This is a genomic window from Kocuria dechangensis, from assembly GCF_014636775.1.
In the GTDB taxonomy this organism is placed as follows: domain Bacteria; phylum Actinomycetota; class Actinomycetes; order Actinomycetales; family Micrococcaceae; genus Kocuria; species Kocuria dechangensis.
In genome coordinates this window covers 114,213-164,286 of the sequence record NZ_BMEQ01000008.1, presented here as the reverse complement: position 1 = coordinate 164,286, position 50,074 = coordinate 114,213, and the positions used below count along the sequence as shown (strand labels likewise).

Genomic DNA, 50,074 nt, shown 5'->3' with positions numbered 1-50,074 from the left:
CGGAGGTGGACGGGCCGCCGTCGTCGTTCAGGGGGCGATCAGATGTTGAAGCCCAGGGCCCGCATCTGGTCGCGGCCGTCCTCGGTGATCCGCTCGGGACCCCACGGCGGCATCCAGACCCAGTTCACGCGCCACTCGTCGACCATGGGACCGAGGTTCTGCTCGACCTGCTCCTCGATGACGTCCTGCAGCGGGCAGGCCGCCGTGGTCAGGGTCATGTCGAGGATCAGGGCGCCGTCCTCGGCCCACTTGGAGCCGTAGAGCAGACCGAGGTCCACGATGTTGACGCCCAGCTCGGGGTCGATGACGTTCTTCAGCGCCTCCTCGACCTCCTCCTTGGAGATCGGGCCCGCGGGGGCCTCGGTGGCGGGCTGCTCGGCCGGAGCGGCCGTCTCAGCGGGGGTGTCGGCCATGGCTGGCCTCCTTTCGCAGGGTGCGGACGGGTCGGCTACTTGGCCTGGGCCAGGTAGCGGTCGTAGCCCTCGTTCTCGAGCCGGTCGGCGAGCTCGGGCCCGCCCTCGTCGACGACGCGGCCGTCGGCGAACACGTGCACGAACTGCGGCTTGATGTAGCGCAGGATGCGGGTGTAGTGGGTGATGAGCATGACGCCCATGTCGTTGTTCTCCAGGGCGCGGTTGACGCCCTCGGAGACGACCTTCAGGGCGTCCACGTCGAGGCCGGAGTCGGTCTCGTCGAGCAGCGCGATCTTCGGCTTGAGCAGCTCGAGCTGGAGGATCTCGTGCCGCTTCTTCTCGCCGCCGGAGAAGCCCTCGTTGACATTGCGCTGGATCATGTCCGGGCTGATCTTCAGCTGCTCCATGGCCGCCTTGACGTCCTTGGTCCAGGTGCGCAGGGAGGGCGCCTCGCCGTCGATCGCGGTCTTGGCGGTGCGCAGGAAGTTGGAGGTCGTCACGCCGGGGATCTCCACCGGGTACTGCATGGCCAGGAAGAGGCCGGCGCGGGCGCGCTCGTCCACGGACATCTCCAGGACGTTCTGGCCGTCCAGGAGGACCTCGCCGGAGTCGACGACGTACTTGGGGTGCCCGGCGATGGTGGACGCCAGGGTGGACTTGCCGGAGCCGTTGGGGCCCATGATGGCGTGGACCTCACCGGAGTTGATGGTCAGGTTGACGCCCTTGAGGATCGGCTTGGTGGTCTCGTCGTCGAGCACGACGGACGCGTGCAGGTCCTTGATCTCGAGAGTTGCCATGGATGGTTCTCCTGTGGTCGAAAAAGTCTGTGAAAAATCTGTGCTCGGGAAGTGCTGGGCGGATCAGTGGTTCGCGGAGGTGAGCTCGTCCTCGACGGCCTGCCGCAGGCGGGCCTCGATGTCCTCGACGCCGATCTGCTGCAGGATCTCGAAGAGGAAGCCGCGGACCACGAGCCGGCGCGCCTCGTCCTCGGGGATGCCCCGGGACATGAGGTAGTACAGGTGCTCGTCGTCCAGCTGGCCGGTCGTGGAGGCGTGGCCGGCGCCGGCGATGAGGCCGGTCTCGATCTCCAGGTTCGGCACCGAGTCCATGCGCGGGCCGTCGTTGAGGATCAGGTTCCGGTTGAGCTCGTAGGTGTCGGTGCCCTCCGCGGTGGAGCGGATGAGGACGTCGCCGACCCACACGCCGTGCGCGTTCTCGCCCTGCAGCGCGGACTTGTAGGTGACGCGCGAGGTGCAGTGGGGCTGCGCGTGGTCCACGAACAGCCGGGACTCCAGGTGCTGGCCGGCGTCCACGAAGGTCAGCCCGTACATCTCCACAGAGCCGCCGGGGGCGTCGAAGCGGGTGGACGGGGCGACGCGCACGAGGTTGCCGCCGAGGGAGACGAGCACGTGCTTGAACGAGGCCGAGCGGCCGAGGCGGGCCTGCTGGGCGGAGGCGTGCACGGCGTCGTCGTCCCACTCCTGGAGGGTCACGACGGTGAGGTTCGCGGAGTCCCCCACCCGGAACTCGACGTTCTGCGAGACCACGGCGGTGCCGTGGTGGCGCAGCACGACGAGGGCCTTCGAGAAGGGCTCGGCGTCGACCACGAGGTGCTGGGCGGCCGGGGTGCCGTCCGTGCCGTGGATGTCCACGAGGACGGGGGCGTCGAGCTCGACCTCCTTCGGGACGGTGAGCACGGTGGCCTCGCCGAAGGAGCTCCACGCGTTGGCGGCGACCCGGTCCTCGGGCTTGCCGGCGGCGCCGATGCGGGCGTCGTCGCGCCCGACGGTCTCCACGCGCACGGCCTCCGGGCCGTCCACGACGACGACGGGCGCCGGCCCGGTCAGCTCGTCGGCGTGCAGGCCCTTCAGGCGCTTGAGCGGGGTGAACCGGAAGTCCTCCTCCTTGCCCGTCAGGGGCGCGAAGTCCGCGACGTCGTAGGAGGCGAACCGCTCGGCGCGGGAGGCCGCGGGGGCCTCCCGCGGCGTCTGGCCGGAGCCGGTCCGGTCGTGGTCGGCGGCGAGCTTCTCGCCCTCCTGGTCCATGCCCGGGATGGCGACCCGCCGGTCGCCGACGGGGACGCCGTCGACCTTGTCGGCCACGGCGTCGTGGACGTCCTTGGCCTTCTCGGCGGCCTTCTCGGCCACCGCCGTGGCGGCGGAGGCCGCGGCCTCCGCGGCGTTGCGAATCGTTTCGTTCAGCTTGGGCATGTCAGCCAACGGATCCTTCCATCTGCAGTTCGATGAGGCGGTTCAGTTCCAGTGCGTACTCCATGGGCAGCTCGCGGGCGATCGGCTCCACGAAGCCGCGCACGATCATCGCCATGGCCTCGTCCTCGGCCATGCCACGCTGCATCAGGTAGAACAGCTGCTCCTCGGAGACGCGGGAGACGGTCGCCTCGTGGCCCATGGTGACGTCGTCCTCGCGGATGTCGACGTACGGGTAGGTGTCCGAGCGGGAGATCGTGTCCACCAGCAGGGCGTCGCAGACCACGTTGGACTTCGAGCCGTGCGCGCCCTCGCGGACCTGGACCAGGCCGCGGTAGGCCGCGCGGCCGCCGTTGCGGGCCACGGACTTGGACACGATCGACGAGGACGTGTTCGGGGCGATGTGCACCATCTTGGAGCCGGTGTCCTGGTGCTGGCCCTCACCGGCGAACGCGATGGAGAGGGTCTCGCCGCGGGCGTGCTCGCCGGTCATGTAGACCGCCGGGTACTTCTGCGTGACCTTCGAGCCGATGTTGCCGTCGATCCACTCCATGGTGGCGCCCTCGTGGGCGATGGCGCGCTTGGTCACGAGGTTGTAGACGTTGTTCGACCAGTTCTGGATGGTCGTGTACCGCACGCGGGCGTTCTTCTTGACGATGATCTCCACGACGGCGGAGTGCAGCGAGTCGGTCTTGTAGATCGGCGCGGTGCAGCCCTCGATGTAGTGGACGTAGGAGCCCTCGTCCGCGATGATCAGCGTCCGCTCGAACTGGCCCATGTTCTCCGTGTTGATGCGGAAGTAGGCCTGCAGCGGGATCTCGACGTGCACGCCCTTGGGGACGTAGACGAAGGAGCCGCCGGACCACGCGGCGGTGTTCAGCGCGGCGAACTTGTTGTCGCCCACCGGGATGACCGTGCCGAAGTACTCCTCGAAGAACTCCGGGTGCTCCTTGAGCGCGGTGTCGGTGTCCATGAAGATGACGCCCTGCGCCTCGAGGTCCTCGCGGATCTGGTGGTAGACGACCTCGGACTCGTACTGGGCGGCGACGCCGGAGACCAGGCGGCCGCGCTCGGCCTCGGGGATGCCGAGCTTCTCGTACGTGTTGCGGATGTCCTCCGGCAGGTCCTCCCAGGTCTGGGCCTGCTTCTCGGTGGAGCGCACGAAGTACTTGATGTTGTCGAAGTCGATGCCGGAGAGATCCGCGCCCCAGGTGGGCATGGGCTTGCGCTCGAAGAACTTCAGGGCCTTCAGGCGCAGCTTGGTCATCCACTCCGGCTCGCTCTTCTTGGCCGAGATGTCCTTGACGACGTCCTCGTTGATGCCGCGGCGCGCGGTGGCGCCCGCGGTGTCCGAGTCGGCCCAGCCGTACTCGTACGTGCCGATGCCCTCGAGCTCCGGGTTCTTCTCCAGGATGTCGGCGATGACAGTGTCGTTGCCGCTGGCGATCTGTTCAGTCATGACGGCCTTCCTCTGTGGTGTGGTCCGTGGTGTGGTCCGTGGTCTGGTCGGTGGTGCCGGCCGCGGGGGCCTGGGGCGTTCCCGCGCCCGGCCGGATCGTGGGGCGCGCCAGGGGCACGTGCGTGGTGCACACGTGGGCGCCGGCCGCCTGGGTGGAGAGCCGGCGGACGTCGGTGCCGAGCAGGCGCGCGATCAGCTCGGTCTCGAGCTCGCAGAACAGGGGGTAGCGGGCGGCGAGGTCGCGCACCGGGCAGTGGCCCTGGCACAGCTGCGCCGAGACGATGGTGCGGCGCTCCCCGTGGCCGATGGCCACCTCGTTGGTGGAGGCCGCGAACCCGTCGCGGCTGAGCAGCCGCACCAGCACGGGCAGGCGGTCGGCGACGTCGTCCCCGGCGGCCTCGACCTCGGGCCGGTAGGCCTCCTCGAGGCGGTCGACGCGCTCCTGGATGAAGGCCCGCAGGGCCTCGGGCCCGGCGAAGCGGCGGATGCTCTCGAGGGCGTCGGTGGCGATCTCGAGGTAGTCGTCGCCCAGCTTGGCGTGTCCCTCCGGGGCCACCACGTAGCGGCGGGCGGGCCGCCCGGCGCCGCCGGTGGGGCGGCGCACCATGGTGACCTCGATGTAGCGCTGCTGCTCGAGGGCGTCGAGGTGGCGGCGCACCGCGGCCGGGGTGAGCTCCAGCATCTCCCCGAGGTCGGCGGCCGAGACGGGGCCGTGCTCGAGCACGGCGCCGAGGACGCGGGAGCGGGTGTTCTCCTCCTGCTCCGCCCGCGGCCCGGGGCGCGGGCGGCTCCGGGATTCCGTGGTCTGAGTCATGGGTGAACCGAGTGCTTCCTGGTCGGGGGTGGAGGAACGCTGCGGGGCGGGCGAGCACGCGGAGGCGCTCGCAGCCCTGAATACACAACCGAAGTATGTCGTAATTCATTCCGGCATGGCCAGTAAGCTGAGCCTTACCGAAAGCCGGCGGCGCGGGCGGCCCGTGCGAGCATAAAGACGACTTACTCATAATAACGCCTTTTGCCGGGCCTGGCCATGGGACGGGCCCTCCGGCGCGCCGCACTACACTGGTCCGGTGCCCGCCCAGAGTCCCACCACCCCCTCGACCGCGTCCTCGACCGCGTCCGCGAGCGCGCTGTCCATCGAGCGCCTCGTCAAGGAGTTCCCCGCCCGCCGCCGCTCGCGCCCCTCGCCGGGCCCCGGAGCCACCCGGGCGGACGTCGTGCACGCGGTCAACGGGCTCTCCCTGGAGGCCCGCCGCGGGGAGGTCACGGCGCTGCTCGGCCCCAACGGCGCCGGCAAGACCACCACCCTCGAGTGCGCCCAGGGCCTCCAGCGCCCGACCTCCGGGACCGTGCGCCTGCTGGGCCAGGACCCGTGGCGGGCCTCCCCCGCCCTGCGCGCACGGGTCGGCGTCATGCTCCAGGACGGCGGGCTGCCGCAGGCCGTGCGCCCGCTGGAGCTGCTGCGCCACGTCGCCTCCCTCTACGGCAGCCCCCGGAACATGGACGAGCTCGTGGAGCGGCTCGGGATCAACGGCTTCGACCGCACGGTGGTCCGGCGGCTCTCCGGTGGCCAGCGGCAGCGCGTGGCCCTGGCCGCCGCACTGGCCGGGCGCCCCGAGGTCGTCTTCCTCGACGAGCCCACCGCCGGGATGGACCCGCAGTCCCGCAACATCGTGGTGGACCTCGTCCAGCAGCTGCGCCGCGAGGGCACCAGCATCATCCTCACCACGCACCTGCTCGACGACGCCCAGCGCCTCGCCGACCAGGTCTACATCGTCGACCACGGCCGGGTCATGGCCCAGGGCTCCGTGGCCGAGCTCGTGGCCCCCGGCGAGGACGCCCCCGCCGTCCTGGCCCTCACCCTCGCCCCGGAGCACCTCGACGCCGGCCGCTGGCCGTGGGAGGCCCCCGAGTTCGCCGGGATCCAGGTCGCCCGCGACGAGCGGACCGTGACGCTCACCGGGCCCATCACCCCGCCCCTGCTCGAGGCCGTCACCCGGTGGTTCACCGCCACGGGGGCCATGCCCGAGTCCCTGTCCCTCCAGCCGCGCACCCTCGAGGACGTGTTCCTCGACATCTCCGGACGGGAGATCCGATGACCACGACGCCCGCCACCCCCGCCCTGCCCGGAGCCACGGGCGGCCCCGCGCCTCTGCCCCGCCGGGTCGTGGCGCAGGCCCGTTTCGAGACGGTGGCCATGCTCCGCAACGGCGAGCAGCTGCTGCTGCTGGTGGTCCTGCCGCTCATGGCGCTCGTGGCGCTCACGTACACCCCGCTGCTGGACGGCGTGCTGCCGGCCGGGGCGTCCCGGGTGGAGATCGCCGTGCCCGGGGTGCTCGCCCTGTGCGTGCTCTCCAACGCCTTCTCCGGCCAGGGCATCCAGACCGGCTTCGACCGCCGCTACGGGGTGCTGCGCTTCCTGTCCACCACGCCCCTGGGCCGCAGCGGGCTGATCGCCGGGAAGCTGCTGGCGATCCTCGCGGTGCTCGCCGTGCAGTACGTCCTCGTGGCCGGGCTCGGCGCCGCCCTGGGCTGGCGCCCCGGCCCGGGGGCCCTGCTCCTCTCGGTCCCGGTGCTGCTGCTCGGCGCCGCGGCCTTCACGGGGCTGGGCCTGCTGCTGGCCGGCACCGTGCGCGCCGAGGCGACCCTCGCGGTGACCAACCTCGTCTGGGTGCTGCTGGCCGCCGTCGGCGGGACCCTGTTCCCCTCCACCACGCTGCCGGGCGCGGCCTCGTGGCTCGTCGACGTCCTGCCCTCCGGGGCCCTCGGGTCGGCGCTGCGGGAGACGTTCCTCACGGGCGGCCCCTCCCCCGCGCCGCTCGTGGTCCTCGCCGTGTGGGCGCTCGCCTCCTGGGCCGCCGCCCTGCGCTGGTTCCGCTGGAGCTGACAGGCGTCGGGGCCGCGGCCCGACCCGGATAAACTGGGACACGATCCCCGCCCGCCTCCGTCCGGAAGTGAACCCATGACCCGCGCCACCGGCCCCAGCGACGTCGACGAGCACGGCAGCCTCCTGCTGCCCACCCGGATCACCCCGTGGGTGCGGTGGCTCGCCGTCGCCTCCCTCGTGGCCAACGCCCTGCTCATCCTCACGGGCGGGCTCGTGCGCCTCACCGGCTCCGGCCTGGGCTGCCCCACGTGGCCCCGCTGCACGGACGCCTCCTGGACGAACACCCCCGAGATGGGGATGCACGGTGTCATCGAGTTCGGCAACCGGCTGCTGACGTTCCTGCTCGCGGCGGTCGCCGTGCTTTCCTTCCTGGCCGTGCTGCGGCTGCGCCGGCAGCACCCGGACCTGTACCGGATGGCCCTCGTCCTGGGCCTGGGCATCCCGCTGCAGGCCGTGGTCGGCGGGATCACCGTCCTGACCGGGCTCAACCCGTGGCTGGTCGGGATCCACTACCTCATCTCCGGCGCCATGATCGCCCTGGCGACCGTGCTCGTGAACCGCACCCGGCGCTACTCGCTGCCCGCCGTGCGGGACGCCGAGCGGCCGGGCCAGGCCTACGGGCACCGGCGCACCATCCGGGCGCTCATGACCGCCCTCGGCGTGCTGAGCGCGCTGATCCTCTACCTCGGCACCCTGGTCACGGGCACCGGCCCGCACGCGGGGGACGACACGAGCGTCCGGCACACCTTCGACGCCTACCTGATCACCCGCGCCCACGCGGTGCCGGTGTACCTGATCGTGGCGTCCGTGGTCCTGGGCCTCGTCCTGGCCCGCCGGCACCGCTGGCCCGTCCCCGTGGCCTCGGGGCTCAACGTCCTGATGGCCGTGCTCGTCCTGCAGGCCCTCGTCGGCTACTACCAGTACTTCAACGGCGTGCCGGTCGTGGCCGTCGCCCTGCACCTGGTCGGCTCCGCCGTGCTCGTGTGGGCGGCCGCCCGGACCGTGGAGAAGGGCTTCGCGGTGACCCGCACCCCGGACGTCGTGGTCCGGGCGGACGACGGCGCCCGCACCGCCGGCACACCCGCCCGCGGCTGAGCGGACCCGCCCGCCGCCGCGGGGGCCCGGACACGGTCCGGGTCCAGTTTCAGGCTCAGGCTCAGGCTCAGGCTCAGGCTCAGGAGAGGGTCTCCGGGGCCTCGTCCAGCAGCTCCTCGACCGCCTCCGCCAGCCGCTGCCGGCTGGGCGAGGGGATCGGCAGCAGCGGCCGGCGCGGCGGCGTCGTGGCGACCCCGCACACCTCCGCCAGGGCGTAGAGGGAGCTCAGGGGCCGCTCCTGCCGCAGGATCTCCATCAGCGGGGCGAGCGCGGCCCGCCAGGTGCGCACGGCGCGGTCGTCGCCGTCGACCACCGCCTGCCGGAACGCCGCGTACTGGCGCGGCAGGACCGCCGCGATGCCCGAGTGCCACGCGGCCGCGTCCGGCGCGGCCTCGTGGATCAGCCGCTCCCCGCTCACCCCATGGGCGGTGCCCGGCTCGGCCAGCTCGGCGAAGCGCCGGCGCCGGCGGTCGAACTCCTCCGCGGAGTCCGCGGTGTCCTTGAAGGCGTTGACGTTCTCCAGCCAGGACAGCTCGGCGGCCAGCTCGACCGGGTAGGTGAAGCCCGTCGTCGTGGGGTTGTTGTAGACGCACACGGGCAGGGAGACGGCGGCGGAGACGGTCTCGACCTGGTCGGCGATCTCCTGGGAGACGAGCGGGATGTAGGACAGCGGGTTGAGCACCAGGCCGTCCGCGCCGCTGTTCTCCGCGGCGTAGGCCATCTCGAGGACCTCGCGGGTGGTCATGGCGGAGATCCCCGCCCCCACGGGCACGCCGGAGCCGCGGGCGGCGTCCACGGCGACCCGGACCACCTCGGCCCGCTCCTGGCCGGAGAGGTACGCGAAGCTGCCCGAGCTGCCCAGGACCACCACGCCGTCCACGCCGGAGCGGGCCAGCCGCCCCACGTAGCGCTCGAGGGACTCCAGGTCCAGCCGTCCGCCCTGCTGGAACGGTGTGATCGGGTAGGCGACGAGCCCGGTGAAGGTCATGCTCAGCATGCGACCATCCTAGGCACGGCCCGGCGGCGTCCCCGTCCGGGGCGGCACGGGCGCCTGCGGCCCGGCAGCATCCCGGGGGCGTGCCGCGCGTGAGCCGCGGGTCCTCAGGTGCTGCCCACCGCGACCGGGGAGCCGGCCCCGGCAGGCCTCAGAGGACGGGACCGCCGACGAAAGGGTCCACGGCGAGCGCGACGAACACGAAGGTGATGTAGGCGATCGAGCCGTGGAAGACGTACATCGCCTGCTTGTCCGTGGGCCGGCCGGCGACGGCGAGGGCGTGCAGCCTGTGGCTGTGCCACACGAACCAGGCGCCGGAGGCCAGGGCGGTCACGGCGTAGACCCAGCCAGCCCCGCCCACGGGGACGAGCAGGAGGGAGCAGATGACGGTGGCCCAGGCGTAGAGGACCACCTGGCTGCCCACGGTGCGGGCCCCGGCCACGGCGCCCAGCATGGGCACGCCGGCGCGGGAGTAGTCCTCGGCGTACTTCATGGACAGCGGCCAGTAGTGCGGCGGGGTCCACAGGAAGATGAACAGGAAGAGGATGAGCGCGGGCCAGTCGAGGCCGCCGGTCACCGCGGCCCAGCCGATGAGCACGGGCATGCACCCGGCCACGCCGCCCCAGACGATGTTCTGGGCGGTGCGGCGCTTGAGCAGGATCGAGTAGAAGACCGCGTAGAGGAAGATCGCGACCACGCCGAGCACCCCGGCCAGGGCGTTGACGCCCACGGCGAGCCACACGACGGAGACGACCGAGAGCACCCAGGCGAAGCCCAGCGCCTCGCGGTCGCTCACCTCGCCGGTGACGAGCGGGCGCTTGGCCGTGCGCTTCATCACCCGGTCCTCCTCCCGGTCGATGTAGCAGTTGAACGCGCCGGCGGCGCCCGCGGCGAGCGTTCCGCCGACCAGGGTGTTGAGGATCAGCCAGAAGTCCGGCATGCCCTGCTGGGCGAAGATCATGGTGGGCACGGTGGCCACGAGCAGCAGCTCGATGATCCGCGGCTTCATGAGCGCCACGTAGGCCCGCAGCTTGCGGGAGGCCGTCATGCGGCCCTCGTAGCGGGGGGCCGGAGCCACCTCCCCACCCGTGCGCACGGTGCCGGAGGCGGAGCGCCCCGCGGTGCCCGATGTCTCGAGTGAGTTCACAGAATCATTGCTCCCGGTTGCGGTGGTGGTCCCCCGGCTCCGCGCGGGCGCCCGGGGACGACGTGCGGTCGTCCGGGGCGGTCGGCGCGGCGGGCGCCGGGCGCGGAACAAGGTCCCATACAGCATACCGCGTGCCACCGCCCCGGCCCGCCCCGCGCAGGCGCCGGAGGGCGGCGGGAGGCCCGGTGCCGGGTGCCGTCGGTCACGTTCCGGAAATGCACGTGACCTAAGCTGGTGACAGAACGCCGGCCCGGTGGGCCGGTGACCGCTGCGCACGGCAGCGGGCCCCCATCAGAAAGGGACTCGATACTCGTGACCGACCTCGATCAGAAGCTGATCTGGACCGAGCAGGACCAGCGCGCCGTCGACACCGTGCGCGTCCTGGCCGCGGACGCCGTGGAGAAGGTGGGCAACGGCCACCCCGGCACCGCGATGAGCCTGGCGCCCGCGGCGTACCTGCTCTACCAGAAGGTCATGCGCCACGACCCGACCGACGACCGGTGGACCGGCCGCGACCGCTTCATCCTCTCCCCCGGGCACACCTCGCTGACCCTGTACCTGCAGCTGTTCCTCTCCGGCTACGGCATGGAGCTGGAGGACATCGAGAGCCTGCGCACCTGGGGCTCCAAGACCCCGGGCCACCCCGAGTACCGGCACACCACCGGGGTGGAGATCACCACCGGGCCCCTGGGCCAGGGCCTGGCCTCGGCCGTGGGCTTCGCCTACGCCCAGCGCTACACCCGTGGCCTGCTCGACCCGGAGACGCCCCAGGGCGAGTCCGTGTTCGACCACACGGTCTACGTCATCGCCTCCGACGGAGACCTCCAGGAGGGCGTGACCTCCGAGGCGTCCTCGCTGGCCGGCGTGCAGGAGCTGGGCAACCTCGTGGTGATCTACGACCAGAACCACATCTCCATCGAGGACGACACCGACGTGGCGTTCACCGAGGACGTGTGCAAGCGCTACGAGGCCTACGGCTGGGACGTGCGCAGCGTCGACTGGACGCGGACCGGCGAGTACGTCGAGGACGTCGCCGAGCTCTACGAGGCGATCCGCGCCGCGAAGGCCGAGACCTCCAAGCCCTCGCTCATCGCCCTGCGCACGATCATCGGCTGGCCCGCCCCGAACAAGCAGAACACCGGCGGGATCCACGGCTCCAAGCTCGGGGCCGAGGAGGTCGCCGAGACCAAGCGCGTCCTGGGCTTCGACCCGGAGCAGTCCTTCGTGGTGGAGGACGAGGTCCTCGCCCACACCCGCGGCATCGCCGACCGGATGGCGCCGGTGCGCGAGGCGTGGGAGCAGAGGTTCCAGCAGTGGCGGAAGGCGAACCCGGAGCGCGCGAAGCTCTACGACCGGATCCGTAACGAGGAGCTGCCCGAGGACTACGCCGAGGCGTTCCCCGTCTTCGAGGCCGGCAAGGACGTCGCCACCCGCTCGGCCTCCGGGAAGGTGATCAACGCGATCGCCGACACGTTCCCCGAGCTGTGGGGCGGCTCGGCCGACCTCGCCGGATCCAACAACACGACCATCGAGTCCGCCAAGTCCTTCATCCCCGCGGCCCGCTCCACGGACAAGTGGTCCGGGGACCCCTACGGCCGGGTGCTGCACTTCGGCATCCGCGAGCACGCGGCCGCGGCGATCGTCAACGGCATCGTCATGAGCTCGCAGACCCGGGCGTTCTCGGGCACGTTCCTGATCTTCTCCGACTACCAGCGCCCCGCCGTGCGCCTGGGCGCGCTGATGAAGGTCCCCGCGATCTACGTGTGGACGCACGACTCGATCGGCCTCGGCGAGGACGGCCCCACCCACCAGCCCGTCGAGCAGCTGACCGCGCTGCGGGCGATCCCGGGCCTGGACGTCGTCCGCCCCGCGGACGCGAACGAGGTCGCCGTCGCCTGGCGCACCATCCTCGAGCAGCACGAGCGCCCGGCCGGCATCGCGCTGACCCGGCAGAACGTGCCCACCTTCGCCCGCGAGGACCTCCACCCGGACGCGGAGGGCGAGCTGTTCGCCTCCGCCGAGGGCGTCGCCCGCGGCGGCTACGTCCTCGTGGACGCCGAGGGCGGGGAGCCCGACGTGATCCTGATCGGCACCGGCTCCGAGGTGGCCCTGGCCGTCGAGGCCCGCCGGAAGCTGGCCGAGCGGGGCGTGCGCGCCCGGGTGGTGTCCATGCCGTGCCGGGAGTGGTTCGACGCCCAGGAGCCGGCCTACCGGGAGTCCGTGCTGCCCGCCTCCATCCGGGCGCGGGTGTCGGTGGAGGCCGGCGTGGCGATGTCCTGGCGCGACCTCCTCGGCGACGCCGGGCGCGCCGTGTCCCTGGAGCACTTCGGCGAGTCCGCCGACTACCAGACCCTCTACCGCGAGTTCGGGATCACCCCCGAGGCGGTCGTCGACGCGGCCCAGGAGTCGATCGAGGCGGCCGTCCAGGCCGCCGCGGCGCGCTGAGCGGCGCCCCGTCCCGGCCTCGACGTCCCACCAGACCCAGCAGACCCAAAAGACCCAGAAGAACTGAGAGACACCTATGACCTCCCCCACCAAGAAGCTCTCCGCCGCCGGCGTGTCGATCTGGCTCGACGACCTCTCCCGCGAGCGGCTGACCTCGGGCAACCTGCAGAAGCTCGTTGACGAGAAGGACGTCGTCGGCGTCACGACCAACCCGACGATCTTCGCCGCCGCCCTGGCCAAGCACGACGCCTACGAGGCGCAGGTCAAGGAGCTGGCCGCGGCCGGCGCCGACGTCGACGAGGCCGTCCTGGCCATCACCACCGACGACGTGCGCGAGGCGTGCGACCTGTTCGCCCCGATCGCCGACGCCACCCAGGGCGAGGACGGGCGCGTGTCCATCGAGGTGGACCCGCGCCTGGCCCAGGACGCGAAGGCGACCGCGGCGATGGCCCAGCGCCTGGCGCAGACCATCGACCGGCCCAACGCCCTGATCAAGATCCCGGCGACCGAGGCGGGCCTGCCCTCGATCACCGCCACGATCGCGGAGGGCATCTCCGTGAACGTGACCCTGATCTTCTCGCTCGAGCGCTACCGCGCGGTCATCAACGCCTACATGCTCGGCCTCGAGCAGGCGCTGGAGAACGGCAAGAACCTGGCCACCATCCACTCCGTGGCCTCGTTCTTCGTCTCCCGCGTGGACGCCGAGATCGACAAGCGGCTGGACGCGATCGGCACCGACGAGGCGGCCGAGCTGCGCGGGAAGGCCGGGCTGGCCAACGCCCGCCTGGCGTACCAGATCTACGAGGAGTCCCTCGACACCGAGCGGTGGCGCCGCCTCGCCGCGGCCGGGGCCAACGCCCAGCGGCCGCTGTGGGCCTCCACCGGTGTGAAGGACCCCGCCTACCCGGACACCCTCTACGTGACCGGGCTCGTGGCCCCCAACACGGTCAACACCATGCCGGAGAAGACCCTGGAGGCGACGTTCGACCACGCCGAGGTCCTCGGGGACACGATCACCGGCACCTACGAGGAGTCCAGCGAGCTCCTCGACCGCGTCGCCGGCGTGGGGATCTCCTACGACGAGGTCGTCGAGCAGCTGGAGGCCGAGGGCCTCGTGAAGTTCGAGGACAGCTGGACGGAGCTGCTCGAGACCGTCCGCGCGTCTCTCGACAACGCCCGCTGACCCGGCCCGCCGACCGCGCACCGACCCCGCACCGACCCCGAGGAGAGCCCATGAGTTCCCTGTCCGTCCAGACCTCCGGCGCCGCCCGCGAGGCCGTCGACCGGCACGTCCCCGCGCTCGTGGCGGAGGGCTTCGCCGGGAAGCTCTTCGCGAAGGACCCCACCCTGTGGGGGGCCGCGGCCGAGGAGGAGTCGGCCAGGCGGCTCGGCTGGGTCGAGGCCGCCGCCGTGTCCCGGCCGCTGGTGCCGGAGATCGCCGCCCTGCGGGAGGAGTTCGCCGCGGAGGGCGTGGACCGCTTCGTCCTCGCCGGCATGGGCGGGTCCTCGCTGGCCCCCGAGGTGATCACCCGGACCGCGGGCGCGGAGCTGTTCGTGCTCGACTCCACCGACCCGGAGATGGTCGCGGCGGCCCTGGCGGACCGCCTCGATCGGACCGCGATCGTGGTCTCCTCGAAGTCCGGCTCCACGGTGGAGACCGACTCGGCGCGCCGGGTCTTCGCCCGGGCGTTCGAGGACGCCGGCATCGACGCCGCCTCGCGGATCGTGGTGGTCACGGACCCCGGCTCCCCCATGGAGTCCGCGGCCCGTGAGGCCGGCTACCGCAGGGTCTTCACCGCCGACCCGTCGGTGGGCGGGCGCTTCTCCGCCCTCACCGCCTTCGGCCTGGTGCCCGCCGGCCTCACCGGCGTGGACGTCGAGGCCCTCCTGGACGACGCCGAGGAGGCCGCCGAGGTCCTGCGCGAGGACGCCGAGGACAACCCCGGCCTGCACCTGGGCGCCGCCCTGGGCGGGACGGTGCCGCTGCGGAACAAGATCGTCCTGCGGGACCTGGGCTCCGGGATCGTGGGCTTCGCCGACTGGGCGGAGCAGCTGATCGCCGAGTCCACCGGCAAGGAGGGCACCGGCGTGCTGCCCGTCGTCGTCGGGGACGGGGACGCCCCCGAGGCCGGCGCCGCGGATGTGCTCCTGGTGGAGCTCGTGGCCGTGGACGAGGAGGCCGCCCCGGAGGGCGACACCGTGCGGGTCTCGGGCTCCCTGGGCTCCCAGCTGATGCTGTGGGAGGTGGCCACGGCCGTGGCCGGGCGGATCCTGGGGATCAACCCCTACGACCAGCCGGACGTGGAGTCCGCGAAGAACGCCACCCGGGCGCTGCTCGCCGACAAGCCCGAGCCCTCCGCGGCGGACGCCCGGGACGGCGCGGTCGAGATCCGCGGGGACCAGGAGCTGCTCGAGGGCGCCGAGACCGTGGAGGAGGCCCTGCGGAACCTGCTCGGCCGGCTCCCGGAGACCGGCTACGTGGCCGTCCAGGCGTACTTCGACCGGCTCGCGTGGGCCGAGCTCGAGCGGCTGCGCCCGCTGTTGGCCCGCGCCACCGGCCGCCCGGTGACCTTCGGCTGGGGCCCCCGGTTCCTGCACTCCACCGGTCAGTACCACAAGGGCGGGCCGGCCGAGGGCGTGTACCTGCAGATCACCGCCGCCTCGGCGGAGGACCTGGAGATCCCCGACAGCCCGTTCAGCTTCGGGGAGCTCATCTCCGCGCAGGCCGACGGCGACGCCCAGGTGCTGGCCGACCACGGCCGTCCGGTGCTGCGCCTGCGGCTGACGGACCGCGCCGGGGGCGTGGCCCAGCTGCTGCGCACCGTCGAGGCGCTGTGAGCCCGGCGGAGGCGCCCGCCCCGCTGTCCTAGACTGGGGGGACGCCACGGTCGGCGCGGGTCCGCCCGCGCCGACCGTTCCCGCTTGCAGGCCCTCGCCGCCGGCCCGCGCGGACCGGACGAGACGTGAAGGAGACCCCTTGCCAGACAAGAATCCCCGCAATCCCCTGCGGGACCCGAGGGACCGGCGCCTCGTGCGGGTCGCGGCGCCGTCCGCGCTCGTGCTCTTCGGCGTCACGGGGGACCTCGCCAAGAAGAAGCTGCTGCCGGCGATGTACGACCTCGCCAACCGCGGCCTGCTGCCGCCCTCGTTCGGGCTGGTGGGCTTCGGGCGCCGCGACTGGTCCCACGAGGAGTTCCGGGACGTGGTGCGCGAGTCCGTGGAGACCTACGCCCGCACGCCGTTCCAGGAGGACGTGTGGCGCCAGTTCTCGTCCGGGATCCGCTTCGTGCGCGGGGAGTTCGACGAGGACAAGTCCTACGAGGCGCTCAAGGCGACCCTGAAGGAGCTCGACGTCCACTACGGCACGCGCGGCAACCACGCGTTCTACCTCTCGATCCCGCCCAAGGCGTTCGAGACGGTCTGCCAGCAGCTCGCCGACCACGGCCTCGCCCACCACGAGAAGGCCTCCGGGTGGCGCCGCGTCGTCATCGAGAAGCCCTTCGGCCACGACCTCGAGTCCGCGGCGGAGCTCAACGCGATCGTCGAGCGGGTCTTCCCCGCGGACTCCGTCTTCCGGATCGACCACTACCTGGGCAAGGAGACGGTCCAGAACATCCTGGCGCTGCGCTTCGCCAACCAGATGTTCGAGCCGCTGTGGAACAACCGGTTCGTGGACCACGTGCAGATCACCATGGCCGAGGACATCGGCATCGGCTCCCGCGCGGGCTACTACGACGGCGTGGGCGCGGCCCGCGACGTCATCCAGAACCACCTGCTGCAGCTCCTGGCGCTGACCACCATGGAGGAGCCCCTGTCCTTCCAGGCCCACCACATGCGCTCGGAGAAGGCGAAGGTGCTGGCCTCCGTGGTGGTCCCCGGGGACCTGGCCGCCTCCTCGGCGCTCGGCCAGTACACGGCCGGGCTGCAGGGCGGGCAGCAGGTCAGGGCGTTCCACGAGGAGCAGGACATCCCGGCGGACTCCCGCACGGAGACCTACGCGGCCCTGCGCCTGGACATCAACAACCGCCGCTGGGCGGGCGTGCCGTTCTACCTGCGCGCCGGCAAGCGCCTGGGCCGGCGCGTCACCGAGATCGCCGTGCAGTTCAAGCGCTCCCCCAACCTGCTCTTCGAGGACAACGGGCACGAGGACCTGGGGCAGAACGTGATCGTGATCCGGATCCAGCCCGACGAGGGCGTCACCATCCGGCTGGGCTCCAAGGTGCCGGGCACCCAGTCGGAGATCCGCGACGTCACCATGGACTTCGGCTACGGCCACGCCTTCACCGAGTCCAGCCCCGAGGCCTACGAGCGGCTCATCCTGGACGTGCTGCTCGGGGAGCCGCCCCTGTTCCCCGACCACGAGGAGGTCGAGCTGTCCTGGCGGATCCTCGACCCGTTCGAGGAGTGCTGGGCGCAGCAGGAGACCATGCCGGAGCCCTACGCCCCCGGGTCCTGGGGCCCGGCCGGGGCGGACGAGCTGCTGGCCCGCGACGGACGCGTCTGGAGACGACCGTGATCGTATCGATGGAGAACACCACCACCTCGGCCATCGAGAAGAAGCTGCACCAGCTGCGGGACCAGCACGGCGTCGTGACGCTGGGCCGGGTCCTGACCCTCGTCATCCTGGCGCAGGCCGGGCACTCCGAGGCCGCGCTGGAGGCCGCGAACTTCGCGAGCCACGAGCACCCGTGCCGGATCATCATGCACGTGGCGCACTCCACCGCCGACAGCACCCGCCTGGACGCGCAGCTGCGCATGGGCGGGGACGCCGGGGCCTCGGAGGTGATCCTGCTGCACGGCTACGGCGAGCTCGCGGTGCCCACGGAGACGCTGTTCTCGGCGCTGCTGCTGCCGGACGCCCCCATCGTCGCCTGGTGGCCGCACGGCGTGCCCCGCTCCTCGCCGACGACGACCTCGATCGCCGGCATCGCCCACCGCCGGATCACGGACTCGGCCCGGGACGTGGACGCGTTCCGGACGCTGGAGGACCTCAGCTCCCGGTACGTGCCCGGCGACACCGACCTCGCGTGGACGCGCGTGACCAACTGGCGGATCCAGCTGGCCGCGGTCCTCGACCAGGCCGCCCCCGCGCCCGTGCGGGAGGTCGTGGTCGAGGGAGCGGGCCGCTCCCCCAGCGTCGTGCTGCTCGGCGTCTGGCTGGCCACCCGCCTGGACGCCGAGGTGTCCTTCATCAACGCGCCGGGCCCCCGGCGGCTGGACCGCGTGACGCTCGTGCGGGACGACGGCGAGATCGTGCTCGAGCGCCCCGGCCGTGCCGTGGCCGTCCTGCGCCAGCCGGGCCAGCCGGACCAGCAGGTCGCGATGCCGGTGCGGGACCTCAACGGCTGCCTGGCCGAGGAGCTGCGCCGCCTGGACCCCGACGAGGTCTACGGCGAGGTCCTCACCACCGGCCTGCGGGACGTGCGCGTGGCCCGGATCGTGGACACCGCGGGCGAGATGCTCCCCGGGGCCGCCGCCTTCCTCGCCGCCCACGGCGGCGAGCGGGAGCACACCGGGGAGCTCCCCTCCCCGGTCAGCACGACGGTCCGCGGGGAGGCGGACGCGTGAGCGGGCACCTGGAGACGATTGCCCACCCGGACAAGGCCGCCCTCGCGGCGGACGTCGCCGACCGCGCGCTCACGGTCCTCGCCGCGGCCCAGGAGGAGCGCGGCGAGACCACGGTCGTGCTGACCGGCGGGACCATGGGCGCCGCGGCGCTGGCGGCGCTCGCCGCCTCCCCCCGCCGCGACGGCGTCGACTGGTCCCGGGTCAACGTCTGGTGGTCCGACGAGCGCTTCGTGGCCGAGGACAGCCCCGAGCGCAACTGCCGGCAGGCCGCCGACGCCGTGGCCGGTGCCCTGTCCCTGAACCCGGACCGGGTGCACTGCATGGGCAGCACGGACGACTTCGCCACAGCCGAGGACGCCGCGGAGGACTACCGGCACGAGCTCGCCGCGGCCGCCGACGCCGAGCACCGGGCCGGCGGCCACCCGCGCTTCGACCTCGCCCTGCTGGGCCTGGGCCCGGACGGGCACGTCGCCTCCCTCTTCCCGGGCCGCCCGCACGTCCACGACGACGACGCCACCGTCCTCGCCGTGCACGACTCGCCCAAGCCGCCTCCGGACCGGGTGACCATGACCCTGCCGCTGATCAACGCGGCGGAGCAGATCTGGTTCGTCGTGGCTGGGGCCGACAAGGCCGGGGCCGTGGCGGCCGTGCGCGCCGGGGCCCCGCTGGACGGGACGCCCGGCGCGGGCGTGCGCGGGACCGAGGAGACGCTGCTGCTCGTGACCGAGGACTGCCTGCCCCGCTGACGGCCCCTCCCCGACGGGCCGGGCCGGCAGGCGGCGCCCGTCGGGCGGCGCCGGGAAACGGCAGCGAGAACGACACCGACCCCGGTCCTCGGGGGCCCGGGATGTCGGGCCCCCGAGGACCGGGGTCAGTGGGCGGTCGGGGCCGGTCGGCTCAGACGGCCGCGGTCTCGGCGAAACGCATCGTCAGCGCGTACGCGGCGATCGACAGCGCCCACACCACGGCCGTGGCGGTGGTGAGCCGGATCAGGTTCTTCTGGGCCACGCCCGAGGTGTTGAGGGACTGGGTCATGCCGCCGCCGAACATGTCGGAGAGTCCTCCGCCCTTGCCCTTGTTCAGGAGCACGAGCAGGACGGCCAGGAGGCTCGTGACCACGATGATCACCAGGAGCACGGTCTGCAGAATTTCCACTGGGGCCTTCCCTCGGGGTCGGACGCGAGCAGCCGCGCCCGGGGCGGGCGCGGACGGGCAGGGCTCGTGATCAGTCGGTCACGAGGTGCTGCTCGAACCTGGCAATGCTAGCAAACTCCTCGGCGTCGAGGCTGGCCCCGCCCACGAGCGCGCCGTCCACGTCCTTGCCCTGCAGGATCTGGCCCACGTTGGAGGACTTCACCGACCCGCCGTAGAGGACGCGGGTCTTCGCCGCGGTCCCGTCGTCGTAGAGGGAGGCGAGCTCGGCGCGGATCGCCGCGGCCATCTCCTGGGCGTCCTCGGGCCCGGCGACCTCGCCGGTGCCGATGGCCCACACGGGCTCGTAGGCGACCACGAGCTCGGCGACGCGCTGGGCGTCGAGGCCCGCGATGGACCCGCGCAGCTGCTCGAGGGTGTGCGCCACGTGCTCGCCGGCCTGGCGGACCTCGAGGCCCTCGCCCACGCACAGCACCGGGACGAGGCCGTGGCGGTGGGCGGCGGCGATCTTGGCGTTGCACAGCGCGTCGGTCTCGCCGTGGATCGTGCGGCGCTCGGAGTGGCCCACGAGCACGTAGGTGCAGCCGAGCTTGGCGAGGAACTGCCCCGAGATGTCGCCGGTGTAGGCGCCGGAGTCCTGGTCGGAGAGGTCCTGGGCGCCGTAGACGACGCGCAGGTCGTCGCCGTCCACGAGGGTCTGCACGGAGCGCAGGTCGGTGAAGGGCGGGAAGACGGCCACCTCGGCGCGCGCGTAGTCGTGCTTGGCGTCGTCCAGGGTCCACGCCAGCTTCTGCAGGAGCGCGATGCCCTGGACGTGGTCCATGTTCATCTTCCAGTTGCCGGCGATCAGCGGCGTGCGGTCGAACGTTCCGTCGGTCTGCGAGGTCATCTGATGTTCCTGTCCGCGGCGGGTGCGCCGCTGGTCGTGCGGTGTGCGGGAAGGGCACCCCGGGCGTGGTGCTCCGGGGTGCCCTTCCGCCGTGGTGGTGGAGCCCGGGGGTCAGACGCCGAGGGCGACGACGCCGGGCAGCTCCTTGCCCTCGATGAACTCCAGCGACGCGCCGCCGCCGGTGGAGATGTGGCCGAACTGGTCGTCGGAGAAGCCCAGGTTGCGCACGGCCGAGGCGGAGTCGCCGCCGCCGATCACGCTCATGGCGTCCGAGGCGACGATGGCCTCGGCCACCGCGCGGGTGCCGCCGGCGAAGGCCTCCATCTCGAACACGCCCGCCGGGCCGTTCCAGAACACCGTCCTGGCGCCCTTGATCTTGTCGGCGAACAGCTTCGCGGACTCCGGGCCGATGTCGAGGCCGAGCCCCGAGGCGCCGATCCTGCCGGACTCGATGGCGTCGACCGGCCGGACCTCGTGGTCGGCGTCGGCGGCGAACTTCGCCGCGTAGACGATGTCCACCGGCAGGATGATCTTGGTGCCGGCCGCGGGGGCCTTCTCGAGGTAGTCCTTCACGGTCTCGATCTGGTCCTTCTCCAGCAGGGAGCCCCCGACCGGGTGGCCCTGGGCGGCGAGGAACGTGAAGACCATCCCGCCGCCGATGAGCAGCGAGTCGGCCTTGCCGATCAGGTTCTCGATCACCGCGAGCTTGTCCGAGACCTTGGACCCGCCCATGACCACCACGAAGGGGCGCTCCGGGTCGGAGACCACCTTGGTGAGGACGTCGAGCTCGCGCTTGACCAGGTCGCCCAGGTAGGCCGGGAGCCGCTGGGCGATGTCGAAGACGGAGGCGTGCTTGCGGTGCACCGCGCCGAAGGCGTCGTCCACGTACGCGCCGTCGTCACCGGTCAGGGCGGCCAGCTCGTCCGCGAAGGCGCCGCGCTCGGCGTCGTCCTTCGAGGTCTCGCGGGCGTCGAAGCGGACGTTCTCGATCACCAGGACCTCGCCGTCGGCCAGGGCCGCGGCCTTGGCCCGCGCGTCCTCCCCGACCACGTCGGTCGCGATCCGCACCGGGAAGTCCGCCAGCTCGGCGAGCTTCTCGGCGGCGGGGGCGATCGAGTACTTCGGATCCGGCTGTCCCTTGGGCCGGCCGAGGTGCGCCATCACGATGACGCGGGCCCCGGCGTCGGCCAGCTTCTTCAGGACCGGCAGGGACGCGCGCACGCGTCCGTCGTCGGTGACCGTGGAGCCGTCCAGGGGGACGTTCAGGTCGGAACGGACGAGGACGCGGCGCCCGGCCACGCCGTCGGCGATGAGTTCGTCAAGTGCATGTGCCATGCCTCTCACCCTACCCCGGGGCCCGCGCGCAACCGGGGATCAGAGCTGGTCGGCGACGTGCGAGACGACGTTCACGAGCCGGACGGTGTAGCCCCACTCGTTGTCGTACCACGCGATGACCTTCACCTGGTTGTCGATGACCTTGGTCAGCTGCGCGTCGAAGAGGGTGGAGACGTCGTGGCCCTGGATGTCGGTGGAGACGATCGGGTCCTCGGTGTACTCGACGATGCCCTTCATGGGGCCCTCGGCGGCCTCCTTCATGGCGGCGTTGACCGACTCGACGGTGACCTCCTTGCTCGCCTCGAAGGTGAGGTCCACCAGGGACCCGGTCGGGACCGGGACGCGCACGGCGAAGCCGTCCAGCTTGCCCTTGAGCTCCGGGAGCACCAGGCCCACGGCCGCGGCGGCACCGGTGGTCGTCGGCACCATGTTCAGGGCGGCGGCGCGGGCGCGGCGCAGGTCGCTGTGCGGGCCGTCCTGGAGGTTCTGGTCGGCGGTGTAGGCGTGGATGGTGGTCATCAGGCCGCGCTCGATGCCGAACGCGTCGTTGAGGACCTTGGCCATCGGCGCGAGGCAGTTGGTGGTGCAGGACGCCGCCGAGATGATGTTCATGGAGGCGGAGTCGTAGGTGTCGAGGTTGACGCCCGGCACGAAGGTGCCGTCGATCTCCTTGCCGGGGGCGGACAGGACGACCTTCCGTGCGCCGCCGTCCAGGTGGGCCTTCGCCTTGGTGCCGTTGGTGAAGCGGCCGGTGGACTCGATGACGACGTCCACGCCCAGCTCGCCCCAGGGAAGCTTGGCCGGGTCCGGCTCGGCGAGGAACTTCACCTCGTGGCCGTCGACGGTCATGACGTCGCCGGAGAGGCTGACCTCACCGTCGAAGCGGCCCATGATCGAGTCGTACTTGAACAGGTGGACCAGGGTCTTCGGGTCCGTGAGGTCGTTGACCGCCACGACCTCGATGTTGCGCCCGTGCTTGCGCACCGCGCGGAGGAAGTTGCGCCCGATGCGCCCGAAACCGTTGATGCCCACTCGAATGGTCACTGCGTTCTCCTGGTGTGTGTTGGGGTCTTTCGGCATTCCACGAGCAATTCTACGTGGTATTCGATGGGTTGTCTTGGGGTCGTGAAAGATTTAACCGAAAATTCTTCCCAAACCCACACAAAACCACATCAAAGAAGACGTCTGGACCCGATCCCACAGAGAGCATGTGGGCTTCCCCGCCCAGGGTGAAACGCCCCGCGCCCGCCGTCCGGGAGGACGGCGGGCGCGGGGACCGGCGCGGGGACCGGCGCGGGGACCGGCGCGGGGACCGGCGCTTCGGCCGGCGCGGGGTTCAGGCGACGGGAGCGCCCGTGCCCACCCCGGTGTCCGTGCCGGGGATCCGCAGCTCCTCCGCCCGGCGGTCGGCCATGGCGAGCAGCCGCCGGATCCGTCCGGCGATGGCGTCCTTGGTCAGCGGCGGGTCGGCGAGCCGGCCGAGCTCGTCGAGGCTGGCCTGCTTGTTGGACAGCCGCAGCTCCCCCGCCAGCCGCAGGTGCTCCGGGACCTCGTCGCCGAGGATCTCCAGGGCGCGCTCGACGCGCGCGCCGGCGGCCACGGCGGCCTGGGCCGAACGGCGCAGGTTCGCGTCGTCGAAGTTGGCGAGGCGGTTGGCGGTGGCGCGGACCTCCTTGCGCATCCGCCGGTCCTCCCACTGGAACAGGGTCTGGTGGGCGCCCATGCGCGTGAGCAGCGCCGCGATGGCGTCGCCGTCCCGGATCACCACGCGGTCCACGCCGCGCACCTCGCGAGCCTTGGCCAGCACGCCGAGCCGGCGGGCGGCGCCCACCAGGGCGAGGGCGGCCTCAGGGCCCGGGCACGTGAACTCCATGGCGGCCGAGCGGCCGGGCTCGGTGAGGGAGCCGTGCGCCAGGAACGCCCCGCGCAGCACGGCCTCGGCGTCCGCCACGGCGCCGCTGACCACGGCCGGCGGCAGGCCGCGGACCGGGCGGCCCCGGGAGTCGAGCAGACCGGTCTGGCGGGCCAGGGCCTCGCCGTCCTCGACGACCCGGACCACGTAGGAGCTCCCGCGCCGCAGCCCGCCGCCGGAGACGACGACGAGCTCGCTCGCGTGGCCGAACACCTCGGTGACGGCGCGGCGGATGCGGCGGGCCGTGGCCGCGGAGTCCACCTCGGACTCGATCACGATCCGGCCGGAGACGATGTGCAGTCCGCCGGAGAAGCGGAGCAGGGCGGAGAGTTCGGCCCGCCGCTCGGAGGACTTCTTGACCTCGAGGCGGGACAGTTCTTCCTTGACCGATGACGTCAGGGCCACGCGGTTCCTTTCCTGGGGCTTGGGGCGTCTCCTGGGGAGACGGGAGAACGAAGGGGGATGTTCAGGGGCTGTCCGGGGTGCGTGCCGGGGGGTCCGGGCCCCGGGCGGTGCGCGGTGGGGACCGCCCGGGGGCCCGGCGCTCAGCAGTGGCGGCCGAAGATCTCCTCGTACGCGGCGGCGAGCTTCAGCGAGTTGTGCACCGCGCTGCCGGGGCCGGTGCGGACGTCGGCGTAGAAGACCTCGGCGCCGAGCGTCGCGGCGACCTCCTGGAGGTCGCCCGGGTCCTCGGTCGCGGAGGGGTCCGCGAGCACCACGTCCAGGGTGAGGTCGGGGCAGTAGTCCCGCAGCACCCGCAGGTGGTCCGCGGCGGTCTTGCCCCGGGTCTCGGTGTCCGGGGAGAGGTTGAGCGTGACGCAGCGCCGCCCGGGGGTCCGGCAGATCGCCTCGCCCAGCTCGGGCAGCAGCAGGTGCGGCAGCACGGACGTGTGCCAGGAGCCGGGGCCGAGGACCACCCAGTCGGCCGCGCCGACCGCCTCGACGGCCTCGGGGCACGCCGGGGCGTCGGGGGGCACGAGGCGGACGTTGCAGACGTCGGCCTCCTTCGCCAGGCGGGACTGGCCCGTCACCGTGCGGAGGCTCGCCGGGTCCGCGGAGCATCCCGTGGCGAGCGGGGCCGCTCCCGGGGCGAGGGCGGGGACGTCGCCCTCGATGACGAGGGGATGGGTGGACATGGGCAGGACGCGGCCCCGGGCGCCGAGCAGCGCCCCCGCCCACTCGAGGCCGGCGACGGGATCGCCCAGCAGCTCCCAGAGGGTCACGATGAGCAGGTTGCCCAGGGCGTGGTTGTCCAGCGTGGTGGTCCGCTCGGGGGTCGAGCTGAAACGGTGCTGCATGACGTCGCGCCAGGTCCGGCCCCACTCGGAGTCGTCGCACAGCGCGGCCAGCGCCATCCGGAGGTCCCCCGGCGGGAGGACGCCGAGCTCGCTGCGCAGCCGCCCGGACGAGCCCCCGTCGTCGGCCACCGTGACGACCGCGGTGACGGCAGGGGTGATCCGCCGCAGCGCCGACAGGTTCGCGGAGAGGCCGTGTCCGCCGCCGAGGGCGACCACGGAGGTGCTCCCGCCGCCGGGGCGGCGGGCCGCGTCGGGCGAGTGGTGCGGGTCCGCGTCGGCGCGGGAGCTGAGCGGCAGCCGGGGGAAGGTGCCGGTCGGTGGGTGGGTCATGGATGGTCCAATGGGGGTCAGGGCGAGCCGGTCACTCCCGGCCCATGTCGCGGTGCTGGATGTTGACGGTCACGTACGGCAGCTTGGCGAGCCGGCGGGCGATCTCCTCGCTCACGGCCACGGAGCGGTGCTTCCCTCCCGTGCAGCCGATCGCGATGGTGGCGTAGTGCTTGTTCTCCGTACGGTACCCCTCCAGGACGGGCTCCAGCATCGAGACGAAGCGGTCGACGAAGAGGCGGGGCCCCTCGTCCTGGAAGACGTAGTCCCGCACCTCCGGGTCCTTGCCGGTGTGCGGGCGCAGCGCGGGGACCCAGTGCGGGTTCGGGATGAACCGCACGTCGGCCACGTAGTTGGCGTCCGCGGGCACCCCGTACTTGAAGCCGAAGCTGAGCACGGTCAGGCGCAGCACCACGGGCCCGTCCGCGGAGAAGAGGTCCGCCACGGCCTTGGACAGCGCGTGGACGTTGAAGCCGGAGGTGTCGAGCACCACGTCGGCCGAGTCCTTGAGGTCCTTCAGCAGCGCCCGCTCGGCCTTGATCCCGTCGAGGATCCTGCCCCCCGCCTGGAGGGGGTGCGGGCGGCGCTGGTGCTCGTAGCGGGAGACGAGGACCTCGTCGGCGGCGTCGAGGAACAGCACGGAGAAGTCCACGGCGGAGGCCTGGAGCGCGGCGAGCGTCTCCCGCATGTCGCTGAACAGGGCCTTGCCGCGGACGTCGATGACGACCGCCAGCCGCGGCAGCGCCTGCGGGGTGCGGGCCACGAGATCGGCCAGGGTGCGCAGCATCTGCGGGGGCAGGTTGTCGACAACGTACCAGCCGAGGTCCTCGAGGGCGTTGGCGGTGGTGCTGCGCCCGGCCCCGGACATGCCGGTGACGATGAGCAGCTCCGCGCTGGTCGGCCGGACGGGGTCCAGCTCGTCCGCCGTCCCGGGGCTCGCTCCGGTGGTCTGCTCGCTCATGGTGTCTCCGTCTTCCGTCTCGTGCCGCTCGTCCGTCCGCGCCCTCCGGGCCGGTGCCCGGCCCGCACGGCAGCCCCGTCCCAGCCTAACCAAGTTCGCGATCGTGTCGGCGCAGCCCGGCTCAGGACAGCACCTCGCCCGTGGTCATGTTCACGGCCGGGGCGGTGTCCGCCTCCTGGGACTGCAGCGCGGCGGCGACCTTCTCCGCGAGCGTGCGCCCGAAGCCGGGGACCTGCTCGATCTCCTCGACCCGGGCCACCTTGAGCTTCTTCACGGAGCCGAAGTGCTTGAGCAGCGCCTTCTGCTTGGCCGGGCCCACCCCCGGCAGGTCGTCGAGCACCGAGACGGTCATGGCGGAGGAGCGCTTCTTGCGGTGGAAGGTGATGGCGAAGCGGTGCGCCTCGTCGCGGATCCGCTGCAGCAGGTACAGGCCCTGGCTGGCGCGCGGGAGGATCACCGGGAACTCGTCGTCCGGGACCCACACCTCCTCGAGCCGCTTGGCCAGGCCGATGACGTGGACGTCGTCGATGCCGAGGTCGGCCAGCGCCCGCGCGGCCGCGGCCACCTGGGGCGGGCCGCCGTCGACGACCACGAGGCTGGGCGGGTACGCGAACCGCGCCCGCTCCCGGCTCTCCTCGTGGGCCTCGACCTGCCCGGTGCGGGGGCCTGCGGCCTCCCGCTCGGCCTTCTCCTCGAGGTGGCGGCGGAAGCGGCGGGAGATGACGTCGTACATCGAGGCGGTGTCGTCCCGGGCGGCCTCCCCCGTGACGGAGAACTTGCGGTAGTCGGCCTTCCGCGGCAGCCCGTCCTCGAACACGACCATCGAGGCGACGACATTGGTGCCCTGCACGTGCGAGATGTCGTAGCACTCGATGCGCATCAGCGGCACGGGGATGCCCAGCGCCTCCTGCAGCTCCTGCAGGGACGCCGAGCGGGTCGTGATGTCCCCGGCCCGCTTGGACTTGTGCAGCTTCAGCGCCTGCCGGGCGTTCTCCTGGACGGTCTCCATGAGGTGGGCCTTCTCCCCGCGCTGCGGGACGGCGAGGCTGACCCGGGAGCCGCGCAGGCCAGAGAGCCACTCCTCGAGCCGGTCGGCGTTGTCGGCGGGCTCGGAGAGCAGCACCGTGCGCGGGATGGCGTCCTCGCGGTAGGCGAGCTCGGCGGAGGGCCGGTGCTTGGAGCCGCGCGGCTCCGGGGGCGCGGCGGCCTGCGCGGCGTCGGCGCTCTCCGCGGCCTCGGTGGCGGTCTCGCCGTAGACCTGCTCGAGCAGCTGCTCCAGCAGGCGTCCGCCGTCGGCCTCCTCGACCTTCTCGGTCACCCAGCCGCGCTGGCCGCGGATGCGGCCGCCGCGGACGTGGAAGACCTGGACGGCGGCCTCCAGCTCGTCCTCCGCGAGGGCGAAGAAGTCCGCGTCGGTGCTGTCGGAGAGGACCACGGCGTTGCGCTCGAACGCCTTCTCCAGCGCGGCGATGTCGTCCCGGCGCGCGGCGGCGGTCTCGAAGTCCATGGCCGCCGCGGCCTCCTGCATCTGCCGCTGCAGCTCCTTGATGAAGGGCGTCGCGTGCCCGGCCATGAACCGGCACAGGTCGTCGGCCAGGGCGTAGTGGTCCTCCTCGGAGATCCGTCCCACGCACGGGGCCGAGCACTTGTCGATGTAGCCGAGGAGGCACGGTCGCCCGGACTGCTCGGCACGCCGGTAGACGCCCTTGGAGCAGGTCCGGACGGGGAAGACGCGCAGCAGGGCGTCGAGGGTCTCGCGGATGGCCCAGGCCTGGGAGTAGGGGCCGAAGTAGCGGTTGCCCTTCCTCTTCTCCCCCCGCACCACCTGGGCCCGCGGCACCTTCTCGGCCATGGTCACGGCGAGGTACGGGTAGGACTTGTCGTCCCGGTACGCGATGTTGAACCGGGGCTTGAACTCCTTGATCCACGTGTACTCGAGCTGCAGGGACTCCAGCTCGCTGCCCACCACGGTCCACTCGACGCCGGCCGCGGTCGTGACCATCGCCCGGGTCTTGGGGCTCAGGGCGTGCAGCGGCGCGAAGTAGGAGCTCAGCCGGTTGCGGAGGTTCTTGGCCTTGCCCACGTAGACGACGCGCCCGTACTCGTCGCGGAAGCGGTAGACCCCCGGGTCGGTGGGGATTTCCCGGCGGGCGGGACGGTAGCTCTCCGGGTCGGCCACGGTCCGGCTCCTCAGCGGCCCGTCGGGGCCAGGGACGTGTACGGTGCCAGCAGCCCGGTCAGCTCGGCGACGTCGCGGGCGACGGCCACGAAGCCCTGCTCGAGCTCGCCCGGGGCGGCGAAGCCCCAGGTGACGCCGAGGCAGTCCAGGCCGTGGGCGGCCGCGCCCTCGGCGTCGTAGGTGCGGTCCCCGATCATGACCGCGCGCGCCGGGTCCGGCGCGGTCACGCCGAGCCGGCGCAGGGCCTCGCCGATGATCGCGGGCTTGTCGTGGGCCAGGTGCGGGTGCGCGTGCGGGGCGGCGAGGTCGTCGGCGGCCCCGGAGACCGTCTCGAACCACCGGCCCAGCCCGAACTTCTCGACGGCCAGCACGGCCACGGGCTCCGGCTTCTGGGTGGCCACGGCCATCCGCACGCCGGCGCCGTGCAGCGTCTCGAGCAGCTCCTCGACGCCGGGGTAGATCCGGGTCTGCGCCAGGCCCTCGGTGCGGTACCGGGCCCGGTAGGAGGCGACCACGTGGGGGATCTGCTCCTCCGGGACGTCCGTGAACGTGCGCAGCGACACGCCCACGGGCGGGCCGACGAACCGGTCGAGGTCGGCCGGCACCGGGTGGCCGTGCTCGGCGAGGGCGCGGGCGATGCCGCCGGTGATGGCCCCGGCCGGGTCGAGCAGGGTGCCGTCCAGGTCCCACAGGACCACGGGCGCGCTCATCGGGCCGCCCCTGCGCTGTGCCCGAGGACCTCGGCGAGGAACCGGCCGGTGTGGCTGTCCGGGTGCTGGGCGACCTCCTCGGGGGTGCCCTCGGCGACGACCTGGCCGCCGCCGGAGCCGCCGTCGGGGCCGAGGTCCACGATCCAGTCCGCGGACTTGATGACGTCGAGGTTGTGCTCGATGGTCATCACGGTGTTGCCCTTGTCGACGAGGCCCTGCAGCACGAGCAGCAGCTTGCGGATGTCCTCGAAGTGCAGGCCGGTGGTCGGCTCGTCCAGCACGTAGATGGAGCGGCCGTTGGAGCGCTTCTGCAGCTCCGCGGCGAGCTTCACGCGCTGGGCCTCCCCGCCGGACAGGGTCGTGGCGGGCTGGCCGAGCCGGACGTAGCCGAGCCCCACGTCCACCAGGGTGTTCAGGTGCCGGGCGATGGGGCCGAATGCCTTGAAGAACTCGGCGGCCTCCTCGATCGGCATGTTCAGGACCTCGGCGATCGTCTTCCCCTTGTAGTGCACCTCGAGGGTCTCCCGGTTGTACCGGTCCCCCTTGCACACCTCGCACGGGACGTAGACGTCGGGCAGGAAGTTCATCTCGATCTTGATGGTGCCGTCGCCGGAGCAGGCCTCGCAGCGCCCGCCCTTGACGTTGAACGAGAACCGGCCGGGCTGGTAGCCGCGCACCTTCGCCTCGGGGGTCTCGGCGAAGAGCTTGCGGATGTGGTCGAACACGCCCGTGTAGGTCGCGGGGTTGGAGCGCGGGGTGCGGCCGATGGGGCTCTGGTCCACGTGCACCACCTTGTCCAGCTGGTCCACGCCGTCGATCCGCCGGTGCCGGCCCGGGACCTGCTTGGCGCCGTTGAACTTGTTGGCCAGCGACGTGTAGAGGATGTCGTTGACCAGGGTGGACTTGCCGGAGCCGGAGACGCCGGTGACCGCGGTGAGCACCCCGAGCGGGAAGGAGACGTCGATGCCGCGCAGGTTGTTCTCCCGCGCGCCGACGACCTTGAGCATGCGCTTGCGGTCCACGGTCCGGCGCTGCTCCGGGACGCGGATGGCCTTGCGCCCGGAGAGGTAGTCCGCGGTGACGGAGCCCTCGTTGGCGAGCAGCTCCTCGTAGGTCCCGGAGTGCACGATCCGCCCGCCGTGCTCGCCGGCGCCGGGGCCGACGTCGACGACCCAGTCCGCCTCGCGGATGGTGTCCTCGTCGTGCTCGACGACGATGAGGGTGTTGCCCATGTCCCGCAGCTTGGTGAGGGTCTCGATGAGCCGGCGGTTGTCCCGCTGGTGCAGCCCGATGGAGGGCTCGTCGAGGACGTAGAGCACGCCCACGAGGCCGGCGCCGATCTGGGTGGCCAGGCGGATGCGCTGGGCCTCGCCGCCGGACAGCGTGGCCGCGGCGCGCTCCAGGTTGAGGTAGTCCAGTCCCACGTCCACGAGGAACGTCAGGCGGGCCTGGATCTCCTTGAGCACCTGCTCGCCGATCTTCGCCTCGCGCGTGCTCAGGGACAGGTCCTGGAAGAAGCGGTGGGCCTCGCGCATGGGCATGCGGGTGGTCTCGGCGATGTTCTTCCCGCCCACGGTCACGGCGAGCATGGTCGGGTTCAGGCGGGCGCCGTCGCAGGCCGGGCACGCGACCTGGCGCATGTACTGCTCATAGCGGTCCTTGGCGTTGTCCGACTCGGTCTCGGCGTGCTTGCGCTTGATGTAGCCGATCACGCCCTCGAAGCCCTGGGTGTAGCGGCGCTCCCGGCCGAACCGGTTCCGGTAGGCGACGGTGACCTGGTAGTCCTTGCCCTCCAGGATCGCCTTGCGGGCCTTGGCGGGCAGCTTCTTCCACGGGGTGACGAGGTCGAAGCCGACCTCCTGGCCGAGCCCGGCCAGGAGCCGGTTCCAGTACTCGCTGGTCGCCTTGCCGAGGGACCACGGGGCGATCGCGCCCTCGACGAGGCTGAGGTCGGGGTTGGGGACCACGAGCTCCTCGTCGACCTCGAGCCGGGAGCCGAGGCCGTCGCACTCGGGGCACGCGCCGAAGGGCGCGTTGAAGGAGAACGAGCGGGGCTCGATCTCGTCGGCCTGCAGGGGGTGCTCGTTGGGGCACGCGAGGTTCTCGGAGAACGGGCGGCGCAGCTCCAGCGGGTGGGCGATCTCCTCGTCGGAGCGGGGCACCAGCTCGACGACGACGCGGCCCTCGGCGAGGCCCAGCGCCGTCTCGACGGAGTCGGTCAGGCGCTGGCGGATGCCCTCCTTGACCACCAGGCGGTCGACGACGACCTCGATGGTGTGCTTGTACTGCTTCTTCAGCTTGGGCGGGTCCGAGAGCTGGACGGTCTCCCCGTCCACGGTGGCGCGGGAGAAGCCCTTCGCGGTCAGCTCCTGGAAGAGGTCGGCGAACTCGCCCTTGCGCTCGCGCACCACGGGGGCGAGGACCTGGAAGCGGGTCTTCTCCGGCATCTCCAGGAGCTGGTCGACGATCTGCTGCGGGGTCTGCTTCTCGATGGCCTCCCCGCACTCGGGGCAGTGCGGGTGCCCGATGCGCGCCCAGAGCAGGCGCATGTAGTCGTAGATCTCGGTGATCGTGCCCACGGTGGAGCGCGGGTTGCGCGAGGTCGACTTCTGGTCGATCGACACCGCCGGGGACAGGCCCTCGATGAAGTCGACGTCCGGCTTGTCCACCCGGCCCAGGAACATGCGGGCGTAGGAGGACAGGGACTCGACGTAGCGGCGCTGGCCCTCGGCGAAGATCGTGTCGAAGGCCAGGGACGACTTCCCCGACCCGGACAGGCCCGTGAACACGACCATGGCGTCCCGCGGGAGGGTCACGGACACGTTGTCGAGGTTGTGCTCGCGGGCGCCCTGCACCACGATCTCGGTGAGGTCGGACGGGCGGGCGCCACGGACCCCGGTGGAGGTCACGGGCGCGTCGAGGGGCTCGGCCGGCGCGGCGTGCTCGGCCGGGCCGGACGAGGGGTTCAGGACCATGGTGGAGGCGGGGATGGGTTCGGACACGCCCTCCACTCTAGTACCGGGCTCCGACACGGTCCCGGGTCCCGTGGGCGGCTTCACACCCGGTCCACGGGGCCGGTGGAGGTGTCCTCGCGCTCCCGCGCGGCGGGCCGTCCGTCGTCGTGCGGGGACTCCCCGGGGACGACCCCGGCCTCGGCCGCGGCCGTGGCCTCCTGGTGCCGCCGCCGGACCTCGCGGGCGTCGAGGGTGCGGGTGACGACCTTCATGCGGCCGGTCTCCGGGTCCACCTCGACGATGTCCACCGTGCGGCGCAGCGGAATCTCCTTGATCAGCAGCACGGCGCCCAGGGTGAAGAGGGACGCGATCGCCGCCACCAGGAAGATCAGTCCGGTGCCGGTGCCGTAGGCCTCCCGGACCAGCTGCTCCACCGCCGGCGGCAGGGACGCGAGATCCATGGTGGAGGTGTCCCCGGCCGCCGGACCGCCGTCCTGCGCCCGCGTCTGCCCGGCGAGGTGGGCGGTCATGAGGGCGCCGAAGGCGGAGACCGCCACCGCGCCGCCCATGGTGCGGAAGAACGCCACCGAGGAGGAGGCCGCGCCCATGTCCTTGAGGCCCACGGTGTTCTGCACGGCCAGCACCAGGTTCTGGTTCAGCGCGCCGATGCCGAGGCCGATGAGGAAGATGAAGGTGCTCACGAGCTGGACGGGGGTGTCGTGGGTGAGCGTCGCGGCAAGGAAGAGCCCCGTGGACATGATGACCGCGGCGACGACCAGGACGATCTTCCACCGCCCGTAGCGGGTGATGAGCTGCCCGGCGACGGTGGCGCCGATGAGCGAGCCGAGCACCTGCGGGAGCATCAGCATGCCCGCCATCGTCGGGGTGTAGCCCTGCCCGAGCTGGAAGTACTGGCCCAGGTAGGTGGTGGAGGCGAACATGGCCCCGCCCGTGGCGATGGCCGCGACGATCGCGAGCGCCGTGGTGCGCTCGGTGACCACCCGGATCGGCACCACGGGCTCCGCGGCGCGCTGCTCCACCAGGACGAAGAGCACCGTGCCCACGAGGGCGACGGCCACCAGGGCCGCGGAGGTGCCGGAGACCCACTCGAACATGCCCGGCTGCCCGGCGAGGGACACCCACAGCAGCAGCGCGGAGGCCGAGACCAGCAGCAGCAGGATGCCGAGCCAGTCGATGCGGACCGTGCGCGGGGCGTGCGGGGGGAGGCGCAGGGTGCGGTGCACGAGCACCGCCGCGAGGACCGCGAGCGGGGCGGGGATCAGGAAGACCCAGCGCCAGCCGAACAGGTCCACGATGAGCCCGCCGAGCAGCGGCCCGGCGGAGGTGGCCACGGCCATCACGGCGCCCATGTACCCGGCGTAGCGGCCGCGCTCCCGGGGCGGGATGATCGTGCCCATGATGGTCATGGCCAGGGCCATGATCCCGCCCATGGCGACGCCCTGGACCACGCGGGCCAGGATGAGGAACTCGATGCTCGGCGCGAGCCCGGCCATGCCGGAGCCCAGCACGAAGATCACGATGGACAGCTGCAGGAGCTTCTTCTTGTCGAAGAGGTCCGCGAGCTTGCCCCAGATGGGCGTGGTCGCGGCGTTGGCGAGCAGGGTGCCGGTGACCGTCCAGGACAGGGAGGTCTGGTCCCCGCCGAGGTCGGCCATGATCACCGGCAGGGCGGTGCCGATGATGGTCAGCGTGACCATCGCCATGAAGAAGACGGAGAGGATCGCGGTCAGGGCCCGCAGCACGTCCTTGTGGGAGGCGCCGGTCCCCCCGCCAGGTGCGGCGCTCGGGTGCTGGGTCGTCATGTCGCGGTTCACTCCTCGTTCTCTCGGTTGTCGTTCTGCCGGTCCCCCGGCGGGCCGCCCGCTGCGTCGTCCCCTGCGCGCTGCGCGCCCGGGTGCTCCTGGGCTCCGGCGCGGTGGCCGGTCTCGCCGGGCGGGCGGCACGACGTGGTGCGCTCCACCCCCAGGGAGTCCAGGAAGACGGTGGTGATCTCGTTGATCGCCGTGCGGCTGGTCCGGGCCTGCTCCTCGTCCCAGCCCTCGAGCCGGGAGGCGAGGCGCTGGGCGTCCTGCTCCACGGCCGCCAGGACCTGCTCGCGGCCCCGCGCGGTGATGGCGACCAGGGCGGCGCGGCCGTCCTCGGGGTCGGGGGTGCGCTCGACCAGGCCTGCCTCCTCCAGCCCGGCCAGCTGCCGGCTCAGCCCGGACGGCCCGAGCCCGGTGTCCGCGGCCATCACGGTGGCGCGGCGCGGGCCCGTGCTGTCGAGGTAGTAGAGCAGGGCGATCGACGTGGGGCTGAGCAGGCGCTGGCCCGGCTCGGTCTTGGTCACGCGCTTCATGACGCGCTGCAGCTCGAGCAGGTCGCGCACCAGCTCCACGGCGGTGTCGTGGGAGACGGGCAACGGGTCCTCCGGTGGTGGGGTGTGCGGGAAGGCTGTGCGGGGCAACGACGAACGGGCACCCGGTCCGCACTCCCCCGCCCGTGGCGGGGTCCGCGTCCTCGACGACGCGCGTGCCGGTGCGACCGGATGCCCTTGATAATTTGTTGCCGCACGCAACTATAGCCGCACAGGCGGCTTCCCACAACGTCCCGGGGCCCGGACAGCGGCATCGCGGGGTCGTGTTGCTCACACCCGAGGCGGAGCGGCAACGAATGGACGTCGGCTACTGGCACTCCTCCCGGACCAGTGAGACCTCCGTCTCCGTGATGCGGACCAGGGCGGACGTGGTGTTGTTCTCCCTGGTCTTCTCCACGAGCAGTCCGTCAGGGTCCGCCTCGGCCTCCACGCAGAAGTTCCCCGGCAGTTCCAGGCCCTCCAGGTCGATGTACTGGCCCGGGTAGTACCAGTCGTAGACATCGACCCAGCCCTCGGACAGACCCATCCGCAGCTCGGTGAGCTCTTGCTCCTCGTCCGCGCCGCAGTAGAAGTCGTCGTCGTCGTACCGTGAGGTCGTGCCGCCGAGGTTGCCGTCGTCACGCAAGCAGAACCCTTCCTTGTGCGACCCGCGCCATTCAGTGCCTTCCTCCGGCCTGAGCCTGTAGCGCTCGAAGTCCTGGACGTGGAAGTGGTCGTGCCCGTCCACGGCCTCGAAGCGCATGACCGCGTCGGTCTCGGCCGACCGCCAGCCGCCTCCGGTCTGGAGGATGTTCTGGGTCACCTGCAGGTCCGCCTCGCGGGGGCTGTCCCGGACACCGGTCAGGTCGAGCGGACCCTCTCCTCGGTTCGCCACGTCGGTACCGAAACGGAGCACTCTCTTGTCTCCCTCGTACGCGACATAGAACGACCGCACCGGCAGCATGACCAGATCGGGCAGTCGGTCCCCCGGAGCCGCAGGGGTTGCCGTCGCGGACCCTGAGGTCTCGGCTGCGGCCGGGGCCGTCTCGCCGGCGGCGAGCGGCGGTGAGCTCTCCTGCGGGCCGCAGGAGGAGATCGCGAGTGCGACGGTGGCCGCGAGGACGCCGTGCCGCAGAGCTGCTGAGGACGCCATGGTGCGCTCCTGGAATGGGGATGGGCCGGCCGGAACGGCGCGGAGATCGGCCACGCCGCGGCCGTCTGGTGCCGAGGATGCTATTCGGACAGGCCAGGCCCGTGAACCCCCGTCGTGAAGTCCCCGCCAGATGACGCCCGGTCCGTGCGGCGGCGGAGTCCGGCTCGTCCGTTTCCGGGCCCTCGGGGCAGTGGGGGTCCATGCCCACGGGGCGGCGCGGAGGCCACGATCAGCGGGGCCCCGGACCGCCCGACTGGCTCCCTGGGAGACCCCTGAGTAGCCTGTACCGCATGATCGCAACGAAGACCGAGGTCATCGACCTCGCGGAGGTCACGATCCGCCGGATTTCTGTGAGCGAGATGGACAACAACGTCTACCTCCTCACCTCCAAGTCGGAGGGCACACAGGTGCTGATCGACGCGGCCGACGACGCCCGCGCCATCGCCGGCCTCGTGGGCGCCGGCTGCGGCGACTGCTCCGCCTCCTACGGCAACCTCCAGCTCATCATCACGACACACTCCCACTGGGACCACGTCCGCGCCCTCGAGGAGGTCCGCTCCCGGTCCGAGGCGATGACGGCGTGCGGCGCCGACGACGAGGCCGACATCGCCGTGCCCATGGACCTGACCTTCGAGGACGGCGACACCGCCGAGTTCGACGGCTTCGACCTGGAGGTCATCGGCCTGCGCGGCCACACCCCGGGCTCGATCGCCCTCGTCTACCGCGACCCCGAGGGGCCCGCGCACATCTTCTCCGGCGACTCCCTGTTCCCGGGCGGCGTGGGCAAGACCAACAGCCCCGAGGACTTCCAGCAGCTCATCGCGGACGTGAGCGAACGGATCTTCGACCGCTTCGACGACGACACCGTGATCCACCCCGGCCACGGCAAGCCCACCACCCTCGGCGCCGAGCGTCCGCACCTGGACGAGTGGCGCGCCCGCGGATGGTGAGCGCCGGACCCTCCACCGCCCCCGGGACCGCCGCACCCGACCGCGGCGCCTACGCCGCGGTCCTCCTCTTCCCCGCCCTCGTCCTCGCGGGCGGACTGCTGGGCTTCCTCGCACCGGGTACGACGAGCGGGCTGGCCGGCTGGGTCAACCCCCTGCTCGGGCTGGTCATGTTCGGCATGGGGCTCACCCTGCGCCCCGTCGACTTCGCCCTGGTGGCGAGGCGCCCGATGCCGGTGCTGCTCGGCGTGGCCGCCCAGTACGTCCTGATGCCGCTGATCGCCGTCCTCGTGGTGTGGGTGCTGCGCCTGCCGCCCGAGCTGGCGGCGGGGGTGATCCTCGTGGGCTGCGCCCCGGGCGGCACCGCCTCCAACGTCGTGTCCTACCTGGCGCGCGGGGACGTGGCCCTGTCCGTGGCGATGACTTCGATCTCCACGCTGCTCGCGCCCGTCCTCACGCCCCTGCTGACCCTGTGGCTGGCCGGTCAGTACCTGCCGCTGGACGGAGCGGCCATGGCGTGGTCGATCGTCAAGATCGTGCTGCTGCCCGTCGTCGTCGGGCTGGCCGTGCGCCTGCTGCTGCCGGGGGTCGTCCGGCGCACCCTGCCCGCGCTGCCGTGGGTGTCCGTCGCCGCGATCTCGCTGATCGTCGCGATCGTGGTCTCCCGCAGCGCCGACCGGATCGTGGAGGCGGGCCTGCTGGTCCTGGCCGCCGTGGCCCTGCACAACGGGCTGGGCCTGGCTCTGGGCTACCTGGTGGGCGCGGTGACGCACCAGCCGGTGGCCGTGCGCCGGACCACCGCGGTCGAGGTCGGGATGCAGAACTCGGGGCTCGCGGCCGGCCTCGCGGCCCAGTACATGAACCCGCTGGCCGCCCTGCCGGGTGCCGTCTTCTCGGTGTGGCACAACCTCTCCGGGGCCGTGTTCGCGCTGCTCTGCCGCCGCGCGGACGCCCGTCGCGCCTCCCGACTGCCAAGTCGCTGAGAATCGCCCCGGCGCACCCGGCGGTCCCCGGGCCCGGGTTAGCGTAGGCCCATGACCCCTGCTGTGACCCGCGCCACCGATCCGTGCGCCGCACCCGGGAGCGGAGGCGCGGCCGGCACGCGGTCCGCGCTGGACGCCGTGCACCGGGCCCCCACGATCCTCGAGGCCGTCCGCCGCGCCGAAGCGCTGAGCGCCGCCGTCGCGGACGACGACCCGGCCGAGGCCCTCGCCGAGCTGTCCGCGGCGGTGCGTCGCCCCGGGGACCAGGTGGTCTCGATCGCCGCGGTCCACGCGCTCGGGGCCCTGCCCACGGCCGAGGCCGGCGCCGAGCTCGCCGGCCTGCTCGCCGGTCCGCTCCCGCACCTGCGGGAGCACGCGGTCTGGGCGCTCGGCGCGCACACGACGGTGCCGGACGCGGTGGCCCCTCTGGTGGGCGTCGTGGCGGAGGGCGGTTTCCCGGGCATGCTGGCCCAGCGCACCCTCGAGGCCTGGGCCCGCACCGCTCCCCGCCCGGTCCTGGGCGCCCTCGAGCAGGGCCTCGCGGAGGAGCCCGGCCCGCCGCGCCGGGCCCGCCTCGCGGAGACCGCCGGGCTGGTCCCCGGCCCCGGCCCCGAGCGGCTGCTCGAACTCCTCGTCCTCGACCCCGCGGAGGACCCCCGGACGCGGGCGACCGCCCTCGAGGCGCTGGCCGGCCGTCTGCAGGACGACCCCGCCCCCCGGGACGCCGTGGAGGACCTGGCCCGCCGGTGCGCCGCGGCCGGTGGAGAGCTCGGCGCCGTGGCGGGCCTGGTGCTGGAGGACGCGGCCCACGCCGCCCTCGGTCCCGATCCGGCCCGGGAGCCCGGCCACACCGGCCTGACCGTCGTCCAGCCCTTCCTGCACGCGGAGATCGACCACGGTCTCACCCGCTCCGGCCAGGGCGACAACGGCGGCATCGCCACCCTGCTGGTCCACCTGGGCGACGCCCTCTGCGCCGCGCCGGACAGCGCTCCCGACCGCGCCCCGGACAGCACCCCTGGCGGTCCGCCCCGCGTCACCCGGGTCGTGACCGTCTCGCGCGGCGACCACGTCGAGGCCCGGCGCGCGCTGGCCGGCCTGGGCCGCGACGGGCACGCCTTCGCGCCGGTGCCCTTCCTGGGCGAGCCCGTGCACTCGGCGGTCGCGTGGCCGCGCCGGGTGGCCGCCGTGCGCGGCGTCCGCCGGGTGCTGCGGCGGGCCGGCCGGGTCGACGCCGTCCACCTCCGCATGGCCGACGTCGGGTCCATGGCCGCCGCCGAGGCGGCGCGGGCCGAGGGCGTGCCCGTCGTCCTGACCATGGCGCCGGACCCGCACGCGCTGATCGCCGCGCGGGAGGCCGCGGGCACGCTGACCCGGGACCGCTTCGGCGCAGCGGACCACGCCGAGCACCTCTGGTTCCGGCTCCGCCTGCTCGCAGACCTCGGGGCCCAGGCCCGGCACATGGTGCTCTTCCCCCGTCCCGCGCTGGCGCGGGACGCCCGGGACCTCCTGGGCGTCGACCTCGCCGCCCGGCCCGGGCGCCACACGGTGGTCCCGGAGGGGATCGACCTGCGCGCCGTCGAGGAGGCCGCGGCGCAGACCGCGCCCGGCGCCGGTGGCCCCGGGCCCGCCGCCGCCCGCGCGCTGGCGGACCTCGACGGCGTCCTGGCCGGCCTGCCCCCGTCCCGGCGGGCGCTGCCGCTGCTGGTCACCGTGGGCCGGCTCCACCGGGTCAAGGGGACCGCCGCGCTCGTCCGGGCCTGGGCCGGGGAGCCCGCGCTCCGCGACCGCTGCAACCTCCTGGTCGTGGGCGGGGACCTGGACCGGCCCTCCCCCGACGAGCGGGAGCAGCTCGACCTGGTCGACGCCGTCGTCCCGCGTGCCGACGCGGCCTCCCGGGGGCTCCTGCTCGCGGGCCACCGCCCGAACGGGACGGTGGCCGTGTGGCTGGCCGCCGTCCGCCGCGGCCGTCCCGGGCTGGCGGCCGGCCACGGGGCCTACGCGTGCGCGAGCCTCAAGGAGGAGTTCGGGGTCGCCCTGGTCGAGGCGATGGCCGCCGGCCTCGTGGTCGTCGCGCCCCGGACGGGCGGTCCGGCCACCTTCGTGCAGGACGGCGTGACGGGCCTGCTCGTCGACACCCAGGACCGCGAGGCCCTGGCGCGCGGCCTGACCCGCGCCCTCGACCTCGCCGCCGCACCCGGCGCCGACGCCGCGGCCGGGACCGCCCGCGACCTGGTCCGGGAGCGCTTCAGCATCCAGGTGATGGCGTCCGCCCTCACCGACGTCTACGCCGAGGTCGCGCGGAGCCGATCCGCCGCGGCCGTGAGGAGCCCTGCACCGTGACCCTGCTCGTCATCAGCCCCGACTACGCGTCCCACCTCTTCCCCCTCGCCACGCTCGCGACGGCCTGGCGCGACGTCGGCGAGCGCGTGGTGGTCGCCACCGGTCCCGCGACCGCGGGCCTCGCCCGAGGCTTCGGCTACGACGTCGAGCCCCTGCGGCTGGGCCGGGGCTCCAACCCGGGGGTGATCCGCGCGGAGGAGCAGCCTCCCGGGGAGGACGACGCCCTGCGCGGCTTCTTCGAGGCCACGCGCCGGGGCGCCGTGGAGACGCTGGCGTTCCAGGCCCGCGCCCGCCGCAACGACCTGCTGTGGCACCCGCTCGGCGTCGCCCGGGACGTCCAGGCCCTCGTGGAGCGGGTGCGCCCGGATCAGGTGATCGTGGACCACCTGGCGTTCGGGGCGCGCCTGGCACTCGTCGGCGCCGGGATCCGGCACGCCGATGTGGTGCTCGGGCACCCGTCGGCGCTGACCGTGGAGGACGAGGTCTACGGCCACCCGCCCGCGTGGCCGGGCCGCATCCGTCCGGCGCCGGCCGAGCTGGAGGCGCTGCACCGGCTGTGCTCGGAGGTCCGCGACGAGTTCACCGCCCAGTGGAACGACGCCCTGCAGCAGCTGGCCCCCGGGGCTCCGCCGAGCAGGGACGCGTTCGCCGAGACCGGGGACGAGCTGCTGCTGAACTACCCGCGGGAGCTCCACGACGACGACCGGAGCCGGTCCCTGCCGGCCCACACGTTCCTCGGCTCCGCGGTGCGGGACGAGGCGGAGGACGCGGAGGTGGCCGCCTGGCTGGAGGGCTCCGACCGCCCGGTGGTGTACGTGAGCCTGGGCAGCTTCCTGTCCGTGCGCTCGGACGTCCTGGCCCGGGTGGCCGAGGCGCTGCGGGGCCTGGACGTGCGCGTGGCCCTTGCCGCCGGGTCCACGGACCCCGCGGCGCTCGGCCCGGTGCCGGACTCCTGGCTCGTGCGCGGCTCGCTGCCTCAGGTGACCCTGCTGGAGCGGGCCGCCCTCGCCGTCTCCCACGGGGGCAACAACAGCGTCACGGAGGCGCTGACCGCCGGTGTCCCCCTGCTCCTGCTGCCCATGTCCACCGACCAGTTCGCCGGGGCGGCCGCCGTCGAGGGGACCGGCCTCGGCACGGTCCTGGACCCCAACGCCGCGTCCCCCGCGGAGATCGGCGAGCACGCCGCCGAGCTGCTGGAGCTCTCCGGCGAGAACCGGCGCCGCCTGGAGACGCTGAGCGGCCGCCTCACGGGCCGGCCGGGTCCCGCCCGCGCGTTCGAGGCCCTCGCCGGATGATCCCCGGCGGCCCGCCGGCCGACGGGAGCAGGACGCCGGCCGGCACGCTCTCCGGGCTCACCGTGCTCACGACCTCCCTGTCCCTCGCGGACGCCACCGCGGGCCAGGAGCCGGCCTTCGGCCGCACCCTGCGCTTCGCGCTGGCCCTGCGGGGCGGGGTGAGCCTGGCAGTCTGGATCGGCGGGGCGGTGGCGGAGCTGGACGTGCTGCGCCGGATCCGGCTGCACCGGGACGCGGCCGGCCTCCTGCATGCCTTCCTGCTGCACCCCGGGGAGGATCCCGACCCCCGGCTCGTGGAGCGGGCCGCGGTCTACGCGCGGCTGCTGGCCCAGGCCGGCTACGACCGGGTCGAGTTCGACGTCCTCGCCGGGGCGAGCGCGGGCGGGCTCAACGGCGTGGTGCACGCCGTGGCCCAGCGCGCCGGTGCCGGCCTGGACCCGCTCGGGCGGCTGTGGGAGGAGACCGCGGGGTTCTCCCGGCTGCTGCGGCCGCTGGGCCGGCGCCCCGTGGACTCCCTCCTGCGCGGCGACGGGTACCTGTGGCCGGGCCTGGAGGAGGTGCTCGTGGCGGTCCACGAGGGACCGGAGCACCACCCCGACCTGGTCGCCGAGCACGTCACCGTCGAGCTCTCCGCCACGGTCCTCGACAGCGACCCCGCGCCCCACGGCGGGGCCGCGGAGGGCCGCGGCGACTTCCACTTCGCGTCGCCGGAGCGCGGTGCCCCCCTGCCGCCGCCCGGCAACGACATCCCCGCCCGCCCCTCCCCCTCCCCCGCTGCCGGGGCCGGGGCCGGGGACGACGACGCCGCCCGCCGCGCGGCGGCCCTGTCCCGGCTGGCCTACGCCGCCCGCGCCACGGCGTCCTTCCCCGGCGCCTTCGAGCCCGCCACCGTGTGGTCCGCCCCCACCGCGGGGCCGCTGCGGGACTCGCCCCGGCCGGACCTCAGCCTCGCGTTCTCGGCCCACCGCGACCCGGCCGAGCTGCCCTACCGCGTGGTGGACGGCGGGGTCTTCGACAACGTCCCCATCGACCGCGCACTGGAGGCCGCCCGCACCAGCCGCTCGCTGCGGCACGCCGACCGGGCCCTGCTCTACCTCGACCCCGACCCGCCCCACCGGGCGGGCACGCCGGTTCCAGACCTCGACCTCCCGCGCCTGGTCCGCACCGTGGGCGCCACGGTCACCCGGTTGCGCCGCCGGGAGACGGGCGAGGACGAGGTCCTGGCCCTCTCCGACTTCCTGGGCGACCAGCTGGCCGCCCAGGGCCGGCTGCGCCAGCTGGCGCCGCTGCTGGTGGACTGGTCTCCTCCGGCCCTGGCGGAGCGCCGCCGGGCCCACCTGCGCTACCGGGGCCGGGCGGACGCCGACCTGCTCGGCCGCATCCTCACCCGGCCAGGCACGTGGCAGCTCACCTCGAGCCTCCGCAGCCGGGCGGAGCTGCGGCCGCGCACGCCCGCCGAGCTCACGCCGCTGCGGGAGGAGCTGCAGCGGCGCTGCGACGCGCTGTCCCGGGGGCCCCTGGACGATCCCGCCGCGCGGGCGGTCCTGCGCGGGCCGCAGGCGCTCTTCGACGCCGTGTCCTGCGTGCTGGCCTGGATCCGGTTCCTCGAGGACCTCGCCCTGGACCCCTCCGCTGCGCCCGCGCCGCTGCAGGGCCTCGACACCACGGCCGCCCGCGCCGCCGCGTACCGGTTGCTCGCGGTGGCCGGGCACGAGCGGGACCGGCTCGTCGGCGACGTGCTCGACGCCTGCTGCGGGGCAGGGGTCCCGACCGCCACGGCCGTCCCCCTCTGGCTGCCGGCGGCCGGACCTGCCGACGACCCGCTGGCGGAGAGCTGGGCCGAGCTGGACGCCGTCGTCGACGAGCTGCGGGCGTTCCGCGGCCCCCTGGACGCCGTCCTGCACGCCGCCGACGACCCGGAGGTCACCGACCCGGCCGACGACGCGGACGCCACCGGCGCGGTGGCGTGGCGCAGGGCCTGGCACGAGTCCCCGTGGCGCCGGGTCCCCGGCCCGGAGGTGCCCATGGGCGCGGCGGACCTGCCCCCGGCCGTCGCCGCCGCAGGGATACCGGTCCCGCTGTCCCGGGTCGTCTACGGCGAGATCCGCGGCGACCAGGCGCCCGTCCCGTCGGTCGTCCCCGAGCGGCTGCGCCGGGGGTGGGCCGACGACCGGATGCAGCGGGCCCTCGACGCCGCGGGCTCCACGGCGACCCCGGACGAGGACCTGCGGCAGCTGCTGGCTCCCGGGCCCGCCCGCTTCCCCGCGGACAGCAAGCTCGCCGGCACGGGACTGCTCAACTTCCGGGGCTTCCTGGCCACCGAGTGGCGGACCGCCGACTGGTGGTGGGGCCGCCTCGACGCCGCGGCCGGCGTCGCCGCCTTCCTCCAGGACCTGCCCGCCCGCCCCCTCTCGGGTCCGAGACCCCCGGACGCCGCGGCGGCCAGGACGGCGGGCGCGGCGCCGCAGGCCGGGTCGTCCGGCGGCGCGGCGGACGGCACGACGGCGGACGGCACGAAGACGGGACAGCCGGCTGCGGAGGACCCGGCGTCGGCGCTCCAGTCCGGGCTGCTGGGGCAGCTGGGCGACGGGGACGAGGACCGCGCCCGCACCTCCCTGGCCGCCGGGGCGGACCGCCTGGACCGGCTCACCCCCGGCTACCGCGTCAGCCTGGCCTCCCGGGGGCTGCGCGTGCTGGGCCGCGCCCTGGCCCGGACGCCGGACCTGCCGCGCGGGGCGTGGGAGCTGCTGCTGTTCCTGCTGCAGCCCGTCCTCGTCGCCGCACCCCTCCTGCTCGTCCCGGTGCGCGCCGCGCTGGCACTGGTCGTGGCGGCGGCCGGGCTGTGGGCGGCGGCGGGCCCGGCCGGGGCCTCGCCGCCCGGCCGGGCGGGACCGGTGCTCGTGGCCCTGGCCGCCGCGGCGCTCGCGGCCTCCCTGGTCCGCTCGGTCCGGAGCGCGCGGCGGCGCTGGGCCCGGGTCCTGGACGCGGCCGGCACCCCTGCCGCCCCGCGGATCCGCCCGGCAGGAGCCGTCCTGCCGGCGGCGCAGCACGTCGCGGTCGACCGCGGGACGGCCCTGCGCCGCGCCGCCGTGGTCGCCGCCGCGGCCGCCGCCCTGCTGCTGCCGGCGTGGGTCGCGGCCCGGAGCGGGGACGGGGCGGTCCTCGTCCTGCTCCTGCCGGCGGTGCTCGTCCTGGACCGCGTCGCCGCGGCCGTGGCGGTCCGGGTGCCCGGACGCGAGCGCGGCGACGAGCTCGTGCTCGCCGGCGGCGTCGTGCTGGCCAGCGTGGCCGCGTGGGGGCTCGGCGCCCTCGCGGCGACGGCCGCGTCCGGACCGCTCGCCCAGGCCGTGCCCTCGAGGACCCTCGTGGTGACCGCGACCCTGGCGCTGCTCGGTGCCCTGGTGCTCACCGGGTTCCTCCGCCCCGGGTGGGTCGTGCTCCTGGCCCTGGGCGCCGGTGCGCTCGCCGGCTGGGCGGGCGGGCTCGTCGAGCTCCTGACCGGGCACGGTGCGGCGGGAGCGGCCGCGGCCGTGCTCGTGTGGGCGTCGGTGCTGTGGTGGGCCCCGGCAGAGCGCATGCTGCGCGCCTGGGGTCCCGCCGAGGAGCTGGGGCGCGCCGCGGCCTGATCGCGTCACCGGGCGGGACCCGCCCGAAGGAACGTGCGGGACCATCCGAAAGAACGATTCCGGCCGGCGTGCTGCGGTGCCTACCGTTGCTCGTCAGCGGAATTCGCGAACGTCATCGCCTCTGCCGCTGACGGATCCGATCGGTGACCCCCGCCCCCCACCGCCAGCAGGAGTAGGACATGCGCAAGCTCACCACCACTGCCGCGGCCCTGGCCCTGGTGCTCCTCACCGGAGCGCCGGCCACGGCCGCCAGCAGCACCACCGACATCACGTCCGTCGACCCCGCCACCGTCGAGGGCCTCACCGTGGAGCAGGTCGACACCCTGCGCTCGGTCACCGAGGACGCCGCGGCGGTCGAGGTCGCCGCCGCCCCGAAGGCCACCGGGAAGACCGCCCTGGCGACCGGCCAGCGCCGGGCCACCTACTACCGCGGCTCGTTCCTGATGTGGACCCGGGACAACGTGGACTTCGGCTACGACTGGACGCGGGTCCGGTGGACCAGCCCCTACCAGCAGGCCGGGTGGGTCTTCCCCAACATCGCCCGGAACAAGGGGATCGCCAAGTACTACGACACCACCCGCAACGACCGGTTCCGGGCCGTCAACACCATCGGCGCCGGGACCATCACCCCGTGGGGCGACGTGAAGCTCTACAGCTCCACCTACACGCACCGGCTCTCCGTGCACTACAACGGCGCCTGGAGCGCCTGGAGCGACTGACCGCCGTCCGATCGCAGGGCGGGACGCCGGCCGGGAGGCCGTCGTCCCGCCCAGGAGGGAGTACCCGGTGCTGGAGCTCGTCAGCATTCGCAAGTCCTACGGGGCGGAGACCGTCCTCGACGGGGTCGACGCCGTGTTCCCGCGCGGGTCGGTGTCCCTGCTCATGGGACCCAACGGCGTGGGCAAGACCACCCTCGTCCGGTGCGTGCTCGGCCTCGAGCCGCACGGCGGCGAGGTCCGCTGGAACGGGGCCCCGCTGGACCCCGAGGCGCGCCTCGTCTATCCCGTCTTCGACGACACTCCCTTCCACCCGGGCCTGACCGGGGCGCAGAACCTGCGGGTGCTCGCCGAGGAGAGCGTGGACGGGCCGTTCCAGTACCTGGAGCAGCGCCTGCTCCGGCGCCGGGTCAGGCACTACTCGTACGGCCAGCGCAAGCGCCTGGCACTGACCGCGGCGCTCAACAGCAGCGCCGAGCTCGTCCTCCTGGACGAGCCCACCAACGGCCTCGACGTCGACGCCATGCAGCAGCTGCGGGAGGATCTCGACGGCCTGCGGGAGCACAGGACGTTCCTGGTGACCGGCCACCACCTGGAGTTCTACGAGGACCTCGTCGACCACGTCTTCGTCGTCGACGCGGGCCGGCTCGTGGAGGTCACCGCCGAGCTGAGCAGGGCCGGGCAGGGCCCGGCCGACCACCCGACCACAGGACACGGAGGACTGACGGATGTCTATGCGGCCCACTACCCGCGAGCTCGTCGCTGAGCTGCGCTACCAGCACTACTCCCGGCGGCCCTACGTGCTGCTGCTGGTCCTCGCGGCCGCGGTGGCGGTCGCGTTCGCCGGGTCCCTGAGCCACGCGCACGCCGCCCACGCGTTCTTCGTCCAGCAGGTGCGCTCCTACGAGCAGAACGGGGTCGACGTCGAGGCCGCCCTGGCGGCGCCCGTGCAGGTCACCACCGACGGCGCGCAGGAGACCGTCGACAACCCGCTGAAGTACGACTTCCTCCAGGTCGGCGAGTCCCTGGCCGCGCTGAAGGGCGTCGCCATGGTGGGCACCGCCCTGGACCTGACCACGTTCGTCGTCGTCCCCCTGGCCTTCCTCATGTACGGGGCCTGGCTCGCGCTCTACGACGACCGCGCCCGGACCAGCAGGGTCCGGGCCGTGCGCGGGCGCTGGGCCACGATCGCCGCGGTCCGGGCGGGCACCCTGGTCCTGCTGGCCGCCGCGGCCGTGCTCGTGGTCACCGTGGTGGCGCTGGGCCTGTCCCTCGCCGGGGCCGGCGCCGTGCAGCAGCTCGAGGCGGAGATGGGCTACCCCACGGTCGTCCCCGAGTCGGTCTCCCCCCTGTGGGCCAAGCTCCTCACGACCGTCGGCACCGCCGTCCTCTTCGGCCTCGTGGGCCACGCCACCGGCCTGGTCACCCGTTCCCTGTCCTGGCCCATGGTGCTGGCCGCGCTGGTGCTGTTCCTGGTGCCCTTCCTCGGCACCTGGGACCCCCGCAACCTGCTCGCCGCGGTGGCCCGGGGCGTCTACGACTTCTGGGGCCAGTTCGAGCTGCGCCCGCCCCTCCCGGTGGAGACCTGGGCCGCGGCCCTCGGCCTCGGCGGCTACGCCCTGCTGGCCGCGGCCGTCACCGCCGTCTGCGTCGCCACGCGGCGGCGCTTCCCCTGAGCCGTCCCGGTCCGCCGCACCACGCGCACCCGGCACCGTCCCGGCACCGTCCCCGCCCCCGTCCCCGTCCCCGTCCCCGTCCCCGAAAGCAGGCACCATGCCCTCCCGCACCCGCCGCGCCCTCGCGGCCCCCGCCGTGGCCGCCGGTCTCCTCGCCGCCGCTCTCGCGGCCGTCCCCTCCGCCGGGGCCGTCACGGGCGGCGTCCCGGACGGGCAGGCCCACCCCGCGGTGGCCGTGCTCCTCGTCGGCGACGGCCGGGGCACCCAGCGGTGCTCCGCGACGCTGGTGAGCCCGACCGTCCTGCTCACCGCGGCCCACTGCGTCCAGGACCGCGTGGGGCTCGCGGCCGTGAGCTTCGAGTCGGCCCTCGCCGGAACCGCCGCGGAGCTGTCCGCTCTCCCGTACCCCGAGGACCCCGCCCGCGGCTACCGTGCCGCCGACCTGGCGGGCCGGGACGACTGGCACGCGGGGACCGCCCACGCCCATCCGGAGTACTCGGGCTTCACCGACGCGCAGCGGTGGCTCGACGTCGGCGTCGTCGTCCTCGACGAGCCGGTGCCCGGGCCGGCGCCGGCCGCGCTGGCCCCGGAGGGCCTGCTCGACGGGCGCCCCGCCCGGGAGCTCAACGGCGAGCTCTTCACCGTGGTCGGCTACGGCTCCGAGGTCCGCGCGGACGGCTCCGGCCGCCCGCTCGGCGAGGACGTGCCGCTGCTGCGCCGCAGCGCGCAGGTCGCAGCCCAGCGGCTGGCCCCGCAGCTGCTCATGGTCCAGGGCAACGCCCACGACGCCCGCGGCACCGGCGGCCCGTGCACCGGCGACTCCGGGGGGCCCGCCCTCGACGCGGACGGCCGGATCGTGGCGGTGACCAGCTGGTCCAGCACCCCCCTGTGCCGCTCCCGCGCCGGGCTCCAGCGGGTGGACGTGCCGCAGGTGCAGGACTGGCTGGCCGGCCACGGCGTGCCCGTGGCCGGGGCGGGGGCCTGACCCGGGGACCGTCCGCGCCGGGACGCCCGGCCAGGGGCGTGCCGGCGCGGATAAGCTGGAGCCGATGAAACTCCTCGAAGCGCTCTCCCCCGTCCTCGGCACCCCCGGCCACCCCTACTACCGCGGCGACTACGCCGCCAACCCGCTGACCGGGGACGAGGTCTACGAGGGCTTCCTCGGCTGGATCGCGTCCCGGGACATGGAGCTCTACCCGGCCCAGGACGAGGCCGTGCTCGAGTTCGCGGGCGGGTCCAACCTCATCCTGGCCACCCCCACCGGCTCCGGGAAGTCCACCGTGGCGGTCGCCGCGCACTTCGCCGGCCTCGCCGCCGGGCAGCGCTCCTACTACACCGCGCCCATCAAGGCCCTGGTGTCCGAGAAGTTCTTCGCCCTCGTAGAGATCTTCGGCGCCGAGAACGTCGGCATGGTCACGGGCGACTCCGCGGTCAACGCCAACGCCCCCATCATCTGCTGCACCGCCGAGATCCTCGCCAACGTGGCCCTGCGCGAGGGCCGGGACGCGGACGTCGGCCCGGTGGTCATGGACGAGTTCCACTTCTACTCCGACCCGCAGCGCGGCTGGGCGTGGCAGGTGCCGCTGCTCCAGCTGCCGCAGGCGCAGTTCCTGGTCATGAGCGCGACCCTCGGCGACGTCAGCCGCTTCGAGGAGGGCATCACCGAGCTCACCGGCCGCCCGACGACGACGGTCTCCTCCGCCGAGCGGCCGATCCCGCTGCACCACTACTGGTCCGAGGACCCGATCCACGAGGCCCTCGAGGAGCTGCTCACCACCAACCAGGCCCCGGTCTACGTGGTGCACTTCTCCCAGCTGCAGGCCATGGACCAGGCGCAGAACCTCATGTCGGTCAACGTCCTGTCCAAGGAGGAGAAGGAGCGGATCGGGGAGCTGATCGCCGGCTTCCGGTTCTCCGCGGGCTTCGGCAAGACCCTCAACCGCCTGGTCCGCCACGGCATCGGCGTCCACCACGCGGGCATGCTGCCCAAGTACCGCCGGCTCGTGGAGCAGCTCGCCCAGACGGGGCTGCTCAAGGTCATCTGCGGTACCGACACGCTGGGCGTGGGGATCAACGTGCCCATCCGCACCGTGGTCATCACGGCGCTGTCCAAGTTCGACGGCGAGCGCACCCGCAGGCTCAACGCCCGCGAGTTCCACCAGATCGCCGGGCGCGCCGGACGCGCCGGCTACGACACCGCCGGCACCGTGGTGGTCCAGGCGCCCGAGCACGTCATCGAGAACAACAAGGCCATGAAGAAGGCCCACGCCAAGTTCGGCGACGACCAGAAGAAGCTGCGGCAGGTCGTGCGGAAGAAGCCGCCGCAGGGCTTCGTGTCCTGGGGGAAGCCGACGTTCGAGACCCTCGTGGCCTCCGAGCCGGAGCCGCTGACCTCGTCCTTCACCGTCACGCACTCGATGCTGCTCAACATCCTGCAGCGCCCGGGCGACCCCGTCATGGCCGCGTGGCACCTGCTGACCCACAACCACGAGACGCCGCAGCGCCGGCGCGCCCTGGTCAAGCAGGCCATCGGGATCCTCAAGGAGCTGCGGGCGGCCGGCGTCGTCGAGAAGCTCGACGAGCCCGACGAGGAGGGCCGCACCTGGCGGCTGACCGTGGAGCTGCAGGAGAACTTCGCGCTCAACCAGCCCCTCTCCCCGTTCGCCCTCGCGGCGCTGACCCTCGTCGACCCCGAGGACCCGAACTACGCCCTCGACGTGGTCTCCGTCATCGAGGCCACCCTGGAGAAGCCCCGCCAGGTGCTCAACATGCAGGAGAAGAAGGCCCGCGGCGAGGCGGTCGCCGCGATGAAGGCGGAGGGCCTCGACTACGACGAGCGGATGAAGGAGCTCGAGGACGTCAGCTACGCCAAGCCCCTCGAGGAGCTGCTGACCCAGGCGTTCGAGACCTACCGGAAGAGCGCCCCGTGGGTCGCCCAGTTCGAGCTCGCGCCGAAGTCCGTGGTCCGGGACATGTACGAGCGGGCCATGACCTTCGGGGACTACGTCCAGTTCTACGGTCTCGCCCGCTCCGAGGGCATCCTGCTGCGC

General features: G+C 73.4%; 39 protein-coding genes (1 of these 39 running past the window's edge). 19 read left to right on the top strand and 20 right to left on the bottom strand.

The features are described 5' to 3' along the window. Positions 1-38: 38 nt before the first annotated feature. From IEW07_RS09835 to IEW07_RS09815, 5 genes are all read right to left on the bottom strand, one after another. Positions 39-413, bottom strand: coding sequence for a metal-sulfur cluster assembly factor (locus IEW07_RS09835; RefSeq protein WP_229741721.1), 375 nt, complete (start codon positions 411-413; stop codon positions 39-41). Positions 414-448: 35 nt separating this feature from the next. Further along, positions 449-1,210: a Fe-S cluster assembly ATPase SufC gene (gene sufC, locus IEW07_RS09830; protein WP_188536703.1), complete on the bottom strand. Its 762-nt coding sequence runs from the start codon at positions 1,208-1,210 to the stop codon at positions 449-451. A gap of 63 nt (positions 1,211-1,273) precedes the next feature. Next, complete coding sequence (gene sufD / locus IEW07_RS09825) at positions 1,274-2,458, bottom strand: Fe-S cluster assembly protein SufD (protein WP_229741728.1); 1,185 nt, start codon at positions 2,456-2,458, stop codon at positions 1,274-1,276. A gap of 166 nt (positions 2,459-2,624) precedes the next feature. Beyond that, on the bottom strand, positions 2,625-4,079 hold the full coding sequence (gene sufB, locus IEW07_RS09820) for a Fe-S cluster assembly protein SufB (RefSeq protein ID WP_188536699.1): 1,455 nt from the start codon (positions 4,077-4,079) through the stop codon (positions 2,625-2,627). Next, entirely contained in the window at positions 4,072-4,893 is an 822-nt protein-coding gene (locus tag IEW07_RS09815; protein ID WP_229741719.1) for a helix-turn-helix transcriptional regulator, read from the bottom strand. Before IEW07_RS09815 ends, sufB begins: the two co-directional genes overlap by 8 nt. 256 nt (positions 4,894-5,149) lie before the next feature. Between IEW07_RS09815 and IEW07_RS09810 the strand changes: the two genes are divergently transcribed. The 3 genes from IEW07_RS09810 (at position 5,150) to IEW07_RS09800 (ending at position 8,061) form a co-directional block, all read left to right on the top strand. Then, positions 5,150-6,178, top strand: coding sequence for an ABC transporter ATP-binding protein (locus IEW07_RS09810; RefSeq protein ID WP_188536696.1), 1,029 nt, complete (start codon positions 5,150-5,152; stop codon positions 6,176-6,178). Next, entirely contained in the window at positions 6,175-6,966 is a 792-nt protein-coding gene (locus IEW07_RS09805; RefSeq protein WP_188536694.1) for an ABC transporter permease, read from the top strand. Before IEW07_RS09810 ends, IEW07_RS09805 begins: the two co-directional genes overlap by 4 nt. A gap of 75 nt (positions 6,967-7,041) precedes the next feature. After that, the gene (locus IEW07_RS09800; RefSeq protein WP_188536692.1) at positions 7,042-8,061 is read left to right on the top strand and encodes a COX15/CtaA family protein; all 1,020 of its coding nucleotides are present in this window, start codon (positions 7,042-7,044) and stop codon (positions 8,059-8,061) included. 79 nt (positions 8,062-8,140) lie between these two features. On the opposite strand, the gene IEW07_RS09795 is transcribed toward IEW07_RS09800, so the two are convergent. Beyond that, positions 8,141-9,058, bottom strand: coding sequence for a dihydrodipicolinate synthase family protein (locus IEW07_RS09795; RefSeq protein WP_188536690.1), 918 nt, complete (start codon positions 9,056-9,058; stop codon positions 8,141-8,143). Between the two features lie 148 nt (positions 9,059-9,206). Further along, complete coding sequence (locus IEW07_RS09790; RefSeq protein ID WP_188536725.1) at positions 9,207-10,103, bottom strand: heme o synthase; 897 nt, start codon at positions 10,101-10,103, stop codon at positions 9,207-9,209. Between the two features lie 411 nt (positions 10,104-10,514). On the opposite strand from IEW07_RS09790, the gene tkt reads away from it, so the two are divergent. From tkt to pgl, 6 genes are all read left to right on the top strand, one after another. Then, positions 10,515-12,647, top strand: coding sequence for a transketolase (tkt, locus tag IEW07_RS09785; protein ID WP_188536688.1), 2,133 nt, complete (start codon positions 10,515-10,517; stop codon positions 12,645-12,647). Positions 12,648-12,723: 76 nt separating this feature from the next. Next, positions 12,724-13,830, top strand: coding sequence for a transaldolase (gene tal / locus IEW07_RS09780; protein WP_188536686.1), 1,107 nt, complete (start codon positions 12,724-12,726; stop codon positions 13,828-13,830). A 50-nt stretch (positions 13,831-13,880) separates the two neighbouring features. Beyond that, entirely contained in the window at positions 13,881-15,485 is a 1,605-nt protein-coding gene (locus IEW07_RS09775) for a phosphoglucose isomerase-related protein (protein ID WP_188536684.1), read from the top strand. Between the two features lie 166 nt (positions 15,486-15,651). Further along, entirely contained in the window at positions 15,652-17,163 is a 1,512-nt protein-coding gene (zwf, locus tag IEW07_RS09770; RefSeq protein WP_188536723.1) for a glucose-6-phosphate dehydrogenase, read from the top strand. Next, positions 17,160-18,215, top strand: coding sequence for a glucose-6-phosphate dehydrogenase assembly protein OpcA (locus IEW07_RS09765; protein ID WP_188536682.1), 1,056 nt, complete (start codon positions 17,160-17,162; stop codon positions 18,213-18,215). Before zwf ends, IEW07_RS09765 begins: the two co-directional genes overlap by 4 nt. Beyond that, positions 18,212-18,961 (top strand): 6-phosphogluconolactonase, encoded by a 750-nt coding sequence (gene pgl / locus IEW07_RS09760; protein ID WP_188536680.1) that lies wholly within the window; start codon positions 18,212-18,214, stop codon positions 18,959-18,961. Before IEW07_RS09765 ends, pgl begins: the two co-directional genes overlap by 4 nt. A gap of 151 nt (positions 18,962-19,112) precedes the next feature. Here the strand turns inward: pgl and secG are convergent, their stop codons facing one another. The 13 genes from secG to IEW07_RS09690 all read right to left on the bottom strand — a co-directional run bounded on the left by secG (position 19,113) and on the right by IEW07_RS09690 (position 35,441). After that, the gene (secG, locus tag IEW07_RS09755; RefSeq protein WP_188536678.1) at positions 19,113-19,370 is read right to left on the bottom strand and encodes a preprotein translocase subunit SecG; all 258 of its coding nucleotides are present in this window, start codon (positions 19,368-19,370) and stop codon (positions 19,113-19,115) included. Positions 19,371-19,440: 70 nt separating this feature from the next. Continuing rightward, complete coding sequence (gene tpiA / locus IEW07_RS09750; RefSeq protein WP_188536676.1) at positions 19,441-20,256, bottom strand: triose-phosphate isomerase; 816 nt, start codon at positions 20,254-20,256, stop codon at positions 19,441-19,443. A 111-nt stretch (positions 20,257-20,367) separates the two neighbouring features. After that, entirely contained in the window at positions 20,368-21,591 is a 1,224-nt protein-coding gene (locus IEW07_RS09745) for a phosphoglycerate kinase (protein ID WP_188536673.1), read from the bottom strand. A gap of 39 nt (positions 21,592-21,630) precedes the next feature. Beyond that, the gene (gap, locus tag IEW07_RS09740) at positions 21,631-22,635 is read right to left on the bottom strand and encodes a type I glyceraldehyde-3-phosphate dehydrogenase (RefSeq protein ID WP_188536671.1); all 1,005 of its coding nucleotides are present in this window, start codon (positions 22,633-22,635) and stop codon (positions 21,631-21,633) included. Positions 22,636-22,927: 292 nt separating this feature from the next. Beyond that, entirely contained in the window at positions 22,928-23,908 is a 981-nt protein-coding gene (gene whiA, locus IEW07_RS09730; RefSeq protein ID WP_229741717.1) for a DNA-binding protein WhiA, read from the bottom strand. Between the two features lie 140 nt (positions 23,909-24,048). Next, positions 24,049-25,131 (bottom strand): gluconeogenesis factor YvcK family protein, encoded by a 1,083-nt coding sequence (locus IEW07_RS09725; RefSeq protein ID WP_188536669.1) that lies wholly within the window; start codon positions 25,129-25,131, stop codon positions 24,049-24,051. A gap of 31 nt (positions 25,132-25,162) precedes the next feature. Then, a complete protein-coding gene (rapZ, locus tag IEW07_RS09720) occupies positions 25,163-26,089 on the bottom strand; it encodes an RNase adapter RapZ (protein WP_188536667.1) in 927 nt (308 codons plus the stop codon). A gap of 121 nt (positions 26,090-26,210) precedes the next feature. Beyond that, complete coding sequence (gene uvrC / locus IEW07_RS09715) at positions 26,211-28,268, bottom strand: excinuclease ABC subunit UvrC (protein WP_188536665.1); 2,058 nt, start codon at positions 28,266-28,268, stop codon at positions 26,211-26,213. A gap of 11 nt (positions 28,269-28,279) precedes the next feature. Then, positions 28,280-28,978 (bottom strand): HAD hydrolase-like protein, encoded by a 699-nt coding sequence (locus tag IEW07_RS09710; RefSeq protein WP_229741715.1) that lies wholly within the window; start codon positions 28,976-28,978, stop codon positions 28,280-28,282. Next, entirely contained in the window at positions 28,975-31,953 is a 2,979-nt protein-coding gene (gene uvrA / locus IEW07_RS09705; RefSeq protein ID WP_229741727.1) for an excinuclease ABC subunit UvrA, read from the bottom strand. The genes IEW07_RS09710 and uvrA overlap by 4 nt, the downstream gene beginning before the upstream one ends. An 80-nt stretch (positions 31,954-32,033) precedes the next feature. Continuing rightward, complete coding sequence (locus IEW07_RS09700) at positions 32,034-33,755, bottom strand: MDR family MFS transporter (RefSeq protein WP_188536663.1); 1,722 nt, start codon at positions 33,753-33,755, stop codon at positions 32,034-32,036. Between the two features lie 8 nt (positions 33,756-33,763). Further along, positions 33,764-34,354, bottom strand: a complete 591-nt coding sequence (locus tag IEW07_RS09695; protein ID WP_229741713.1) for a MarR family winged helix-turn-helix transcriptional regulator — start codon at positions 34,352-34,354, stop codon at positions 33,764-33,766. A gap of 262 nt (positions 34,355-34,616) precedes the next feature. Next, on the bottom strand, positions 34,617-35,441 hold the full coding sequence (locus IEW07_RS09690; protein WP_188536661.1) for a lysyl oxidase family protein: 825 nt from the start codon (positions 35,439-35,441) through the stop codon (positions 34,617-34,619). A gap of 290 nt (positions 35,442-35,731) precedes the next feature. On the opposite strand from IEW07_RS09690, the gene IEW07_RS09685 reads away from it, so the two are divergent. The 10 genes from IEW07_RS09685 to IEW07_RS09640 form a co-directional block, all read left to right on the top strand. Further along, positions 35,732-36,391 (top strand): MBL fold metallo-hydrolase, encoded by a 660-nt coding sequence (locus tag IEW07_RS09685; RefSeq protein WP_188536659.1) that lies wholly within the window; start codon positions 35,732-35,734, stop codon positions 36,389-36,391. Beyond that, on the top strand, positions 36,385-37,371 hold the full coding sequence (locus IEW07_RS09680) for a bile acid:sodium symporter family protein (protein ID WP_188536657.1): 987 nt from the start codon (positions 36,385-36,387) through the stop codon (positions 37,369-37,371). Before IEW07_RS09685 ends, IEW07_RS09680 begins: the two co-directional genes overlap by 7 nt. A gap of 51 nt (positions 37,372-37,422) precedes the next feature. Beyond that, positions 37,423-39,711 carry a glycosyltransferase gene (locus IEW07_RS09675; RefSeq protein WP_188536655.1) on the top strand — a complete coding sequence of 763 codons (2,289 nt, stop codon included), beginning with the start codon at positions 37,423-37,425 and terminating at the stop codon, positions 39,709-39,711. Continuing rightward, positions 39,708-41,006 carry a nucleotide disphospho-sugar-binding domain-containing protein gene (locus tag IEW07_RS09670; protein ID WP_188536653.1) on the top strand — a complete coding sequence of 433 codons (1,299 nt, stop codon included), beginning with the start codon at positions 39,708-39,710 and terminating at the stop codon, positions 41,004-41,006. Before IEW07_RS09675 ends, IEW07_RS09670 begins: the two co-directional genes overlap by 4 nt. After that, on the top strand, positions 41,003-44,632 hold the full coding sequence (locus IEW07_RS09665) for a DUF3376 domain-containing protein (protein ID WP_188536651.1): 3,630 nt from the start codon (positions 41,003-41,005) through the stop codon (positions 44,630-44,632). Before IEW07_RS09670 ends, IEW07_RS09665 begins: the two co-directional genes overlap by 4 nt. A 179-nt stretch (positions 44,633-44,811) precedes the next feature. Beyond that, positions 44,812-45,351 (top strand): hypothetical protein, encoded by a 540-nt coding sequence (locus IEW07_RS09660; protein ID WP_188536649.1) that lies wholly within the window; start codon positions 44,812-44,814, stop codon positions 45,349-45,351. 67 nt (positions 45,352-45,418) lie between these two features. After that, on the top strand, positions 45,419-46,114 hold the full coding sequence (locus IEW07_RS09655; protein WP_188536647.1) for an ATP-binding cassette domain-containing protein: 696 nt from the start codon (positions 45,419-45,421) through the stop codon (positions 46,112-46,114). Continuing rightward, complete coding sequence (locus IEW07_RS09650; protein WP_188536645.1) at positions 46,083-47,024, top strand: hypothetical protein; 942 nt, start codon at positions 46,083-46,085, stop codon at positions 47,022-47,024. The genes IEW07_RS09655 and IEW07_RS09650 overlap by 32 nt, the downstream gene beginning before the upstream one ends. Before the next feature lie 97 nt (positions 47,025-47,121). After that, a complete protein-coding gene (locus tag IEW07_RS09645; RefSeq protein WP_188536643.1) occupies positions 47,122-48,009 on the top strand; it encodes a trypsin-like serine protease in 888 nt (295 codons plus the stop codon). Between the two features lie 64 nt (positions 48,010-48,073). Continuing rightward, positions 48,074-50,074 carry the 5' portion of a DEAD/DEAH box helicase gene (locus IEW07_RS09640; RefSeq protein ID WP_188536641.1) on the top strand. 612 nt of this gene lie beyond the right edge of the window, so only the first 2,001 of its 2,613 coding nucleotides appear in the window; it begins with the start codon at positions 48,074-48,076; its stop codon lies off the right edge, out of view.

What these genes read in the sequence shown, in the direction of transcription:
- IEW07_RS09835 (WP_229741721.1), bottom strand. Translation starts at nt 413, where the DNA reads ATGGCCGACACCCCCGCTGAGACGGCCGCTCCGGCCGAGCAGCCCGCC.
- sufC (WP_188536703.1), bottom strand. Translation starts at nt 1,210, where the DNA reads ATGGCAACTCTCGAGATCAAGGACCTGCACGCGTCCGTCGTGCTCGAC.
- sufD (WP_229741728.1), bottom strand. Translation starts at nt 2,458, where the DNA reads ATGGACCAGGAGGGCGAGAAGCTCGCCGCCGACCACGACCGGACCGGC.
- sufB (WP_188536699.1), bottom strand. Translation starts at nt 4,079, where the DNA reads ATGACTGAACAGATCGCCAGCGGCAACGACACTGTCATCGCCGACATC.
- IEW07_RS09815 (WP_229741719.1), bottom strand. Translation starts at nt 4,893, where the DNA reads ATGACTCAGACCACGGAATCCCGGAGCCGCCCGCGCCCCGGGCCGCGG.
- IEW07_RS09805 (WP_188536694.1), top strand. Translation starts at nt 6,175, where the DNA reads ATGACCACGACGCCCGCCACCCCCGCCCTGCCCGGAGCCACGGGCGGC.
- IEW07_RS09800 (WP_188536692.1), top strand. Translation starts at nt 7,042, where the DNA reads ATGACCCGCGCCACCGGCCCCAGCGACGTCGACGAGCACGGCAGCCTC.
- IEW07_RS09795 (WP_188536690.1), bottom strand. Translation starts at nt 9,058, where the DNA reads ATGCTGAGCATGACCTTCACCGGGCTCGTCGCCTACCCGATCACACCG.
- IEW07_RS09790 (WP_188536725.1), bottom strand. Translation starts at nt 10,103, where the DNA reads ATGACGGCCTCCCGCAAGCTGCGGGCCTACGTGGCGCTCATGAAGCCG.
- tal (WP_188536686.1), top strand. Translation starts at nt 12,724, where the DNA reads ATGACCTCCCCCACCAAGAAGCTCTCCGCCGCCGGCGTGTCGATCTGG.
- IEW07_RS09775 (WP_188536684.1), top strand. Translation starts at nt 13,881, where the DNA reads ATGAGTTCCCTGTCCGTCCAGACCTCCGGCGCCGCCCGCGAGGCCGTC.
- tpiA (WP_188536676.1), bottom strand. Translation starts at nt 20,256, where the DNA reads ATGACCTCGCAGACCGACGGAACGTTCGACCGCACGCCGCTGATCGCC.
- IEW07_RS09745 (WP_188536673.1), bottom strand. Translation starts at nt 21,591, where the DNA reads ATGGCACATGCACTTGACGAACTCATCGCCGACGGCGTGGCCGGGCGC.
- IEW07_RS09725 (WP_188536669.1), bottom strand. Translation starts at nt 25,131, where the DNA reads ATGACCCACCCACCGACCGGCACCTTCCCCCGGCTGCCGCTCAGCTCC.
- rapZ (WP_188536667.1), bottom strand. Translation starts at nt 26,089, where the DNA reads ATGAGCGAGCAGACCACCGGAGCGAGCCCCGGGACGGCGGACGAGCTG.
- IEW07_RS09710 (WP_229741715.1), bottom strand. Translation starts at nt 28,978, where the DNA reads ATGAGCGCGCCCGTGGTCCTGTGGGACCTGGACGGCACCCTGCTCGAC.
- uvrA (WP_229741727.1), bottom strand. Translation starts at nt 31,953, where the DNA reads ATGGTCCTGAACCCCTCGTCCGGCCCGGCCGAGCACGCCGCGCCGGCC.
- IEW07_RS09700 (WP_188536663.1), bottom strand. Translation starts at nt 33,755, where the DNA reads ATGACGACCCAGCACCCGAGCGCCGCACCTGGCGGGGGGACCGGCGCC.
- IEW07_RS09690 (WP_188536661.1), bottom strand. Translation starts at nt 35,441, where the DNA reads ATGGCGTCCTCAGCAGCTCTGCGGCACGGCGTCCTCGCGGCCACCGTC.
- IEW07_RS09685 (WP_188536659.1), top strand. Translation starts at nt 35,732, where the DNA reads ATGATCGCAACGAAGACCGAGGTCATCGACCTCGCGGAGGTCACGATC.
- IEW07_RS09680 (WP_188536657.1), top strand. Translation starts at nt 36,385, where the DNA reads ATGGTGAGCGCCGGACCCTCCACCGCCCCCGGGACCGCCGCACCCGAC.
- IEW07_RS09675 (WP_188536655.1), top strand. Translation starts at nt 37,423, where the DNA reads ATGACCCCTGCTGTGACCCGCGCCACCGATCCGTGCGCCGCACCCGGG.
- IEW07_RS09665 (WP_188536651.1), top strand. Translation starts at nt 41,003, where the DNA reads ATGATCCCCGGCGGCCCGCCGGCCGACGGGAGCAGGACGCCGGCCGGC.
- IEW07_RS09660 (WP_188536649.1), top strand. Translation starts at nt 44,812, where the DNA reads ATGCGCAAGCTCACCACCACTGCCGCGGCCCTGGCCCTGGTGCTCCTC.
- IEW07_RS09650 (WP_188536645.1), top strand. Translation starts at nt 46,083, where the DNA reads ATGCGGCCCACTACCCGCGAGCTCGTCGCTGAGCTGCGCTACCAGCAC.
- IEW07_RS09645 (WP_188536643.1), top strand. Translation starts at nt 47,122, where the DNA reads ATGCCCTCCCGCACCCGCCGCGCCCTCGCGGCCCCCGCCGTGGCCGCC.